Genomic DNA, 57,671 nt, shown 5'->3' with positions numbered 1-57,671 from the left:
CGAGCGGGGAGCTGGTGGAGCTGCTGTACCGGGCGATTCCGGCCGCGTCCCGCCGCACCGGCGGCCATCCCGCCAAGCGCACGTTCCAGGCGCTGCGGGTCGAGGTCAACGGGGAACTCGACTCGCTGCGCGCCGCGATCCCGGACGCCCTGGACGCTCTCGCCGTCGGGGGACGGGTGGTGTTCATGTCGTACCAGTCCCTCGAGGACCGCGTGGTCAAGCAGATTCTCACCCCGCTGACGAAGTCGAAGAGCCCGGAGGGGCTCCCGGTGGAACTTCCGGGTACCGGGCCCGAATTGCGGATGCTCACCCGCGGGGCGGAACGGGCGACGGAGCAGGAGATCGAGGCCAATCCGCGTTCGGCGCCCGTGCGCCTGCGTGCCGCGGAACGAATCGCCAGGAGGTAACCGATGACCGTACAGGTGGCAGCACCTGCTCGCCGTCCGGCTCGATCCACGGCTGCGCAGCGGGCGTATCAGCGGCGCAGCCGTCGCACGGCGCACCTGACCCCGGACACGGCGACTCCCGCACCGGCTCGCCGCGGCGGTAGTGTGGCGGCGCGAATTCCGTTCGTGGCCACCATTATCGGTCTCCTCGGCATCGGCATGGCCGTAACCCTGCTGCTGACCACGCGCGCCGCGGAGGACTCCTACCAGCTCAGCGCCGCACGCGACTACAACCAGCGCCTGATCCAGGAGCGCGCCGTGCTGCAGCGCGACGTCGAAACCGGCAACTCGGCGCCGGTGCTGGCGATGCAGGCTGCAAAGCTCGGCATGATCCCCACCGGCGAGGTCGCGCGCCTGGTCGTCGGCGACGACGGCGGTGTGCGCGTGGTGGGAACCCCGGCCCCCGCCGAGGGGGCACCGGCCGCGCCGCTGAACCCCCCGGCGGCCGATGACCGGACCCGGGCCCAGCTTCCGCCGCTCGCGGGTAGCGCGGGGAGCGAGAACCCGCGGCCGCTGACCCCGTCCGCCGGCACCGACCGGGCCGCCGCGCCGTCGGCCGGCGCCGCGGGTGAGGCCCCCACCGCGACGACCCCGGGCGCCGCGCCGTCCGCTGCGGCGGCGGTGCCGCCCGGGGGTACTGCGGCGGCGGTGCCGCCCGGGGGTACTGCGGCGGTACCGGCCGGGGCTACTGCGGCGGTACCGGCCGGGGAGCCTGCCCCGGCACCCCCGGACGCCACGCCGTCGCCCGGCAATGCCGGGGCCGCGCCCGGTCAGCCGGAACAATTGGTGCCCGTGACCCCTGCGACGCACGCCGAGGACGGGCGCCGGTGAGGCGAGGGACCCCACCGTCTTCCCGGCCGGTCCGCGGCCGCCCTGCTCCTTCCCGCCGGCCGGCGCCCGCCCGGCGCACCCGCCCGCGCAAGGCCTCCGGCGGAGCGGACACCACCGGGTTCCGGTTCCGCTACCGGTACGGGCGCGCAGTCATGTTCCTGGCCCTCGGGGTCGCGGCCGTGCAACTGCTGTGGGTTCAGGTCGTCCAGGCGCCGCAGCTGACCGCCGAGTCGGCCAGCCAGCGCACGACGCGGCTCGTCGAGCCTGCCACCCGCGGCACCATCGCCGACCGGAACGGCAGTCCGCTGGCCTACACGATGGAGGCGAAGGCGCTCACCTTCCAGCCCGTCCGCGTCCGGCGAGAGCTGGACGAGGCGCGCGCCGAGGACTCGACGCAGCCGGAGACCGACGCGTATCTGGAGGGTCTCGCGAAGGCGATCCACGAGGCGCTCGGAGCGGCCGCCCCCGAGGACGAGATCCTCGACAAGCTGCGCAGCGACGAGACCTTCGTCTATCTGGCGCGCGGCGTCGATCCGGCCGTGGCGACCTCGCTCGTCGACGAGTACGACAAGGTCGGTCTCGAGCGTCAGGACATCCGGCTGTATCCCGGCGGCTCGCTCGCCGCCAACCTCGTCGGCGCGACGGGCTGGGACGGGCACGGCCTCCTCGGTCTCGAGGATTCCATGGACTCCGTGCTCGCCGGCACCGACGGCTCCTCGACGTACGATCGGGGCTCCGACGGCGCGGTGATCCCCGGCAGCTGGCGTGATCAGCAACCTGCCGTCGACGGTTCCGCGGTGGAACTGACCATCGACTCCGACGTCCAGTACTACGTGCAACAGCAGGTGCAGCGCGCCAAGGACCTGTCCGGGGCGAAGAACGCGTCCGCCGTCGTGCTCGACGCCCGGACCGGCGAGGTCGTCGCCATGGCCAACGACGGCACGTTCGACCCGTCGATCGGGGTCGGCAACAACCCGAAGGACGCCGAACTCGGGAATCCCGCCGTCAGCACCCCCTTCGAGCCGGGGTCGGTGAACAAGATCGTCACCGCGGCCGCCGCGATCGAGGACGGCCTCACCACCCCCGACGAGGTGCTGCAGGTGCCCGGCACGATCCGCATGGCCGGCGTCACCGTCAAGGACGCGTGGGACCACGGCGTCGTGCCCTACACCGCCACCGGTGTGTTCGGGAAGTCCTCCAACGTGGGGACCCTGATGCTCGCGGAACGGGTCGGCGAGGACCGGTTCGCGCAGATGCTCGGCCTGTTCGGCCTCGGGCAGCGCACCGACGTGGGCCTGCCGGGCGAGTCCGCCGGCAGCGTGCCGAGCCGCGAGCAGTGGTCCGGCGGCACCTTCGCCAACCTGCCGATCGGGCAGGGCCTTTCGATGACGCTGCTCCAGATGGCAGGGATCTACCAGGCCATCGCCAACGACGGCGAGCGGATTCCGCCGCGCGTCGTCCGGGCGGTCGTCGCACCCGACGGCACCCGCACCGAGACACCCCGGCCGGACCCGGTGCGGGTGGTCAGCCCGCAGACCGCCGCCACCGTGCGCGACATGTTCCGCGCCGTGGTGCAGGACGACACCGGGAACCAGCGCGGCACCGGCACCCCGGCGGCGATCGAGGGCTACCAGGTCTCCGGCAAGACCGGCACCGCCCAGCAGGTCGACCCCGCATGCAAGTGCTACTCGAACTCGAACTACTGGATCACCTTCGCGGGGATCGCGCCCGCCGACCGCCCCCGCTATGTGATCGGCATCATGCTCGACGCGCCCACCCGCAGCGCCGACGGCAGCGGCGGGCAGTCCGCCGCACCGCTGTTCCACACGATCGCCTCGTGGTTGCTGCAGCGCGAGGGCGTGCCGCTGTCGGCGGACCCGGGCAGCAAGCTGATCCTGCAGGTGGACTGAGCCGCGCGGGTGCGGTCGATCGCCGAGCACGTGTCGGTGGCACCGCCGCCCGTCGGTAACCTGACACGTCGGTACCGTGACACCGCGGTCGAGCCCCGGTGCTCGGGAACAGCGCGGCCGCGGGAGTAGAGGAACGGCAGGAGACACTGCCGCGGAGCGAGAGGAGCCTGGTGCCTGTGCCGTCGAGTCCGGACCCGTCCCCGCCGGGAGGCGGCCTGAGACCCGAGCATCCACCGGTGACGCAGCTCCGCGACCTCGCTGCCGCCGTGGGCGCCACCGTCGGCACCGTCGCACCGGGCGCCACGACCTCCGCCGCGGGCATCCCGGTGTTCGTGACCGGCGTCGACCTGCGGGCCCAGGGGGTGCAGCCCGGCGACCTGTTCGCCGCACTCCCGGGCGCCCGCGCGCACGGCGCCGAATACGCCGCGGAGGCCCTGGAACGGGGTGCTGTCGCCGTCCTCACCGACGCCGCCGGATGCGAGCACCTCGCCGCCGTCGTCACCCGCCCCGTGCCGGTGCTGGTCCACCCGGATCCGCGGTCGGTCCTCGGCGTCGTCTCCGCCGCCATCTACGGCGACCCGTCGCAGCACATGCAGGTCGTCGGCATCACCGGCACCTCCGGCAAGACCACCAGCGCCTATCTGGTCGAGGCAGGGCTCGCCGCCGCCGGGCGGGTCACGGGCCTGGTCGGCACCATCGAGACCCGCCTCGCCGGCCGGCGGGTCCCCAGCGCGCTCACCACCCCCGAGGCCCCGCAGCTGCACGCCCTGTTCGCGGCCATGCGCGAGCAGGGCATCGACACCGTGGTGATGGAGGTCTCGAGCCACGCCCTGTCCCTGGGGCGGGTCGCCGGGGTCCGCTTCGCGGTCGGTGCCTTCACGAACCTGTCCCAGGACCACCTCGACTTCCATCGCGACCTCGACGACTACTTCGGGGCGAAGGCCCGGCTGTTCGCGGCGGACTCGCCCGTGCGGGCCCGCCGTGCCGTCGTGTGCATCGACGACGAGTGGGGCGTGCGGATGGCCGGGATCGCCCGAGCCGCCCACCCTGCGGAGCCCGAGGCGGTGCGCACCGTCGCCACCACCGGAACCGCCGACTGGACGGCGACGGCGGTCCGCACCGAGCCGTCCGGCTCCCAGGTGTTCACCCTCGCCGGGCCCGACGGCACCGCACGGCGCGTCGCGGTGCGCCTGCCCGGCCACTACAACGTCGCCAACGCCGCCCTCGCCGTCGCGGTGTGCGCGGCGGTCGGGGTCGACGTCGACGCCGCGGCCGCCGGCATCGCCGACGTCGACGTACCCGGACGGGTGGAGCGGGTCGACCGCGGGCAGGGTTTCCTCGCCGTCGTCGACTATGCGCACAAGCCGGCCGCACTCGAGGCCGTCATCGCGACGTTGCGCGGACGGGCGGCCGGCGGCCGGCTCGCCGTCGTCGTCGGTGCGGGCGGCGACCGCGACCACGGCAAGCGTCCGCTCATGGGCGACGTCGGAGCCCGTGGGGCGGACCTGCTCGTCGTCACCGACGACAACCCCCGCACCGAGGATCCGGCGGTCATCCGCGCCGCGCTGCTCGCCGGTGCCCGCGCCGTCCCCGAACAGCAGCGGGGGGAGATCCGCGAGATCGGTGACCGGGCCGCCGCCGTCGAGGCGGCCGTGCGCTGGGCACACCCGGGCGACATCGTCCTCGTGGCAGGCAAGGGCCACGAGACCGGCCAGGAGATCCACGGGGTCAAGCACCCCTTCGACGACCGCGAAGTGCTCGCCGCGGCCATCGACCGGTTCGCCGGCGCAGGTAGCGAGCAGTACGGAGGCACCGAATGATCCCGATGACACTTGCCCGCATCGCGGAGGTGGTCGGTGGGACACTGCACGACGTCGACGACCCGGCCGTCGAGGTGACGGGCACCGTCGAGTTCGACTCCCGCAAGGTCACCCCGCGCGGGCTGTTCCTGGCGCTGCCGGGGGCCCGCTCCGACGGGCACGACCACGCCGCCGACGCCATCGCCGCCGGCGCCGCCGCGGTGCTCGCCGCCCGACCGGTGGGTGTGCCCGCCGTCGTGGTGCCGCCGGTGCCGCCGGTCGAGACCAACTCGCTGGCCTTCGAACACGACCCCGACGGCTCGGGTGCCGCCGTCCTCGCCGCGCTGGGTGCCCTCGCCCGCGCCGTGGTCGACGAGCTCACCGCCGCCGGGCTGACCGTCGTCGGCGTCACCGGATCCGCGGGCAAGACCTCCACGAAGGACCTGCTTGCCGCGGTGCTCGCGCCGCTCGGCCCGGTCGTCGCCCCTCCCGGCTCCTTCAACAACGAGCTCGGGCATCCGTGGACGGCGCTGCGCGCCACCACCGACACCCGATTCCTGGTGCTGGAGATGTCGGCCCGCGGACCCGGGCACATCGCCGCCCTCGCCACCGTCGCGCCGCCCCGCATCGGGGTGGTGCTCAACGTCGGCACCGCCCACCTGGGGGAATTCGGTTCCCAGGAGGTCATCGCCCGGACGAAGGGGGAGCTCGTCGAGGCCCTGCCGGCCGCCGAGGAGGGCGGCGTGGCGATCCTCAACGCGGACGACCCCCTGGTCGCCGCGATGGCACCGCGCACCCGCGCCCGCGTGGTGCTCGTCGGCAGCGACCCGGCCGCGCAGGTCCGGGCCACCGACGTCCACCTCGACGAGCACGCCCGTCCCACGTTCACCCTCGTCGTGCGCGACGACGGCACCGAGCGCCGCACCACGGTCACCCTCGCGGTGCACGGCGAGCACCACATCGGCAACGCCCTCGCGGCCGCGGCCGTCGCGCTCGAGTGCGGCGCCACGCCCGAGCAGGTCGCGACCGCGCTCGGCGGTGCCGGCGCGGTGTCGGCGCACCGTATGGACGTGCGCACCCGTGCCGACGGCGTCACCGTCGTCGACGACGCGTACAACGCCAACCCGGACTCGATGCGGGCGGCGCTCAAGGCGCTGGTGACCATGGCCCGCGCCGGCGACAGCCCGCGCCGGACCTGGGCGGTGCTGGGGGAGATGGGTGAACTCGGTGACGAGTCCGTCGTCGAGCACGACGCCATCGGCCGGCTCGCGGTGCGCCTGGACGTCACCCGCATCGTCGCGGTCGGCGCGACCCGCCCGGTCCGCGGTCTCTACCAGGGTGCGGTGATGGAAGGATCCTGGGGCGACGAGGCGAGCCACGTCCCCGACACCGCCGCCGCGATCGAGCTCCTCGAGCGCGAGCTGCGGCCCGGCGACCTGGTACTGGTCAAGGCCTCGCAGTCCGTCCGGTTGTGGACGGTGGCGGAGGCGATCCTCGCAGGAACGGCGGGTACGGCAGGAACGGAAACGGAGGCCGCACGGTGAGACAGATCCTCTTCGCCGCGGGAATCGCACTGGCGGTGTCGATCCTGCTGACGCCGGTGCTGATCAAGGCATTCTCGCGGCAGGGATTCGGTCAGGAGATCCGCGTCGAAGGACCGCAGAGCCACCAGTCCAAGCGCGGCACACCGACCATGGGCGGCGTCGCGATCCTCGCCGGCCTGTGGGCCGGATACTTCGGTGCGCACGCGATCGGCCTGGCCTACGAGGGGGCGGAGGGACCGTCGGCCTCGGGTCTGCTCGTGCTGGGCCTGACCACCGCCCTCGGCGGCGTCGGCTTCCTCGACGACTTCATCAAGATCCGCAAGCAGCGCAATCTGGGCCTGAACAAGACCGCCAAACTGGTCGGCCAGCTCGTCGCCGCGGTCGCGTTCGGCATCCTCGCCCTGCAGTTCCGCAACGGCGACGGACTCACCCCGGGCAGCACCCACCTGTCCTACGTGCGCGACATCGCCACCGTCTCGATGGGCGCGGTGGTGTTCATCCTCTTCGTGTACCTGCTCGTCAGCGCGTGGTCCAACGCGGTCAACCTCACCGACGGCCTCGACGGGCTCGCCGCCGGGTCGATGAGCCTCGTGCTCGGCGCCTACGTGATCATCACGTTCTGGCAGTACCGCAACTCGTGCGTCGCCGACCCCGGCAAGGGCTGCTACGACGTGCGGGACCCGCTCGACCTGGCGCTGTTGTGCGCCGCCGGCGCCGCCGCGTGCATCGGCTTCCTGTGGTGGAACGCCGCCCCCGCGAAGATCTTCATGGGCGACACCGGCTCGCTCGCCCTCGGCGGCATGCTCGCGGGCCTGTCCGTCACCACGCGCACCGAGCTGCTCATGGTGGTCATCGGCGCCCTGTTCGTCGCCGAGGCGGCGTCCGTCGTCATCCAGGTGGCGGTGTTCCGGTCCAGCCGGCGTCGCGTGTTCCGGATGGCGCCGTTCCATCACCACTTCGAGCTCGGCGGCTGGGCGGAGACGACGGTGATCATCCGGTTCTGGTTGCTCGCCGCCATCGCGTCGGCCATCGGCATGGCCCTGTTCTACAGCGAATACCTAGCGGCGATCGGGGACTGACACCGTGACAGACGAACTGCGCCGCCAAGACCTGGACCGGCTCCGCGGCGCCCGCGTGCTCGTCGCCGGCGGCGGGATGTCCGGTCGTGCCACCCTCGCCCCCCTCAGCGACCTCGGCGCGACGGTGACCGTCACCGACCGCGACCCGCAGGCCCTCGCGCGCTGCCGTGAGCTCGGCGCCGACACCGTCGATCTCGACGACCTCGTCGCGGACGCGTCGTCGCTGCACGAGTATGCGCTGGTCGTGACGAGCCCCGGCTTCGCGCCCGACGCGCCGCTGCTCTCGCACGCCGCCGGCGCCGCCGTGCCGATCTGGGGCGACATCGAGCTGTCCTGGCGCATCGACCGCGCCGAGATCTACGGCCCGCCGCGGCGCTGGCTCGTCGTCACCGGCACCAACGGCAAGACCACGACGACGACGATGCTGCAGTCGATCCTCGAGGCCGCCGGGCTCGCGTCCGTGGCGTGCGGCAACATCGGCCTGCCGGTCCTCGACGCGCTGCGCCGCGCGGACCCCCGCGCCGACGTCCTCGCCGTGGAACTGTCGTCGTTCCAGCTGCACTGGGCGCCGTCCGTGCGGCCCGAGGCCGGCGTGATCCTCAACATCGCCGAGGACCACCTGGACTGGCACGGCGGGATGGCGGGCTACATCGACGCCAAGGCACGGGCGCTGTCCGGCACCGTGGGGGTGCTCGGCCTCGACGATCCGATCGCCGGGGGCCTGCGCGACCGGTCCCGTGCCGTCGTCACCGTCGGCTTCACGCTCGGCTACCCGCAGCCCGGTGAGCTCGGCATCAGTGGCGACGTTCTGGTCGACCGGGCCTTCGCCGACTCGGCGGTGCTCGCCTCGGTCGTCGACGTGACCCCTGCCGGGCCGGCCGGCCTGTCGGATGCGCTCGCCGCCGCCGCGCTGGCCCGCGCGATCGACGTCCCCGCCTCCGCGGTGCACGACGGTCTGCGCCGGCACCGGGTCGGTCCGCACCGCGCCGCCCCGGTCGGCACCGTCGGCGGCGTGGCGTACGTCGACGATTCGAAGGCCACCAATCCGCACGCGGCCCGCACGTCGCTGCTCGCCCACGACCGGGTGGTGTGGGTGGCCGGGGGCCTGCTCAAGGGCGCCCACGTCGACGACCTGGTGGCGGAGGTCGCACCCCGCCTCGCCGGGGTGGTGCTGCTCGGCCGCGACGCCGACCGCATCGCCGACGCGCTGGCGCGACACGCCCCCGAGGTCCCCGTGGTCCTCCTCGACACGCGCGACGATGGGCAGATGAGCACGAGCGAACCGAGGACGGCCCCGGCTGCGGCGCGCCGGGTGGCGCTGCCGGGGGCGGACGGACCCACGGCCATGCGGGTCGCGGTGCGTGAGGCGGCGTCGCTGGCGACGGCGGGCGACACCGTGCTGCTGGCGCCGGCCGCCGCGTCGCTGGACATGTTCGCCGACTACGCGCAGCGTGGTCGCGCGTTCGCCGCCGCGGTCGAGGAGCTGCGCGGGGGCGGGACGGGGCAGTGAACGCCCCGCAGCCCGCCGACGGGACGGCGCGGAACCGGGTCGGGCTGTGGCTGGCCCGGCCGCTGGCCTCGTTCCACCTGATCGTCACGATCGCGGTGCTGCTCACCGTGCTGGGCCTGGTGATGGTCCTGTCGTCGTCGAGCGTCGAGGCCGTCGCCACCAACGGCTCGGCCTACGGCCTGTTCACCTCGCAGGCGATCTTCGCCGCTCTCGGCCTGGTCATCTTCTATTTCGCCCTGATCGTTCCGGTGCGGGTGCTGCGCCGGTTCTCGTTCCCGGCGTTCGCGGTCACCGTCGTGCTGCTGGTGCTGGTGCTCATCCCCGGCATCGGCACGCTGTCCCAGGGCACCCGGGGGTGGTTCGTCATCGCCGGCGTGTCGCTGCAGCCGTCGGAGCTGGCCAAGATCGCCATCGCCGTGTGGGGCGCGCACCTGCTGGCGTCGCGCCGCGGCGACCGCTCCAGCGCCCGCGAGATGATGGTTCCGCTGGTCCCGGCGACCCTGGTGGTGACCCTGCTGATCATCCTCCAGCCCGACCTGGGCACCACCGTCTCGCTCGCCATCATCGTCCTCGCGCTGCTCTGGTTCGCGGGTCTGCGGCTGCGGGTGTTCCTGACGATCGTCGGTACCGCCGCCGGCCTGGCGGTGCTCCTCGCGCTGACCGCCGGGTACCGGTCCGCGCGGGTGCGGGCCTTCTTCAACCCCGGCGCGGACCCGCAAGGCATCGGCTATCAGGCCCGTCAGGCGAAGTTCTCCCTGGCCGACGGCGGGTTCTGGGGCCGGGGGCTCGGGCAGAGCCGCGCCAAGTGGAGCTACCTGCCCAACGCACACAACGACTTCATCTTCGCCATCATCGGCGAGGAGCTCGGCTTCCTCGGCGGCCTGGCGGTGATCGGCCTGTTCGGTCTGTTCGCCTACGCCGGCCTGCGGATCTCGCTGCGATCGGTGGATCCGTTCCTGCGGCTGCTCACCGCCACCGCCACCACCTGGATCATCGGGCAGGCCTTCATCAACATCGGCTATGTCGTCGGGTTGCTGCCCGTCACCGGCCTGCAGCTTCCGCTCGTCTCGGCCGGCGGCACCTCCACCGCGACGACGCTGCTGATGTTCGGCCTGATCGCCAACGCGGCGCGGCACGAACCCGAGGCCGTCGCCGCCCTGCACGCCGGGCAGGACGGCCGCTTCGGGCGGCTGCTGCGGCTGCCCAAGCCGGAGCAGTACACGCCGTCGCGCGGTGAACCCGTGCGGCTCGACGCCTCCCGGCGTGCCGACCCCGGCCGGATCGAGGCACGCCGGGCCGGCACCGCCGACCGGGGCGGCGGCACGGCGACCCGGGAGCGGCAGACCCCACGGGGCCGCACGCCGCAGGAACGCGCCCGCGGTCAGGGCCGCGCGGCGCAGCCCGCCGCCCCGCGGGACCAACCCCCACGGCAGCCGCGGCGCCGCGCGGGCACGACGACGAACAGCAGAGACGGACGAACCGGAGAGCGAGGAAACCGTAGGTGAGCGGCGAGCAGTCTGCCCTGTCCGTGGTGGTGGCCGGGGGTGGCACCGCCGGGCACATCGAGCCGGCCCTCGCGGTCGCCGACGCGATCCGCCGGCTGGTGCCGACGGCGACGATCACCGCGCTGGGCACCGAGCGGGGGCTCGAGACCACTCTCGTGCCGCAGCGCGGGTATCCACTCGAGCTGATCCCGCCGGTGCCGCTGCCCCGCAAGCTCACCGCCGACCTGGCCAAGCTGCCGGCGCGGGTCCTCGCCTCGGTCCGCCGGACCCGCGAGGTGCTCGACCACACCCACGCCGACGTCGTCGTCGGATTCGGGGGCTACGTGGCGCTGCCCGCCTACCTGGCCGCCGGTGCCGGACCGCTGCGCCGCCGGCGCCGCATCCCCGTCGTCGTGCACGAGGCCAATGCCCGCGCCGGCATCGCCAACAAGATCGGGGCCCTGCGCGCCGAGCGTGTCCTGGCCGCCGTCCCGGGTTCGGGGATCGTGCGCCGCGGCGACGCCGAAATCATCGGCATCCCGGTCCGGTCGTCGATCACCGGGCTGGACCGGGCGGCGCTGCGGGCGCAGGCGCGGGCGCACTTCGGGCTCCCCCCGGAGGGGCCGGTGCTGCTGGTGTTCGGTGGCTCGCAGGGCGCCCGTTCGCTCAACGAGGCCGTCTCGGGAGCCGCCGGTCCGCTCGCCGCGGCGGGCATCGCCGTGCTGCACGCCCACGGCCCGAAGAACACCCTCGACGTGCCCGCACATCCCGAGCACGACCGGTATCCCTACGTCGCCGTGCCCTACCTGACCCGGATGGACCTGGCGTACTCCGCCGCCGACGCGGTGATCTGCCGCTCCGGGGCGATGACCGTCGCCGAGGTGTCCGCGGTCGGCCTGCCGGCGGTGTACGTGCCGCTGCCGCACGGCAACGGGGAGCAGGAACTCAATGCCCGGCCGGTGGTGGCGGCGGGAGGTGGAATGATCGTGGCGGACGAGGAACTGACGCCGGCGTTCGTGGCCGATGCGGTGATCCCCCTGCTGCGCGACGCAGCCCGCCTGACCGAGATGGGACGGCGTGCGGCAGGGGCGGGCCACCGCAGCGCCGCCGCCGAGGTGGCGCGGATCGTGCTGGACGTCGCAGGCGTGGAAGCGAACAGGAGTGATCGATGAGCGAGCAGCTGCCCCCGCAGCTCGAGCGGGTGCACATGGTGGGTATCGGCGGGGCCGGGATGTCCGGCATCGCCCGGATCCTGCTCGCTCGCGGCGGGAAGGTCTCCGGATCGGACGCCAAGGAGAGCCGCGGCGTGCTGGCGTTGCGCGCGCGGGGGGCCTCGGTGCGCATCGGACACGACGCGAGCGCGCTGGATCTGCTCGAGGGCGGCCCCACCGCCGTGGTGACGACCCACGCCGCGATCCCCCAGGACAACCCCGAGCTGGTCGCCGCCCGGGAACGCGGCGTTCCCGTCCTGCTGCGCCCGGCGGTGCTGGCGGCCCTGATGCGCGGGCACCGCACCTTCCTGGTCGCCGGCACGCACGGCAAGACGTCGACGACGTCGATGCTGGTGGTGACGCTGCAGCACTGCGGCTTCGACCCGTCCTTCGCGGTGGGCGGCGAGCTCAACGAGTCCGGCACCAACGCGCACCACGGCAGCGGCGACGTGTTCGTCGCCGAGGCCGACGAGAGCGACGGCTCGCTGCTGCAGTACGACCCCGACGTGGTGATCGTGACCAACATCGAGGCGGACCACCTCGACTTCTTCGGCACGGAAGAGGCATACGTGCGGGTGTTCGACGAGTTCGTCGACCGCATCGCCCCCGGCGGGCTGCTCGTGGCGTGCCTCGACGACCCCGGCTCGGCCGCCCTGGCGCGGCGGGCGACGGTCCGTCGCGCCGACGACCTGCGGATCACCGGATACGGCACGGCGGCAGCGGTGGGCGACCGCGCCGAGGTGGACGGCGTGCCGGTCGGCGTGCGGCTGCTCAACTGGGAGGCCAAGGACGTCGGGGGAGTCGCCGAGTTCCACCTCGCCGACGAGGCGGCGCCGCGCACGGTGCGGTTGTCCGTCCCCGGCCGGCACATGGCCCTCAACGCGCTCGCCGCACTGCTCGCCTCCCTCGAGGCGGGCGCCCAGGTCGAGGAGGCCGTCGAGGGCCTGGCCGGCTTCGGGGGCGTGCACCGGCGATTCCAGTACAGCGGCCGCGAGCACGGCGTGCGGGTGTTCGACGACTACGCCCACCATCCCACCGAGGTCCGCGCCGTCCTCGCCGCGGCCGCGGAACTGGTCGCCGGCGAACCGGTCCGCTACACCGAGACCGGCACCGAACGACCCCGCGTGATCGTCGTCTTCCAGCCGCACCTGTACTCGCGCACCGAGACCTTCGCCACCGAGTTCGGTGCGGCCCTCGACCTCGCCGACGAGGTCGTGGTGCTGGACGTCTACGGTGCGCGGGAGGAGCCCCGGCCGGGCGTGAGCGGAGCCCTCGTCGCGCGATCGGTGTCCAAGCCCGTGCACTACCAGCCGGATCTGTCCCTCGTGCCGCGGCAGGTCGCGCGGCTGAGCCGTCCCGGCGACGTCGTGATCACCATGGGCGCCGGCGACGTGACCATGCTCGGGCGCCAGATCCTCGACGCATTGCGCAGCAAGCCGGGCCGGCTGCGGCCGGGGGCTCCTGCCGGACCGGGGCCGGTCGGGTCGTGACGCCCGCCTCCGCCACCCGCACCCGGCCCCGCCGGGCGGCGCGGCCCGCGCGACGGCCGTCGGGCCGGTCCGTGCGGGTGCGGACCGTGCTGATCGGCGCGGCGGTGGTGGCGGCCGTGCTCGGACTGATCGCGGCCGCCTGGCTGTCGCCGCTGCTGTCGGTGCGCAACGTGGAGGTCGTCGGCGTGACGGCGATCCCGCAGGACGAGGTGCTGGCCCGCCTCGAGCTGGCGGAGGGCACGCCGCTGCTGCAGGTCGACACCGCGGCGGCGGCGCAGCGGGTCGCCACGTTGCCGCGGGCCGCGTCGGTGCGGGTACAGCGCGTGTACCCGTCCACCGTGCGGGTCACGGTGACCGAGCGGGAGGCGGTGTTCTTCGTCGACGCGCCGGACGGCACCCACTCGCTCGACGCGGACGGGGTGGACTTCGCGGTCGAGCCGCCGCCCATGCTGACCCCGCGCCTCGTCACCCCCGGCCCCGGTCCCGGCGATCCGGCGACGGCCGCGGCGATCGAGGTGCTCGAGGCGCTGCCGCCCGAGCTGCGCGTCCAGGTGGGCGAGGTGGCCGCTCCGTCGGCGTCGGAGGTCTCGCTCACGCTGCACGACGGCCGGATCGTGGTGTGGGGAGGGGTGGAGCGCTCGGAGCGCAAGGCTCAGGTGGTGCTGCCGCTGCTCACCCAGCCCGGCCGGACCTACGACGTGGCGGGCCCCGACCTGCCGACGGTGCGATGACGGCGCGGACGGCGATCGAGGCACGGCGACGAAAATCGTGACCGCCGTCGGCGCGCCTGCTGGCGGATCGCCGCCACCGTGCCATAGCGTTTCGCAGCAGTCGAGATACTTGACATAACCATCGACCTGTGGTTGAGGGTTTGTCCGTACCTCACCCGATGATGATCGAAGCGTGACCGATTTCTCAGGAAGGCGAGAGCCCATGACGCCCCCGCACAACTACCTCGCCGTAATCAAGGTCGTCGGTATCGGCGGTGGCGGCGTGAACGCGGTCAACCGCATGATCGAACAGGGACTCAAGGGAGTCGAGTTCATCGCGGTGAACACCGACGCCCAGGCCCTGCTCATGTCCGACGCCGACGTGAAGCTCGACGTGGGCCGTGAACTCACCCGGGGGCTCGGCGCCGGCGCGGATCCCGAGGTCGGCCGCAAGGCCGCCGAGGACCACAAGGACGAGATCGAAGAGGTGCTCAAGGGCGCCGACATGGTCTTCGTCACCGCCGGCGAGGGCGGCGGGACCGGCACCGGCGGCGCGCCCGTGGTCGCGAGCATCGCCCGCAAGCTCGGTGCGCTGACCGTCGGCGTCGTCACGCGGCCGTTCTCGTTCGAGGGCAAGCGCCGCGGCGGCCAGGCCGACACGGGCATCCAGACCCTGCGCGAGTCCTGCGACACCCTCATCGTCATCCCCAACGACCGGCTGCTGCAGCTCGGCGACGCCGCCGTCAGCCTCATGGACGCGTTCCGCTCCGCCGACGAGGTGCTGCTCAACGGTGTCCAGGGCATCACCGACCTCATCACCACCCCCGGCCTGATCAACGTCGACTTCGCCGACGTCAAGGGCGTGATGTCCGGCGCCGGCAGCGCGCTGATGGGCATCGGTTCCTCCCGCGGGGAGGGCCGGGCCATCAAGGCCGCCGAGGCGGCGATCAACTCGCCGCTGCTCGAGGCGTCGATGGAAGGGGCGCGCGGCGTGCTGCTGTCCATCGCCGGCGGCTCCGACCTCGGCCTGTTCGAGATCAACGAGGCGGCTTCGCTGGTGCAGGAGGCCGCCCACATCGACGCGAACATCATCTTCGGCACCGTCATCGACGACTCCCTGGGCGACGAGGTGCGCGTCACCGTCATCGCGGCCGGGTTCGACGGCGGCACCCCGGCGCGGCGTCCCGTGGAATCGGCCCCGCCGACCACCGCAACGCGCGGCGGCACCATCGGCGCGGGACGTGCCGGCGACGTCGGCCGCCCGGAGCGGGAGCGGGCCGAGGAGATGCCGGCGCGCGAGCAGCAGCCCGTCGCGGGCAGTTCGCTGCCGCCGATCGGGTCTGCGCAGCCGGCACGGCCGGTGGAGGTCGACGAGGACGGCGACGACGACGTCGACGTGCCGATCTTCATGCGCCGGTGACGGTGGCACAGTCGGCTCTCCGGGCGCGGCGGGTCGTCACCACCCGCGCCGGCGGCGTCTCCGCCCCGCCCTACGACTCGTTCAATCTCGGTGACCACGTGGGTGACGACCCGGCGGCGGTCGAGGCGAACCGTCGCCGCCTCGCCGCGGCGATCGGGCAGCCCTACGAACGGCTGGTGTGGATGGAGCAGATCCACAGCCGCAACGTCACCGTCGTGGACGGCCCGGTCGACGGCCCGGTGCCCGCGACCGACGCCCTGGTCACGCGCGAGCCCGGCCTCGCGCTCGTCACCCTGAGCGCGGACTGTGTGCCGGTGCTGCTCTCGGACGAGGAGGCGGGCGTGATCGCCGCGGTGCACGCGGGCCGGATCGGCGCCCGCGTGGGTATCGTTCCCCGCGTCCTGGACACGATGGTCGAGCTCGGTGCGCACCGCGAGCGCATCGGCGCGTTCCTCGGGCCCGCCGCGAGCGGACGCCGGTACGAGGTGCCCGCCTCGATGCAGGCCGACGTGGAGGCGCACCTGCCCGGCAGCGCCACCCGCACCGTGCGGGGCACGCCCGGGCTGGACCTGCGCGCAGGGCTGCGCCGGCAACTGCGCGCGCACGGCGTCGTGGCGGTCGCGGAGGATCCCCGGTGCACCATCGAGGATCCGACGTTGTTCAGTCATCGCCGTCAGGCGCCGACCGGGCGGTTGGCGGCGGTGATCTGGCTCGAGGCCGTATCGGCCACCGGTGCCGGGGGTGGCCGGTGAGCGCAGCGGATCCCGGCGCGCGGCGCGCCGAGATCGCGGACGGGCTGCGGCGGGCACGCGAGCGGCTCGACGCCGCGGCCCGGGCAGCCGGCCGCGACCCGGCGGAGATCGCCCTGCTGCCGGTGACGAAGTTCTTCCCGGTCTCCGACGTGGAGATCCTCTACGGACTCGGGTGCCGGGCCTTCGGCGAATCCCGCGAACAGGAGGCCGCCGCGAAGGTTGCCGAATTCCGTTCGCGTACAACCGATCCCGCTGTCGCATGGCACATGATCGGCCGGCTGCAGCGCAACAAGGCGCGTGCCGTCGCCCGCTGGGCCCACACCGTGCACTCGGTCGACAGCGTCCGGTTGGCGCACGCACTGGACGCCGGTGCGCAGGCCGCGCAGGAGTCCGGCGACCGCGAGACGCCCGTACGGGTGCTGCTGCAGGTCAGCCTCGACGACGATCCGCAGCGGGGCGGGGTGAGCGCCGCGGACCTGCCCGCACTCGCGGACGAGGTCGCCGCCGCCGGCGGACTCGAGTTGCGGGGCCTGATGGCGGTGCCGCCACTGGGATGGGACCCGGACGCCGCATTCGAACGGCTCGCCGGGCTCCACAGCGGGCTGCGCTCCGATCATCCCGAGGCCACCGAACTGTCGGCCGGCATGTCCGGCGACCTCGAGGCGGCGGTGCGATGGGGTTCGACATGCGTGCGTGTCGGAACCGCGGTGTTGGGCTCGCGGCCGTTAGCCTGAGTGTCGACCGCCGCGCGAGGAAGGTTGATCCATGAGCTCACTCCACAAGTTCAAGGCGTACTTCGGGATGGTGCCGCTCGAGGAATACGAGGACGACTACCTCGACGACCCCGCGAGCGCCCGCCGTGAGCGCGACCGGGAGTACGACGAGCCGCCGTACGCCGGCGGTGGTTACGGCCCGTCGCACCGCGACGAGTACAAGGCGGCGCGCCGGGAGGACGCCGGCCGCGACTTCGAGCCGGACGGCTTCGATCGCTACGAGCCCCCCGTGCGGGCGGCCCGCGTGGAGCCGATCACGGCCCGCGCACCGCGCCCGACCCCGCCGCCTGCCCGCGCCGCCGCGCGGTCGTCGCTCGGCTCCGAGGGCCGGCTCGAACGGTCCGAGGCCCGTCGCGGCGCACTGTTCGACGAGGGAGGCCCGTTGTCGAAGATCACCACGCTGCGTCCCCGGGACTACGGCGAGGCCCGCACCATCGGCGAGCGGTTCCGCGACGGCACCCCGGTGATCATGGATTTGGTGGAGATGAGCAACGCCGACGCCAAACGGCTCGTCGACTTCGCCGCCGGGCTGGCCTTCGCGCTGCGCGGCTCGTTCGACAAGGTCGCCACCAAGGTGTTCCTGCTCTCCCCGGCGGACATCGACGTCTCCGCCGAGGAGCGCCGCCGGATCGCGGAGACGGGGTTCTACAACCAGCAGTGACCTGAACCCGCAGCGGCGGTTCCGGCACGGTCGACGCCCGGTGCCCGGTGTACAACACCGGACGCCGGGCGTTTCGGTTTGGCTCGATCCGCCGTCGTCGGGCAGAGTGGGCGGGTGGCCGTATTCGAGGTGCTCTGGTTCCTGCTGTTCATTTTCTGGCTGCTGCTGATCGGCCGGATCATTGTCGAGTTCATCCGGACGTTCGCGCGGGACTGGAAGCCGACGGGATTCGTCGTCGTCGTTCTCGAAGCAATCTTCACGGTCACCGATCCGCCGGTGAAACTGTTGCGCCGGCTCATTCCTCCGCTGAATCTCGGGGGAGTGCGACTGGATCTGTCCATCATGGTGCTGCTGTTCATCGTCTACTTCCTGATGGCGTTCATTCCCCGAGGTGGGACGCTCTGAGGGCCGACACCTGCTCGGACGATCCGCGCGAAAGCCGCCCTGTGCCAGAATGGGGTGCCAGTTACAGTGAGTTTGATACGCGTGACGCACTGTGGATATAACTGAATGCTTGCTTGACCGCTCACACGACGCGTGAAGGGATCCTTCCATGCCGCTGACCCCAGCTGATGTGCACAATGTCGCGTTCAGCAAGCCGCCGATCGGAAAGCGTGGCTACAACGAGGACGAGGTCGACGCGTTCCTGGATCTCGTCGAGCAGGAACTGACCCACCTGATCGAGGAGAACGCCGACCTGCGGCAGCGGGTGGCCGAGCTCGACCAGGAGCTCGCCGAGGCCAAGAAGGGTGCCCGACCCGGCGCGGCGGCACCGGCCCAGCCGGCCAAACCGGAGCCCGCTCGCGTCGTCGAGGCGCCGAAGCCGCCGGAACCCGCTCCGGCGCCGGCGCCCGCACCGGCCCCCGCACCGGTTGCGGCCGCACCGGCCTCCGGAGACGCGAGCATGCAGGCCGCCAAGGTCCTGGGCCTGGCCCAGGAGATGGCGGACCGCCTCACCGGCGACGCCAAGGCCGAGGCCGAGGAGCTGCTGCGCAACGCCCGCACCAATTCCGAGCAGCTCATCTCCGATGCGCGCACCCGCAGCGAGGCGATGATCGCCGACGCGCGGCAGAAGTCCGAGGCGATGCTCGCCGACGCCCGCACCCGCTCCGAGACGCAGCTGCGCCAGGCCAAGGAGAAGGCCGACGCGCTGCAGGCGGACGCCGAGAAGAAGCACACCGAGATCATGGCGACGATCAACCAGCAGCGCTCGGTGCTCGAGGGCCGCATCGAGCAGCTCAAGACCTTCGAGCGCGAGTACCGGGTGCGCCTGAAGTCCTACCTCGAATCTCAGCTCGAGGAGCTCGAACAGCGCGGTTCCGCCGTGCCGGTCGACGGTGGCCAGGAGGCGTTCAACCAGTCGAACTCCTCGTTCGGTTCCACGTCCTTCGCCAAGGGCAACAGCTGATCGAGGCGGCGGTCCGATGGCCGGGTTCCGATGAGGGTGCGCCGTGCTGGTGGTGACTCTCGCCCTTGCAGCCGTCGGCTTCGGCATGCTCGTCGTGGCCCTCATGACGGGGTCCGTGCTGTGGGCCTGGGGTTGCATCGTCGTGTGTGTGGTGGGCGCGGTCCTGTTGCTGATCAGCGCATTGAGTGGCAAGCGGACCGCGCCCCCGACGGCGACGGGATCCGAGCCGAGACGGCGCCGCGAGGGACGCGATCCGAGCGAGTGAGCGCGGCGGCATAGAATAGTCCGAGAACAGTTTGCAGTGCTTTCCCCCGGCAGCCGCCGGGGACGGCGTCGATCCGGCCATCACCGGGGAGCCTTCGGAAGAACGGCCGTGCCGACCGGCACGACTCAGTAGAACCGAACGGGTGGGCCCGTCACAGCCCGAACGAGAGGCCCGTCCGGCCGGCAGAGCCCGGAGGGACGGTGCAAGCGGGGTGGTACCGCGGTTGCCGGCGCACAGGGCGCGGCGATCGTCCCCGTGCCGGACACGTCTAGGCACGAGGAGTCACGCTGTGACGAAGAGCACCCCCGACCGCCCGCAGGCCCCCGACGCACCGACCGGCGGATACCCGCGCGTCGACTACGGGGTCGCCAAGGACTCGGGCATCGACTTCCCCGAGCTCGAGGTGAAGGTCCTCGACGGGTGGGCGAAGGACGACACCTTCCGCGCCTCGGTCGCGAATCGCGACGGCGCCGACGAGTTCGTCTTCTACGACGGCCCGCCCTTCGCGAACGGCCTGCCCCACTACGGGCACCTGCTCACCGGCTACGTCAAGGACCTCATCCCGCGCTTCCAGACGATGCGCGGCAAGAAGGTCGAACGGCGCTTCGGCTGGGACTGTCACGGCCTGCCCGCCGAGCTTGAGGCGGAGAAGCAGCTCGGGATCAAGGACAAGTCCGAGATCGACACGATGGGGCTGGCCGAGTTCAACGCCTACTGCAAGACGTCGGTGCTGCGGTACACCGGGGAGTGGCGCGACTACGTCACCCGGCAGGCCCGCTGGGTGGACTTCGACAACGACTACAAGACCCTGGACCTCGACTTCATGGAGTCGGTCATGTGGGCCTTCAAGCAGCTCTACGACAAGGGCCTGATCTACCAGGGCTTCCGGGTCCTGCCGTACTCGTGGTACGAGCAGACCCCGCTGTCGAACCAGGAGACCCGCCTCGACGACGCCTACAAGATGCGTCAGGACCCGGCCGTCACCGTCGACATGGTGGTGCGCGCACCGGGCAGCGAACTCGACGGCGCCAACGCCCTGATCTGGACCACCACGCCGTGGACGCTGCCGTCCAACCTCGCGATCGCGGTGCACCCCGACATCACCTACGTCGCCGTCCGCGTGGGCGAGGGTGACGACGCGAGGACGTATGTGCTCGCGGAGGACCGACTCGGTCACTACGCCCGCGAGTTCGGCGACGAACCCGAGGTGCTGGGCCGGTACACCGGCGCGGACCTCGTCGGCCTGGCCTACGAGCCGCCGTTCGACTTCTTCGTGGGCCGGGAGAACGCCCACCGGATCATCGCGGCCGACTACGTCACCACCGACTCCGGCACCGGAATCGTCCACCTGGCACCGGCCTTCGGTGAAGAGGACATGGAGTACTGCCAGCGCAACGGCATCGAGCTGGTGCAGCCGCTCGATCCGGGCGGAAAGTTCACCGCCCTCGTTCCGCCCTACGAGGGTCTGCAGGTCTTCGACGCCAACCCGGTGATCATCAAGGACCTCAAGGCCGCCGGAAAACTGTTGCGGCACGAGACGATCGAGCACTCCTACCCGCACTCGTGGCGGTCCGGCCGGCCGCTGATCTACATGGCGGTCCCGTCGTGGTTCGTCGCCGTGACCCGGTTCCGGGACCGCATGGTGGAGCTGAACCAGCAGATCACCTGGGTACCCGAGCACATCCGCGACGGCCAGTTCGGCAAGTGGCTCGAGGGTGCCCGCGACTGGAACATCAGCCGGAACCGCTACTGGGGTAGCCCCATTCCCGTGTGGGTCTCGGACGATCCGGCCTACCCGCGCGTCGACGTGTACGGCTCCCTCGACGAGCTCGAACGCGACTTCGGGGTGCGGCCGAGCGACCTGCACCGGCCGATGATCGACGAGCTGACCCGCCCCAACCCGGACGACCCGACCGGGAAGTCGACGATGCGCCGCGTCCCCGAGGTGCTCGACTGCTGGTTCGAGTCGGGGTCGATGCCGTTCGCCCAGGTGCACTATCCGTTCGAGAACACCGAATGGTTCGACTCGCACTATCCCGGCGACTTCATCGTCGAGTACAACGGTCAGACCCGCGGCTGGTTCTACACCCTGCACGTGCTCGCCACCGCGCTGTTCGACCGCCCCGCGTTCAAGACCGTCGCGGCCCACGGCATCGTGCTGGGCGACGACGGGCTGAAGATGAGCAAGTCCAAGGGCAACTACCCCGACGTCAACGAGGTGTTCGCCCGCGACGGCTCCGACGCCATGCGCTGGTTCCTGATGTCCTCGCCCATCCTGCGCGGCGGCAACCTCGTCGTCACCGAGCAGGGCATCCGCGAGGGCGTCCGGCAGGCGCTGCTGCCGCTGTGGAACGCGTGGAGCTTCCTGCAGCTGTACGCGTCCAAGCCCGGCACGTGGCGCACCGACTCGCCGCACGTGCTCGACCGGTACATCCTGGCCAAGCTCGCCGCCACCCGCAACGCCATCACCGACGCGCTCGAGGTGGTCGACATCGCCGGAGCATGCGACGAGCTGCGTACCTTCAGCGACGCCCTCACCAACTGGTACGTGCGCCGCTCCCGCAGCCGGTTCTGGGACGAGGACGCCGACGCGATCGACACCCTGCACACGGTGCTCGAGGTCGTCAGCCGCCTCGCCGCCCCCATGCTGCCGCTGGTCACCGAGGTGATCTGGCGCGGCCTGACCGGCGGCCGCTCCGTGCATCTGGCGGACTGGCCGGCCGCCGGGGACCTGCCGGCCGACCCGGCCCTGGTCGAGTCGATGGACGAGGTCCGCTCGGTGTGCTCGACGGTGCTGTCGCTGCGCAAGGCCCAGAAGCTGCGCGTGCGGCTGCCGCTCCCGCAGGTCACCGTCGCCGCCCCCGAGGCGCACCGGCTGCAGCCGTTCGCCGAGCTCGTCCAGGACGAGGTCAACGTCAAGTCGGTCGAGCTGACCGAGGACGTCGATGCGCACGGCCGCTTCGAGCTGGTCGTCAACGCCCGGGCCGCGGGACCGCGCCTCGGCAAGGACGTGCAGACGGTGATCAGGGCCGTCAAGGCCGGGGACTGGTCCGAGGCGGCCGACGGCACCGTCACGGCCGCCGGTATCGCGCTGCTGCCGGAGGAGTACACCACCCGCCTGGTTGCGGCGGAGCCGGAGTCGACGGCCGCGCTGCCCGGCGGCGCCGGCCTGGTGGTGCTGGACTCCACGGTCACCGAGGAGTTCGAGGCCGAGGGCTGGGCGAAGGACCGGATCCGCGAGCTGCAGGACGCGCGCCGCAACCTGGGCCTGGACGTCTCGGACCGCATCTCCGTCGTGTTCGAGGTGCCGGCCGACCGCGCCGACTGGGCACTGCGGCACCGCGAGCTCATCGCCTCGGAGGTGCTCGCCACCAGCTTCGAACTCGCGCCCGCCGGGGACGGGGCGCTCGACCTCGGTGAAGGGGTGCGCGCGGCCATCGTCAAGGCATGAGCGTCCCGGTGACCGGGGTGCGCGGCGCGGCCACGACGGCGGTGACGCGGATGCGGGCGTGATGTCGGTGCGAGGGGCGAGGATGCCCGGGTGCCCCCCGTGGTGAATCCGAGTGGTCGGCGCTGGGTGCTGCACCTGGACCTGGACGCCTTCTTCGCCTCCGCCGAACAACTGACCCGGCCGACCCTACGGGGTCGGCCGGTGCTCGTCGGCGGCCTCGGCGCGCGTGGCGTCGTCGCCGGGGCCAGCTACGAAGCCCGCGTCTTCGGGGCGCGGTCGGCGATGCCGATGAGCCGGGCCCGCCGGCTGGTGGGGCCCGCCGCGGTGGTGCTGCCGCCGCGCGGGGTGCTGTACCAGGCGCTCAGCCAGACCGTGTTCGACGTGTTGCGCGAGCGCATCCCCGTGCTCGAGACGCTGTCGCTCGACGAGGCGTTCGCCGAACCCGCCGAGCTCGCCGGCGCCGCCCACCACGACGTGGAACGGTTCTGTGCGCGGCTGCGCGACGAGGTGCGGGCCCGCACCGGCCTCGTCGCGTCCGTCGGCGCCGGCTCCGGCAAACAGATCGCCAAGATCGCCTCCGGCCTCGCCAAGCCCGACGGAGCGCTCGTCGTGCGTCCCGAGGAGGAGCTGGCGCTGCTGCACGGCCTGCCGGTACGCAAGCTGTGGGGGATCGGACCGGTGTCGGAGGAGCGCCTGCGGCGTCTGGGCATCGACACGATCGGTGACCTCGCCGCGCTGCCGGTCCCGGAGGCGGCCTCGATCCTGGGCGCCACGGTGGGCCCGGCGCTGCACCGGCTCGCCAACGGGCACGACGATCGACCGGTCGTCGAACGCGCCGACGCCAAGCAGGTCAGCGCCGAGACGACGTTCCCGACGGACATCGTCACCCTCGCCGAGCTGCGACGTGCCGTCACCGGCAGCGCCGCCGCAGCGCATCGCCGGTTGCGGCGCGACGGCCGGGCCGCCCGGACCGTCGTGCTCAAGCTGCGCAAGGCCGACATGAGCATCCTCACCCGCTCGTCGACGCTGCCGTACGCCACCGAGGATGTGGCAACGCTCACGGCGGCGGCGCAGCGGCTGGCGCTCGACCCGCTCGAGATCGGCCCGATCCGCCTCGTCGGCGTCGGCCTCGCCGGCCTGTCCAGCATCCGGCAGGAGTCGCTGTTTCCCGAGCTCGAGCAGCCCCCGGAGGACCCGGTGGAGTCGTCGCCGGACGCCGGGCCGGAGCACGTCACGACGGTGACGGGACGGCGGTGGCGTCCCGGCACGGACGTGCGGCATCCGGAGTTCGGACACGGCTGGGTGCAGGGCGCCGGGCACGGCGTGGTGACGATCCGCTTCGAGACGCGCTCGACCGGGCCGGGGCCGGCCCGCACCCTCGACGAGAACGATCCCGCCCTCTCCGAGGCCGATCCGCTCGCCGGCCTCGGGTGAGCGCGCGGGCCCCGCCGCTCTCACGGTCTTCTTACTACCGCCGGGTACGCTTACGGGCGATCCGCTGTCCCGGTGGAGCATCCGCTGCTGGATGAACCGAGCACGGTACACCCGTGCACGATCGAGAACGAGAAGGACGAGAAGTTGAAGCTTCGCAAGATCACTGTCGCCACGGTGGCTCTGGCCGCCGCCCTCACGATGTCCGCCTGCAGCTCGGACGACGGAGGTAGCTCGACCTCGACCTCGGCGAAGACCACCACCAGCACCACGACCGCCGCCGCGCAGTACCCGCCGGTGCCGACCGTCGAGGACCTCAACGCCATGCTGGCCAAGGCGTTCGACGAGACCGTCCCGGCCGAGGAGAAGGTGAACCTCGTGCAGGGTGCCGAGCAGGATCCCGCCCTGATCGACCAGGTCGCCGCCGCGGCCAAGCAGGCCGGCGCGCAGATCACCGTCCTGGACGTCAACGACAACCAGAACGGCACGGTCACCGCCGGCATCGAGACTCTGCTGGCCGGTGCGCAGCAGCCCGCCGTCGGCACCGTCGACTTCGTCGCGGAGAACGGCGTGTGGAAGCTGTCGAAGAACAACGCCTGCGCCATCGTCGCGACGGCTCAGCTGCAGTCGCCGGCCTGCGCCTGACGTAGACCGACACGGCGGCCGGGGCGGAGATCCGCCCCGGCCGCCGCCGCGTCCGCCCGTCCGCTCAGGACTGCCAGCGCACCCGGTCCACCAGGGTCTGCGCCAGACGGGTGGTGCCCGCGGGATCGCTGTACGCCTGCTCCCCGCCGACCGTGAGATCCCCGGCGATCGGGAGCGGCCGGCCGAGGTCGATGGTCATCGTGCCTTCGCCGGTCATCTCGTACCGGTCGATGTTCAGCCGACCGGACCCGTTCGGCAGCGCCCAGGTAGCCTCGCGCGGGGTCTGGGTGATGCGCAGGTGCACGGTCAGCAGGTCGCCGTCCCGCTCGAGCAGGCTCGCGGTGGCGACCTGATCGAGCGCCATCCCGCTCATCACCTGTTGGTGGATCTCCCACACCCCACCCACGCCGATCTCCTCCTCGGGGAACGACACCATCCGGTACACGGCCTGGTAGAAGGCCTGCTCGATGGCCGATCGGGCGATGTCCGCGGAGTCCGGCGTGGGATCGAGCCGCAGCGCGCTCACCGCGCCGGACGGGGACATCGTCAGTCCCGCCTCGGATCCCCGAGCGGGCCCGAGCGCCGCGGCGAGGGCCGCATCCGGCGACGTGGCGTCGTCGATCCGCAGGTCCACGAGGCTGCTCGGCGAGGCGTCCGACACGGCGTCGCTCACCCGCGCGGTGAGCGGCAACGTCAGTTCGGGGGTGGAGAAGTCCTGTGCCGGCTGATCGCCGATCGACTGGAAGACCTGCGAGGCGGTCGTCAGCGCCACCTGCTGGCTCGTGTCGACGGGTGGGGTGAGCCGGATCCGGCTGCGCGGCTCGGCCCCCGGCTCCAGGACCACCGCGGTGACCGCGGCGACGGGCACCGTGACCTCCGTCGAGGTCGCCGTCGACGTGGGGGCGGCACCGTCGGCGGAGTTGCCGCACCCGGCGAGGAGGGTGGTCAGGGACAGGGCCACACCGAGGGAGCGGGCCCTCGGGCGGGCGAATTTGGGCAGCACAGGCACGCACCCCAGGGTAGCCACGGCGGGCGGGGTGGCCGTCGCGCTCCTCGGATGGGGGATGATGGCAGGGTGACCGACGACCCCACCGAGCACGATGCCCACCCCGACGCCGTCGCGGAACCCCCGGTTGCGTCGTCCTCGGCCGGAACCCCGGCGAAGGACGCGCCCGCGCCGGCCCGGCGGCTGCGCGAGCTGCTCGCCCTCGCCGCGGTGATCTTCGGGTTCGACCTGCTCACCAAGGTGCTGGCCGTCCACTACATCGATCCGGCCGATCCCGTCTCGATCGTCGGGGACACCGTGACGCTCACATTGGTGCGCAACCCGGGCGCCGCCTTCTCGATGGCCACCGGCATGACGTGGCTGCTGACCCTGGTCGCCGTCGCCGTCGTGGTGGGCGTGGTCAGGATCGGCCGCACGCTGCGATCGGGCTGGTGGGCGCTGGGACTCGGGCTCGTCCTCGGGGGCGCGCTGGGTAATCTCGTCGACCGGATCTTCCGTTCCCCGGGCCCGCTGCAGGGCCACGTCGTCGACTTCGTGTCGGTCGGCTGGTGGCCGGTGTTCAACGTCGCCGATTCCGCCATCGTCTGCGGCGCGATCCTGCTCGTGGCGCTGACCGTCTTCGGCGTCGAACCGGACGGCTCGCGGAAGACCGGCTCCTCCGACAGCAGAAAGGAAGCACACAAGTGAGAGAAACCCGGGCGATGCCCGTCCCCGACGGGCTCGACGGGATGCGGGTCGACGCGGGCCTGGCACGGCTGCTCGGCCTGTCGCGCACGGCGATCGCCGCCCTGACCGAGGAGGGAGCCGTCCTGGTCGACGGTGCCGCCGCGGGCAAGTCCGATCGACTGTCCGCCGGTTCCTGGCTCGAGGTGGAACTGCCCGAGCCGCCCCGGCCCCTCACCATCGAGGCGACGCCCGTGGAGGGCATGGGGATCCTCTATGCGGACGACGACATCGTCGCCGTCGACAAGCCCGTCGGCGTCGCCGCGCACGCGAGCGTCGGCTGGACCGGGCCGACCGTGATCGGCGGACTGGCGGCCGCCGGATTTCGCATCTCCACCTCCGGCGCCCACGAGCGGCAGGGCATCGTCCACCGCCTCGACGTCGGCACGTCCGGGGTCATGGTCGTCGCGACGTCCGAGCGCGCCTACACGGTGCTCAAGCGGGCCTTCAAGCAGCGCACCATCGACAAGCGCTACCACGCCCTCGTGCAGGGGCACCCCGATCCGAGCAGCGGCACGATCGACGCGCCGATCGGCCGGCATCGCAGCAGCGACTGGAAGTTCGCCGTCACCGCCGACGGCAAGCCCAGCATCACCCACTACGACACGATCGAGGCGTTCCAGGCCGCGAGCCTGCTCGACATCCACCTCGAGACCGGCCGCACCCATCAGATCCGCGTGCACTTCTCCGCGCTGCGGCACCCCTGCTGCGGTGACCTGACCTACGGCGCCGACCCGCGCCTGGCCGAGCGGCTCGGCCTCGAGCGGCAGTGGCTGCACGCCCGGTCGCTCGGGTTCGCGCATCCCGCCGACGGGCGCTGGATCGAGATCACCAGCAAGTACCCGGCCGACCTCGAGCACGCGCTCGCCGTGCTGCGCAGCGCCTGACCGTGCGCGTGTCCCTGCCGTGGGCGGCGACGGCGGCACTGCTGCTGGCGGTGCTCGCGGCCGGGCTGCTCACGCCGGCCCGGACGGCGACGGTGCGCACCGACACCCTCGGCCCCGACCACGGCGAGGCGGTCGCCGGCTACCTCGCGCGCGCCCAGGCGAGCGTCGAGTCCGGCACCGGCGAACCGCGGTGGGGCCTGGTGTCCTTCGCGACGCCGGTGACGGTCGAGCAGGCGGCGGCGCTGCCGGGAGACCCTCGCATCGCGCAGGTGCTGTTCCGCGTCCCGATCGAGCGGGTGCAGACCCCACTGGTCCCGGTCGCCGTGCCCGCCCATCGGGAGGCGCTGCTGCGTGCGCCCGCCGTCGCGGCGGGCCGGCTGCGGCAGGCGGGCGGCGCCGACCGGGCCGCGCGCGTCGCCGCGGTCTCGGCCGATCGTCTCGCGGACGGGTGCGCCTGCGTCGTCGGCGTCGTGGTGCGCGTCGCGCCGGCGACGGCGTCGGAGCTCGCCGCGGCCCTCGGCGTCCGCGCCGTCGAACTGCTGCCCGCGGACGCGGTCGCCGGCGCGTTCTCGGTGAACCCGCTGCTGCCCGAGCACGTCGACGTCGTCGCTCCGGGACCGGACGACGGCGAGCCCTGAGGTCCGGTCGCGCAGGATCGGCGGGACAGACGCCTCGCCGGTGGGTACGGTGGCGCGGTGGCACGGGTTCTGGGGTATCTCCTGGTTGCGCTGCTCGCTGCGACCGGTCTGCTGTGGCCGCTGCTCGCCGGACTCGACACCGGCGACGCATCCGCCGCGTCGGATCCGGCGCGGATCACGAACTACACCGCCGACTACACCGTCGAGGCCGAGGGCGGGCTCACCGCCACCGAAACCGTCACGGTCGCCTTCCCGGCCGGCCGGCACGGCATCTTCCGGTACTGGGACGTCACCACGGGCGCCGATCCACACGTGCGCCACATCCCCGAGATCGTCTCCGTCGAACGCGACGGCGCGCCCGAGCCGTTCGAGACGAGCCGGCAACAAGGACACCGATTCGTCGTCGCGAAGATCGGGGACCCCGACGTGTACCTGGAGCCGGGCACCCACACCTATCGCATCGAGTACACCACCGAGGGGGTCCTCGACCCGCCGGGCGGCGCCGCCGCGACGTTCGACACGGCCGCGGGGACGGCCGCCCCGGTCGGCTCGGTGTTCCACTGGAGCGTGGTTCCCGGCGGGTGGGAGATGGCCATCGACCGGGCCGACATCACGGTGCGGCTGCCCGCGGCGTCCGGCCTGGTCGAATGTGCGGTGTCGGGGGCGGCCTGCATCCTCGGCGGGGCCGGCACCGACACCGTCTCCGTCGGGGTGACCGGGCTCGAACCCCGGACGGCGGTGAACGTGCGCATCGGGCTCGGGCTCGACGCCCCGGCCCGGGCCACGGTGCCCTGGCCGGTCGCGTGGGATCCCATCCTCGGGCGGTCGGCGCCGGTCGTGGCGGTGGTCGCGATGCTGAGCCTGCTCGGATTCGCCGGCGCGGCCCGGTGGGCGTGGACAGCCCGCGAACCCGAGCCGGGCCTGCCGGTGCTGTACTCGCCGCCCGACGGCTTCGGACCGGTGCAGACCGTCTACCTCGCCTCCGAGCGGCCCGGGCCCGCGCCGCTCGCGGCGACGCTGCTGTACGCCGCAGAGGAGGAACTGGTCGAGCTGCGCCCCGCCGGCGGCGGGAAGAAGTCCGACGTGTGGGAGGTCCGCGGCGTCGCATCCGCGGACAGGTGGGCGGCGACGGACCCGGTGACCCGGGCGGTCGGCGACGCACTGCAGATCTCGTACCCCGGTGCGGTGCTGCGGGCCGACGGCTCGAAGTCGGCGGGGGAACGGTTGTCGAAGGCGACGACGGAGCTGGCGTCGCAGTGCCGGATCTGGGCCCGCAACGAGGGACTGGTGGCCCCGTCGGCCCGCGAGCGTCTCGGCAAGGCGGCGGTGGTGCTGGCGCTGGTCCTCGCGGTGGTCGGGTTCGCGGTGCCGGTGTGGCCGAGCATGTGGGGCCTGCCGGCGGCGGCGTTCGTGTTCGGCGGATGGGAGCTGTTGCGGCCGGAGGCGGGGACGCGGCGCACCGCGAAGGGCCGCGAGATGTGGTCGCGTGCCGGTGGGTTCCGGCGCATGCTCGTGACCCCGTCGAGCGAGGACCGCTACCGGTTCTCGGCGGAACGCGACCTCTACACCCGCTACATTCCGCACGCGGTCGCGTTCGGCGTGGCCGACCGGTGGGCGGAGAAGTACCGCACGGTCACCGGGTCCGAGCCGCCGGCGCCGGCGTGGTACCCGTATCCGGTCGGAGTGCACGGATTCGCCTCGGGGACCGGGGGATTCGACAGCTTCGAGTCGGCCCTGTCGTCGTCGATCGGCGCGTACACCGCGTCGCAGTCCTCGTCGTCGGGTGGTGGCGGTGGTGGCGGTGGTGGCGGCGGCGGTGGCGGCTCGTGGTGACCGATCGCCGCGGTGAACGAGGCACCGGCGCGTCCGCACCGGTGCCGGGCTACGGAAGGAGGGCGGCTCCATGGTGACCGCAATCGTGATCGTCGTCGTGCTGGTGGTGGTGCTCGGTGCCGTGTTCGTGGTCGGCTTCAACCGGCTGCGCCGCGCCGACGTGCTGGCCCAGGAGGCCCTCGGCGGCATCGACGTGCAACTGAGCCGGCGCGCGGACCTGGTGCCGAACCTCGTGGCGACGGTGCGCGGCTACGCGGCGCACGAGAAGAGCGTGCTCGAGGAGGTCACCGCCGCGCGCACCGCCGCGTCGCGGGCGGCTTCCGGCGGCACGGTCGCAGAGAAGGCCCAGGCCGACGCCCGGCTCGAGAAGGCGGTGTTCGACGTGCTCGCCGTCGCCGAGAACTACCCGGACCTGAAGGCATCGGCCAACTTCCTGGATCTGCAGCGCCAGCTCGGCGAGACCGAGGACCAGCTCGCCTTCGCCCGCCAGTACTACAACGACGCCGCGGGCAGGCTCAACACGTCGCTGAAGACGATCCCGTGGATGTTCTTCGCGGGACCGGCGGGTGTGCGCGAGCGTGAGTTCTATACCGCTCCGGCGGGCACGGAACTGCCGCCGACCGTGTCGTTCTGATCCACCCGGCGCGCGCGGTCGCGCCACCGGGCCCTACCGTTGAGCGGTGAGCAGCACCGCATCGCGCTTCGACGCCGGCATCGTGTGCGGGCTCGGCGCCTATCTGACGTGGGGACTCTTCCCGGCGTTCTTCGGGCTGCTCGAGCCCGCCGGACCCGTCGAGATCCTCGCCCACCGGGTGCTGTGGACGCTGCTGGCGATGCTGCTGCTGCTCGCCGTGCTCGGCCGGCTCGGCTCGCTGCGGGGACTGGGCGTGCGGGTGTGGGCCCTGGTCGCGGCGGCGTCGGTGGCCATCGCCGTCAACTGGGGTACGTACATCTACGGCGTCGTGTCGGGCCGGGTGGTCGAGACCGCGCTGGGCTACTTCATCAACCCGCTGGTCAGCGTGCTGTTCGGGGTGTTGTTCTTCCGGGAGCGCCTGCGCCGCGCCCAGGTCGCGGCCCTGTTCGTGGCGACCGCCGCGGTGGCGGTGATCACCGTGGACTACGGCCGGCCGCCGCTGATCGCGCTGACCCTGGCGTTCTCGTTCGCGCTGTACGGGGTGGTCAAGAAGATCGTGCCGCTCGATCCGCGGACGTCGCTGACGGGGGAGGGCATCGTCGCCGTGCCGTTCGCGGCGGGCTACCTGGTCTTCCTCGCTGTCACCGGCACCGGCACCTTCACCGGCCACGGGGCCGGGCACTCGCTGCTGCTCGTGTCGGCCGGGCTCGTCACGGCGCTGCCGCTGCTGCTGTTCGGGGCGGCCGCCCAGCGGGTGCCGCTGGTGACCCTCGGCATGCTGCAGTACCTGACCCCCGGCCTGCAGATGGCGTGGGGCGTGCTGGTGCTGCACGAGGACATGCCGGCCTCGCGGTGGATCGGATTCGGGCTGATCTGGACCGCGCTGGCGGTGTTCACCGTCGACGCCGTCCTGCGGGCCCGCACGGCGCGCGGACGCCTCGAACCGGTCACCTCGAGTACACCGGAGTAACACCGGTCACGACTCGCCGCCGGCGCCGGTGTGGCGGTCCGATCCCGTCGCCGGGGAGGCCTACACTCGGGATGCTCACAGACCTTCCGGGAGAGGCACGCGTGGCTGACTCGTTCGTTCATCTGCACAACCACACCGAGTACTCGATGCTCGACGGCGCCGCGAAGGTCGGTCCCCTGTTCAAGGAGGCCGAGCGGCTGGGGATGACGGCGGTCGGGATGACCGACCACGGGAACATGTACGGCGCCAGCGAGTTCTACAACGCCGCGACGAAGTTCGGGATCAAGCCGATCATCGGCATCGAGGCCTACATCGCCCCGGAGTCGCGGTTCAGCACCAAGCGCGTGCAGTGGGGGGATCCGAGCCAGAAGTCCGACGACGTCTCCGGTTCCGGCTCGTACACGCACATGACGATGGTGGCCGAGAACGCCACCGGACTGCGGAACCTGTTCAAGCTGTCCTCGCTCGCCTCCATCGAGGGCCAGCTCGGCAAGTGGGCCCGGATGGACGAGGACCTCATCGCCCACCACGCCGAGGGCATCATCGCGACCACCGGCTGCCCGTCGGGGGAGATCCAGACCCGGCTGCGTCTCGGCCACGACCGCGAGGCGCTCGAGGCGGCCGCGAAGTGGCAGGAGATCTGGGGCAAGGACAACTTTTTCCTCGAGCTGATGGATCACGGCCTGTCCATCGAGCGCCGCGTCCGGGAGGGCCTGCTCGAGATCGGCCGCACGCTCGGCATCCCGCCGCTGGCCACCAACGACTGTCACTACGTCACCAAGGATGCCGCCGAGAACCACGAGGCGCTGCTGTGCATCCAGACCGGCAAGACGCTGTCGGATCCGACCCGCTTCAAGTTCGACGGCGACGGCTACTACCTGAAGTCCGCCGCGGAGATGCGGGCGCTGTGGGACGGCGAGGTGCCCGGCGCGTGCGACAACACGCTGCTCATCGCCGAGCGGGTGCAGTCCTACGAGGAGGTGTGGACCCACCGCGACCGCATGCCGATCTTCCCCGTGCCCGAGGGGGAGACGCAGGCGAGCTGGCTGCGCAAGGAGGTCATGCGCGGCCTCGACCGCCGCTTCCCGAACGGCGCGCCCGACGAATACCTGCGCCGCGCCGACTACGAGATCGACGTGATCTGCGAGATGGGTTTCCCGGCGTACTTCCTCGTCGTCGGCGACCTGATCAACCACGCCCGCGAGGTGGGTATCCGGGTCGGTCCGGGTCGGGGCTCGGCCGCCGGTTCGCTCGTCGCCTACGCCATGGGCATCACGAACATCGATCCGATCCCGCACGGCCTGCTGTTCGAGCGGTTCCTCAACCCCGAGCGCGTGTCCATGCCCGATATCGACATCGACTTCGACGATCGCCGCCGCGGCGAGATGGTGCGGTACGCGACCGAGAAGTGGGGCAACGACAAGGTCGCCCAGGTGATCACGTTCGGCACCATCAAGACGAAGGCCGCGATCAAGGACTCGGCGCGCGTGCAGTTCGGCCAGCCGGGCTTCGCGATCGCCGACCAGATCACCAAGGCGCTGCCGCCGCCGATCATGGCCAAGGACATTCCGGTGTCGGGCATCACCGACCCGAACCACGAGCGGTACAAGGAGGCCGCCGAGGTCCGGGCGCTGATCGAATCCAACCCGGACGTGAAGAAGATCTACGACACCGCGCTCGGCCTCGAGGGCCTGATCCGCAACGCCGGCGTGCATGCCTGCGCGGTGATCATGTCCTCCGAGCCGCTGATGGACGCCATCCCGCTGTGGAAGCGGGCGCAGGACGGCGCGATCATCACCGGCTGGGACTACCCGTCGTGCGAGGCCATCGGCCTGCTGAAGATGGACTTCCTCGGTCTGCGGAACCTCACCGTCATCGGTGACGCGATCGAGAACATCAAGAACAACCGCGGCATCGACCTCGACCTGGACACGCTGCCGCTCGAGGATCCGCCCACCTACGAGTTGCTGGCCCGCGGCGACACCCTGGGCGTGTTCCAGCTCGACGGCAGCGCCATGCGCGATCTGCTGCGCCGGATGCAGCCGACCGGCTTCGAGGACATCGTCGCCGTGCTCGCGCTGTACCGGCCCGGCCCGATGGGCATGAACGCCCACAACGACTACGCCGACCGCAAGAACGGCCGGCAAGAGGTCAAGCCGATCCACCCCGAGCTCGAGGAGCCGCTGAAGGACATCCTGGCCGACACCTACGGCCTGATCGTCTACCAGGAGCAGATCATGCAGATCGCTCAGAAGGTGGCCGGTTACTCGCTCGGACAGGCAGACCTGCTACGGCGAGCCATGGGCAAGAAGAAGAAGGAGATCCTCGAGGAGGCGTACGGCGGCTTCCAGAAGGGCATGCTCGACAACGGCTTCTCCCAGCCCGCGATCACCGCATTGTGGGACACGGTGCTTCCGTTCGCCGGATACGCGTTCAACAAGTCGCACGCCGCCGGGTACGGCCTCGTCTCGTTCTGGACGGCGTACCTCAAGGCGAACTACCCCGCCGAGTACATGGCGGGCCTGCTCACGTCCGTCGGCGACGACAAGGACAAGGCTGCGGTCTACCTGTCGGACTGCCGCAAGATGGGCATCACCGTGCTGCCGCCCGACGTCAACGAGTCGCGGGTCGACTTCGCGTCGGTGGGGGAGGACATCCGGTTCGGCCTCGGCGCGGTGCGCAACGTCGGTACCAACGTCGTGGCGTCCATCATCCGGGCGCGGGAGGAGAAGGGCCGGTTCACCGACTTCTCCGACTACCTCAACAAGATCGATGCGCTCGCGTGTTCGAAGAAGGTCACCGAGTCGCTGATCAAGGCCGGCGGGTTCGATTCGCTCGGCCATCCCCGCAAGGGCCTGATGCTGGTCCACGCCGACGCGATCGACGCGGTCATGGGCACCAAGAAGGCCGAGGCGATCGGGCAGTTCGACCTGTTCGGCGGCGCGGACGCCGACGAGTCGGTCACCTCGGTGTTCAACGTGAAGATCCCCGAGGAGGAGTGGGACACCAAGCACAAGCTCGCCCTCGAACGGGAGATGCTGGGCCTGTACGTGTCCGGGCATCCGCTCAACGGCGTCGAGCACGTGCTCGCCCAGCAGTCGGACACCGCGATCCCGACCATCCTCGAGGGCGCGATCAAGGACGGCACCCAGGTCACCGTGGGCGGCATCCTCGCGTCGGTGAACCGCCGCATCAACAAGAACGGTCTGACCTGGGCGTCGGCGCAGCTCGAGGATCTCGCCGGCGGCATCGAGGTGCTCTTCTTCCCGCAGTCCTACTCGGTGTACGGCATGGACGTGGTCGAGGACTCGGTGGTGCTGGTCAAGGCGCGGGTGTCGATCCGCGACGACCGGATCTCGTTGATCGCCAACGATCTCGCCGTGCCCGACCTGTCGCAGGTCGGGGTGGCCAAGCCGCTGTCGGTGTCGATGCCGACCCGGCTGTGCACCCCCGACAAGGTCGGGGCGCTCAAGAGCGTGCTCACCCGCCACCCCGGTACCTCGGACGTGCACGTCCGGCTGATCTCCGGCAGCAAGGTCACCGTGCTGAAGGTGGACGACAGCCTGCGGGTGGAGCCGTCGTCGGCGCTGATGGGGGATCTCAAGGCTCTGCTCGGGCCGGCCTGCCTGGCGACCTGACCCGCCGACGGTGTGCTGCAGTCGGACGCCGCTGCGGTCGGGTGTCGCTGCGGTCAGGTGTCGCGGCGGTCAGTGTCGCTCCGGTAGTGCAGCAGGCGGGCCCACCATACGACGGTGGCGGTCGCGGCGGCGGTGAGCACGGCGGTCTGCGCGTCCGCGGTGATCGCGAACAGCGCCAGGAGGACCAGGACGGCCGCGACGAGTGACTCGAGCTTGTACAGCGGCCATGCGGTTCCGGCCACGTCGACGGACGCGGGCCGACGGCGGGTGGGGGTGGGCGAATCCATCGTCGTCATCTCGACCTCCGTGCGCCTCGGGGAACCCGTCCACCAGGCTACTCGCAGACTTGTTTTCGGGCCACCGAACTTTGCCGATCGGTGCGGTGACGCCGGGCCCGGCAGTGTTGACTGGGGGCCATGCCTCTCACCGGAGAATACGAACCGAGTCCGTCCCAGTGGGCCGCCGACCAGGTGGCGCTGTACGAGAGTTCCGGCGGTACCGAGGGCACGACCCTGAACGGCCGGCCCGTCGTCGTGCTGACCAGCCGCGGAGCGAGGACCGGCAAGCTGCGCAAGACCCCGCTGATGCGGGTCGAGCACGACGGCGTCTACGCGGTGGTCGCCTCCCTCGGCGGTGCCCCGAAGCATCCGGTCTGGTACTACAACGTCCTGGCGGACCCGCACGTCGAACTGCGCGACGGGCCGACGGTCCGGGACATGACCGCCCGCGAGGTCCACGGCGAGGAGAAGGATCTGTGGTGGCGGCGCGCGGTCGAGGCCTTCCCCGATTACGCGGAGTACCAGAAGAAGACGGACCGGGAGATCCCGCTCCTGATCCTGGAACCGCGCTGACGCGCGAGCGCGGGAGCCGGGTGTGGCCGGCGGGGTGACGAAACCCGCGTTGGGGGTTCCGGGCGGGCAGTGGCAGCATAGGTAGGTGACCACTACCTCGCGAGCCGCCGATCCGATGCACCTGCCCGCCCTGAGCGTGGCCGACATCGAGGCCGCGGCGGAGCGAATTTCGGCGGTGGTCGCGCCCACCCCGCTCGAGCACAGCGAGCGGCTCTCCGTCCTCACCGGCGCGAACGTCTATCTCAAGCGCGAGGACCTCACCCGCGTCCGCTCCTACAAGCTGCGCGGCGCATACAACGTCATGGCGCAGCTCTCTCCCGCCGAACGCGAGGCGGGTGTGGTGACGGCCAGCGCCGGCAATCACGCGCAGGGTGTGGCCTACGCCTGCCGGGCGATGGGGGTGATGGGCCGGATCTACGTGCCCACCCGGACCCCGAAGCAGAAGCGGGACCGCATCCGTGCGCACGGCGGTGCCTTCGTCGAACTCATCCCCACGGGCGACACGTTCGACGCGGCGGCGGCCGCCGCCGCCGAGGACGTCGCGCGTACCGGCGCGACGATGGTCGCGCCGTTCGACGACGCGCGCACCGCGGCGGGGCAGGGGACCATCGCCCGCGAGGTGCTCGACCAGCTCCCCGCGGCGCCGGACCTGGTGCTGGTTCCGGTCGGCGGTGGCGGTTGTCTGGCCGGCATCGCGGCGTACCTGCACGAGAAGTCGCCGTCCACCTCCATCGTCGGGGTGGAACCGGCCGGCGCGGCGTCGATGACCGCGGCCCTCGTCGCGGGCGGACCGGTGACCCTGCCCGAGGTGGATCCGTTCGTCGACGGTGCCGCCGTCAAGCGGGTCGGCGACGTGCCCTACGCGGTGGTCTCCCGGCTCGGCGCCGAGATCGTCTCCCACGCGAACCTGCCGCTGGTCGCGGCGCTCCGCAACGACGGTCTGGGCACCGGGCCGTTCGGGATGACCCAGGTCGACGAGGGTGCAGTGTGCACCGCGATGCTGGATCTGTACCAGAACGAGGGCATCATCGCCGAGCCCGCGGGCGCGCTGTCCGTCGCTGCTCTCGAGGGGTTGACCATCGCGCCGGGCTCGACGGTGGTGTGCCTGATCTCGGGGGGCAACAACGACGTCTCCCGCTACGGGGAAATCATCGAGCGCTCCCTCGTGCACCGCGGCCTCAAGCACTACTTCCTGGTGGACTTCCCCCAGGAGCCGGGTGCGTTGCGGCGGTTCCTCGACGAGGTGCTCGGACCCGACGACGACATCACGCTGTTCGAGTACGTCAAGCGCAACAACCGGGAATTCGGGGCGGCGCTGGTCGGCATCGAACTCGGGGCGGCGGACGGCCTGTCGCCGCTGCTGGCGCGCATGTCGGCCTCGCCGATCGAGGCGCAGCGGCTCGAGCCGGGCTCGCCGGCCTACCGTTATCTCACCTGAGCCGCACGGGATTCCCGGCGGGGGAGGTGTGTTGTCCCCGCCGGGCCCGCCCGTCCGGTGTGTGCCGGCGCCCGTGAACCGCGTGCGCCGCCCGGGTGATTCCGATCGGTGCGGGTGTGGCGGCGGTTCCAGCGATCAGGGGTGTGCGGAGCCGAGCAGGCGGGCGACCACCTGTCTGTGCAGTTCCGGATCGGGCTTCGGGAGGCCGAGCATCGCACCGAGGTAGATGCCGTCGCCCACGAGGCGCACGATCTCGGCGGTGACGGGATCGTCGATCTCGGCGCGCAGGCCCTCGTCCCACGAGCGCATCACCTCGACCACCGCGCGCTGCACGTCGTCGTGCTGGCCGTCGGCACTGCGCAGCGCCGCCACCGTGGACCGGAACAGGGCCATCTCCGCGGCGTCGCCGGTCTCGTCCGGATCGGCGAGATACCACTCCGCGACCGGGGTGCCGCCGGCGACGGCATCGGCGAGCCGGGCGTCGCCCCGTTCGCCGAGGCGCCGCACCATCGCGGCGAGCATCGACTCCTTGGTCGGAAAGTGGTACAGCAGGCCGCCTTTCGAGACGCCCGCGGCGGCCGCGACGCCCTCGAGCGTCACCTGGGCGACCCCCACGTCGACGAGGGTGCGTTCGAGGGCGTCGAGGATGCGGTCGCGGGTGTCGGAGGCCATGGGCCGATTCTACCGATTGCCTTTGTACCGTCCGGACGGTCGGTGCTACCGTATTTCTGTACCGGCTGGACGGTTCAGTGTGGAGGGAAGACGGATGACGAACACCGGGCAGATGCCGGGGCTCCGCCCGGCGGACGCGGGGACCGGGCCTGCGCCCGCGGGTGTGCGCACCTGGGCGGGGCTGGTGGTACTCGCCTGTGCCGTGTTGCTGATCGCGGTCGACGCGACCGTTCTCGACCTCGCCCTGCCCTTCCTCAGTGCCGATCTGGCCCCGAGCGGGGTGCAGCTGCTGTGGATCATCGACGTGTACTCGTTCGCCGTCGCCGGCCTGCTCGTGACGATGGGCGTGCTCGGCGACCGCGTCGGCCGTCGCCGGCTCCTGCTGGTCGGCGCCGTCGGCTTCGCCGCGGCCTCGGCCGTCGCGGCGTGGGCGGTGAGCCCCGAGATGCTGATCCTGGCGCGTGCACTGCAGGGAATCTCCGGCGCCACCCTCATGCCCGCGACCCTGGGGCTCATCCGGCACATGTTCACCGACCCGCGGGAGCGGACCGTCGCCATCGGCGTGTGGGGCGCGATGGCCGGCGGCGGCGCCGCGCTCGGCCCGCTCGTGGGCGGCTGGCTGCTCGAACACTTCTGGTGGGGGTCGGTCTTCCTGATCAACCTGCCGATCATGGCGGTGCTCGTCCTCGCCGGGCCGTTCCTCGTCCCGGAATCGCGGGATCCGCACCCGGGCCGCTTCGACCTGCCGGGGGCCGCGCTGTCGCTGCTGGCCGTGGTTCCGATCGTCTACGCGGTCAAGGAAACGGCGCTGCACGGACCGCATGCCGCCGCGCTGGTTGCGCTGGGCGGCGGTCTGACGGCCGCCGCGGCGTTCGTGCACCGTCAGCGGGTCGCGAAGAACCCGCTGCTCGATCTCACTCTGTTCCGGCGGCGCGAGTTCTCCGCGGCCGTACTGACGAATCTGCTGGCGATCTTCGCCCTCGCCGGGGTGCTGTTCTTCGGGTCGCAGTATCTGCAGCTGGTGCTCGGGATCGGACCTCTACAGGCGGGTCTGCTGATGCTCCCCGGGACCGCGACCAGCGCTCTGTCCTCGCTCGGAGCGGCATGGCTCGTGCGGCGCCTGCCCGTCGGGACCGTCCTGTCGGGTGCTCTGGCCATCGCGGCCGTGGGTGCGGCGATGTTGCTGGCTCTCGGCACCACCCACGGGGCGGGGCTGTTCGTCGTCGGCTTCACCCTCATCGGCGTGGGGGTCGGCGTCGCGCTGACCCTCACCACCGACCTGGTGGTCGGGGCCGCCCCGGCGGACCGGGCCGGCGCCGCGTCGGCGGTGTCGGAGACGGCGTACGAACTCGGTGTCGCGCTGGGGGTGGCGGTGCTCGGCAGCGTCGTCACGGCCGTCTACCGTTCCCGGCTCGGGATTCCGGGCTCCGGCCACGAGTTCGACACCCTCGGCGGCGCGGTGGCCGCGGCCGGACGACTCCCGGCGGCGGAGGCCGAGGCCCTGCTCGAGTCGGCGCGGGCCGCGTTCGTCGCCGGCACGCACGGGGCCGCGGCCGCCACGGCGGTGATCCTGGCGGCCACCGCCGCGCTGACCCTGCGCATGCTCCGCCGGCGGTGATCCTGTGCGCCTCCGGCTGCGGTGACCCTGGGCGGCCTACGGCCTGCGGTGGCCCTGCGCGGCCTCAGGCCCGCGGTGTGACGGCAGAGTCGAGCACGACGAACGAGTGCCCCGGCACGAGCGTCGCGGACCCGGTCCGGTTGACCACAACCGGCTCCCACCACACCAGGGGAGCACCACCGAAGGGCACGGTCACCGGGTCGGGCCCGAGGTTGCACGCCACATGAAGGCCGCCGCGGTGCATCACGATCCAGCGCTCGTCCTCGTCGTAGTCGACGTGCAGGTGCTCGAGCCACGGATCGGTCAGCTCGGCGCGTTCGCGGCGCAGCGCCAGCAGCTGCCGGTAGCAGTCGAGCACCCGCGCGTGGCCCGGCTCGGCGCGCTCGGCCCAGTTCAGCGTCGACCGCCGGAACGTCTCCGGATCCTGTGGGTCGGGCACGTCCTCGGCGTCCCATCCGTGCTCGGAGAACTCGCGCCGGCGTCCCTCGGCGGTGGCCCGGGCCAGCTCTGGTTCCGGGTGGGAGGTGAAGTACTGGAACGGTGAACTCGCGTCCCACTCCTCGCCCATGAACAACATCGGCGTGAAGGGGGAGGTGAGCACCAGCGCGGCCTTGACGGCGAGCTGACCGTGGTCGAGGTAGTGACCGGGCCGGTCGCCGATCGCCCGGTTGCCCACCTGGTCGTGGGTGCACGTGTAGGCGAGCAGGGAGCTCGCCGGGATGCGCCCGACGTCGAGCGGGCGCCCGTGCGTGCGCCCGCGGAAGCTCGAATAGGTCCCGGCGTGGAAGAACCCGTGCCGCAGGGTGCGGGCGAGACAGTCGAGCGAACCGAAATCGCCGTAGTAGCCCTGTCGTTCGCCGGAGACGGCGGCGTGCACGGCGTGGTGGATGTCGTCGTCCCACTGCGCCTGCAGGCCGTAGCCGCCGGCGGCGCGGGGCGAGATCGTCTTCGGATCGTTCAGGTCGCTCTCGGCGATCAGGCTCAGCGGCCGGCCGAGGTGCGCGGACATCCGGTACGTCGCGACGGCCAGTTCCTCGAGCAGGTGCACGGCGGTGTGGTCGACCAGTGCGTGCACCGCGTCCAGGCGCAGCCCGTCGATATGGAAGTCCCGCATCCACCGCAGGGCATTGTCGAGGATGTAGCGGCGCACCTCGCCGGAGTCCGGCCCGTCGAGGTTGACCGATGCGCCCCACGTGCCCTGCCCGCCGGACAGGTACGGGCCGTAGCGGTCCAGGTAGTTGCCGGACGGTCCGAGATGGTTGTAGACCACGTCCAGGATCACCCCGAGGCCGCGGGCGTGGGCGGCGTCCACGAAGCGCTGCAGGCCGTCCGGGCCGCCGTACGGCTCGTGCACCGCATACCAGAGCACCCCGTCGTAGCCCCAGCCGCGGGTGCCGTTGTAGGCGTTGACCGGCATCAGCTCGACGAGGTCCACCCCGAGCTCGACGAGGTCGTCGAGGCGGTCGACGGCCGCGTCGAACGTGCCGCCATCGGTGAAGGTGCCCACGTGCAGCTCGTAGACCACTCCGCCGGCGAGTTGCCGACCGGTCCAGGACGCGTCGGTCCAGGCGCTCTCGTCGAGCGAGTGCAGCTGGGACAGGCCGTGCACGCCGTCGGGTTGCCGCGGCGAGCGCGGGTCGGGCAGCACGGTCTCGTCGTCGTCGAGGACGTACCCGTAGCGGGCACCGGGGGAGGCGTCGACCTCGGCGCGCCACCAGCCGCCGTCGTCCCGGCGCATGGGGTGGTCCGTGCCGTCGACGCGGAGCCGGACGGATTGCGGGGTCGGAGCCCAGACCTCGAAGGTATGCACCCGACCAGCATGCCCGGTCGTCGTCGCGCCTGCAGGCCTCCGAAATCTGTTGCAGTTTCGATGCAACCGATGCTGATACGCTGAGATCGATGTCCCAGCATGCCAAGAGGACCTACAGTTCGCCGCTGCGCGAGGAGGCCGCGCGCCGTACCCGGGCGACCGTCGTCGACGCTGCCGCCCGGCTCTTCGTCGATCGCGGGTACGTCAGCACCACGGTGAAGCAGATCGCGGAGACGGCCGGGGTCGCCGTGCGAACCGTCTTCACGGCGTTCCCCGGCGGCAAGTCCGAACTGTTCCGGGAGGCGCTCGACGCCGCGGTCGCGGGCGGGTCCGCGGACTCGGCCGGCGACGATCCGGCTCCGGCCGAGCGTTCGCGCCCGGGGCGGGTCGCCTCCGGCCCGGCGGGATCGGACGCCGAACGCATCGTCGAGCAGGTGGTCCGTTACGGCGCGGACCTGCTCGAGCGGGCCGGCGGGCTGCTGATGACCTCGGTCGAGTCGTCGGGCGCGGACCCGGACATGCGCCGGTTCGCCGACGAGGACGCCCGCGCCACCGCGGACAACGCGCGCACGATCGCGGTCGGGCTGCACCGGCACGGGCTGCTGCGCGACGACGTGAGCGTCAATCACGCGGCACACGTGCTCTACACGCTGGGTTCTCCGCAGGTGCATGCGCTGCTGCGCCGCGACTGCGGCTGGGACGTGGACGAGTACCGGGCGTGGCTCACGGCGACCCTGCGGGCGACGCTGCTGCGCTGAGCCGGTGCCGCCTCCTCACGGCCAGGCCGCCGGGGCCTGGACGCGCACCGCCCGCGGGGTGGTCCCGAAGCGGGCACGGAACGCCGTCCCGAACGCGCTGAGCGATCCGAAGCCGGAGGCGAACGCGATGTCGCCCACGGCGACCGCGCTCCAGCGTGGGTCCTCGAGGCGGCTGCGGGCGCGGTCCAGCCGCCGGTTGCGGAGCAGTTCGGCGGGCGTGGTGCCGGCCGTCCGCAACGCGAGCTGGAGCTGCCGCAGCGACCAGCCCAGGTCGCGCGCGATCGACGCCGGTGTCAGGTCAGGATCGTCCGAACGTTCGTCGACGTAGGCCCGGGCGGCCGCGGCCACCGCCTCCAGGCCGCCCGGGCGGATGCCGTCGCGCAGGTCGGCCAGGGCGACGGCCACGAGTTCGATCACCCGCGCGCTGATCGTGACGAATGCGGGACCGGACAACGACTTCCGTTCCCGGGCCAGCGCCCGCGTCATCGTCTCCGCCACCGACGCGACGCCGCGGCGCAGGTCGAGCACGCTCGGCCCGTCGGCGACGGCACGGTCGGGCAGGCACCCTTCGGGCACGGTGAGCACCCACGCCCGGGTCTGCGCGCGATGGAGGAGCTCGAAGGGGCGGGCCATCGACACGAGGGCCGCGCGGCCGACCGGCACCGGCAGCGTGACCCCGTCGTGCGCGACGGTGAGGGTGCCGGATTTCGGCACGAACAGTCGCATGCTCCGGTCGTCGTCCGCCCGGACGTGCCGCGCGGTCCGCGCGTAGGTGATCCGATCGGACCAGAACTCGACGAGCTGGTGATTCCCGCAGCGCTGCACGTGCGTGGCGCCGGCGAAGTCGGCCGGCGACCGCTCGCCCGGAGCGGGGAAGAAGTAGTCCAGGGTGCCGTGGTTGAACCGCACGTGGTCGGTCCAGAACTCGGCGCGGTCGCGCCGCGGCACGCGGCGGGTCGTCGTGAACTGCACCTGGTAGTCCGCTGTCACCGTGACCTCCTCACCGGCCGTGCGCGGGACGGGCAGGGTCCTGCGCGGATCGACGAGTGCTGCGACCGGACCGCTCCCTACGCTCGTCGGCAGTGTAGTGACGAGCGCCACAGCGCGGTGCGGTGGCCCGGATCCAGGAGGTTTCTCATGCTTCGAGCATCGGTCAACGGGACGGAACTCGCCTTCGTCGACGTCGGTCCGCGCGACGGGGTGCCGATCGTGTTCAGCCACTCGCTCTTCTTCGATCACACGATGTTCGACGCGCTCGTGCAGAAATTCGCCGACGACGGGTACCGGGTGGTCGCCTACGACCATCGTGGGCAGGGTGAGAGCGCCCCGGCGGCGCGGGACGAACTGGCGGTCGACGTTCTCGCCGAGGACGCCGCGGCCCTGATCGAGCATCTCGATCTCGCACCCTGTCACGTCGTCGGGAACTCCCTCGGCGGATTCGTCGCGCTGCGGCTCGCCGCGCGACGGCCCGAACTGCTCCGCACGGCCGCCGCACTCGGCTCGTCGGCGGAGGAGGAGTACAAGCTCGACGAGTTCGCTCCGCTGGTCGGCCACCTCACCGAGCACGGCACGGCCGACGTCGTCGACACGATCATGTACATCATGTTCGGCGATTCGAGCCTCGCTCAGGAGAGCGCGATGACGAGCACCTGGCGCGCGGCGATCGCCCGGCTCGGGCCGCGCATCGGAGACGCGGCCCACGGCGTCATCCACCGCGGACGGATCGTCGAGGAGCTGGCCGGCTGCCGCGTGCCGGTCCTCGCCGTCGCCGGCCACGAGGACCACGCCTACCCGCCGCCGATCTCGTCGGTGAACATCGCCGACGCCGCGGGAGGCCGGCACGTCACGGTCGATGCCGCGGGGCACTCCGTGGCGCTCGAGCAACCGGACGAGGTCGCGAGGCATCTCTCGGAGCACTTCGCCCCGGCCGGGCGGGACCGATCCGGCGGGTGACGGCGCGCCGCGGCAGCCGGGGTGGCGCCCCAGCGTGCGCCGCGGAGACCGGCGCACCGGATATGTGGAATCCACGGCCTACGGAAAAATGGAATTTACCGAACCAGGTCCGCGCGGTTCCTCGCGTCCGAGAATTGCACCGAAGACGGGGCGCCCTCCCGGCGCGGGCGCACCGCGGCGGGCACGGGCTCGGGAACGACCGCCCGGAACGGGCCGCATCCGGAAGAGGTCGCCGCGGGCGTGTACCGGCTCGGGGCCGGCCGCGGCCTGACCGAGGCCAACGTCTACCTCGTGCGGTCGGGGCACACACCGGGGCACCTCGCGTTGTTCCGCAGGTCCGGCCGGGTGGCGATCACCGGCGGCGCCGTGCTGACGGTCGACGTGAGCTCGCTGCCCCGGCCTGCTGCGCCGCAGGCGCGGGATGTCCGGTCCGCCCCGCCTCACCACGTGGAACCGGGCCTACGCGCGCGAATCGATGTCCCGGATCGAGGGGCTCGCGCCCCGGGTTGTCGCGAGTGGCCACGACCGGCCGCTGCACGTCCCCGAAACCGCCGGGCCGGCGGAATCGTGAGGGGTCCCGGCGGTGGGGCGCTCGAATGTGTTTCGGATCACATTCCGCCGGATATCCGAGACAGTGGGTCGGGACGTCGAGGCAGGGAAGGAGGAAATCGGTCATGTGGAACTTCCGACCTGAGTTCAACTGGTTCATGCATCTGTTCCGTGACCTGTTCGGCTGGTTGAGCTGAGACAGGGCATCACCGTCCGCGCCCCGCCCGGGGGCGGACGGTGACATACGTCGCCTCGACGGCGACGGGGACCGCGAACCCACGACGTTGCCCGAGAGGACCCCATGAGTCACGCCAGTTTCGCGTCCCGGGTCGGTGCCACTCGCGACAAGCTGTTCGACCTGGCCCGCGAGATCGCCGCGATCGTGGAGGCCGCCGAGGCACTCGACCGGGAGTCCCTGCCGCTCGCCGACGAGATCGCCGTGACCGGGCTCGTCGACGCTCTCACCGACGTGAGCGGGCACCTCGACGCGGCGACGGAGCCGCTCGGCGAGGCCGTCTGGTTCTCGCGTCATCTGCCCGGACCGTTCGGCTGACGCTCGCGCCCGAGGATTACGCGGCCGGAAACCGGGTATGTCGTCGGGGCCGAGGCGCTGCTCTCGGCACCGTTCCCGCACCGCCGACACCAGGAGCGCACGTGAGTACCCAGAACCCCGGACCTCAGCCGGAAGACACCCCCGGCCTCGACGCCGGCGGGGGAGTACAGCCCGGGGACACGCCGCCCGATGCCGGACAGACCTCCGGTCTGTCGCATCCCCAACCCAACCCGAGCCGGGTGATGCCCGTCTTCGCGATCCTGCTCATCGCGTTGATCGTGCTCGGAGTGGCGGCGTTCTTCGTAGCGCGCGCGTTCGCCCTCTTCGACTGAGTACGCCGAACGACCGAACCGCGCCCGCCAAGGTCAGCCGAGAGCGTCGACGTAGAGCCAGCGGCCGTCCTCGCGGACGAACCGGCTGTGTTCGTGCAGCACGTCCGCGTGACCGCCGAACCTGTAGTGGGCGCGGAACTCGACCGTTCCCTCCGTGTGCAGGAACCCGCCGCCGCTCGTGCGCAGCACCTCGAGCCCGGTCCACCGCTGCGCCGGATCGAGGTCCAGCCGCACCGGGCGAGTCCCGGGGTGCCACGTGCGGCGCAGATACGCCTCGTCGCCCACTGTGAAGGCGGTGTACCGCGAACGCATCAGCTGTTCGGCGGTGGGCGCGTGCCCGCCGGCGAGGAACGGCCCGCAGCATTCGCCGTACGGCAGGCCCCGGCCGCACGGGCAGGGTGTGGTGGGGCCGGGCCGGGGGGCGCGCTCGCGTGGACTCACCGGCACATTATCGCCACCGCCGGGATCGGGCGGTGGTGCCGGTCGTGGCACGATCGAACCTCGGGACGAGCGGCCGGAGGAACGGTGGGGCATGGTCGAATCTGCCGACACACAGGCATGGGAGCAGGGCAGTCCCGGCACCGCGCTGCGGCACAGCTTCGCGGCCGTCCCGGTTGCCGGGCCGGACGACACGGTTGCCGGGGTGCTCGACCGGATGCGGGAGCACAGTTTCGACAGCGCCGCCGTCGTCGCCGTGCTCGCAGGTGAGGTGCTCGTCGGTCTCGTCACGATCGAACGGCTGCTGGCAGCCCCCGGCACCACCCGGATGAGCGACGTGATGGATCCGGATCCGCCGGTGGTGCGTCCGGACACCGCGCAGGAACGGGCCGCGTGGAAGGCTGTTCAGCACGGTGAACCCGGCCTCGCCGTCGTGGACGGCCGCGGCCGGTTCCGCGGTCTCATCGCGCCCCAGCAGCTGCTCGCCGTGCTGCTGCACGAGCACGACCAGGACATGGCCCGGCTCGGCGGCTTCGTGCACTCGGTGGACGCGGCACGGGCCTCGAGCGTCGAGGGAATCCGTCGACGCCTGTGGCACCGGCTGCCGTGGCTCGTCGTCGGTCTGGTCGGGGCCATGGTCTCGGCCCGCCTGATGCAGGTCTTCGAGGCCGAGCTCGACGCCGACCTCGCCGTCGCCTACTTCGTGCCGGGCATCGTGTACCTGGCGGACGCGGTCGGTACGCAGACCGAGGCGCTGGTCATCCGCGGGTTCTCGGTGGGTGTGGGGATCCGCCGGATCGTGCGCCGCGAGGTGCTGACCGGCCTGTCGGTGGGGGCGCTGCTGGGTGCGACGATGCTGCCGGCGGTGCTGCTCATGACGGGAAACCGGGATCTCGCGGTCGCCGTGGCATCGGCCGTGCTGGCCGCCAGCACCATCGCGACCACCGTCGCGATGGTCCTGCCGTGGGCACTGCAGCGGCTGGGCAAGGACCCGGCGTTCGGGTCCGGCCCGCTCGCCACGGTGATCCAGGACCTGCTCTCCATCGTCATCTACTTCGTGGCGGTGACGCTTCTGCTCGGCTGAGGGGTGGGGTGTTCCCCACCCCAGGGGTCCTTGGGGGACAAGGCGTTCCCGAGCCACGATGGGGCGACCGACCGCCAATCCCGTGGAGGCCCCGTGACCGTAACGTCGGAAACGTTCACCCCGAACCCCACCGCCCTCGCCGGCACGGCCGAACTGGATCACGTGTTCGACGAGATCGACCGGGTCGACGCCGAGATCGTCGCCGCGATCCGGCGCCGGACCGGTCTCGCGCACCACGCCGGCCGGCTGCGCCGCGCCGGTCACGGAACGGTGCCGGCGCACACGCGTCGCGAGATGGCGGTGCTCGCGCGGTTCACCGCGGCACTGGGGCGGGACGGTTCGGCGCTGGCGGCGACGCTGCTGCGGTTGGGACGCGACCCCCTTGCCGACGCTGCAACCTACGGGCAGGATTGAGTCCGCGCCCTGGAGGTTGTGATGAGCGTCGTCACCGAATCGCGTCTGTCGTATGTCGACAAGCAGGGGCGGCAGCATCGGTTCGAGCTGTCGCCGGAGTCGCCGCGCGTCACCATCGGCCGTGCTCCGAGCTCCGACGTGGCGTTCACCGGCGACAACGAGGTCTCCCGCCTGCACGCCGTCGTGGAGTGGATCGGCACCCACTGGACCATCCTCGACGACGGGCTCTCCCGCAACGGCACGTTCCTCAACGGGGAACGCATCACCGGACGCCGCCGCCTGCGGGAGGGCGACAGCATCCGGATCGGCTCGATCCGACTGACCTTCCAGGAGATCGGTGCCGGACCGGACGAGGCGACCCGCGTCGCGTCGGAGCTGCCGACGGTGCGTTCGCTCACGGAGACGCAACGCGGAATCCTGCTCGCGCTGTGCCGGCCCTACAAGCACGGCGCCGCGTTCGCCACCCCCGCCTCCAACCAGGACATCGCCACCGAGCTGTTCCTCAGCGTCGACGCCGTCAAGACGCATCTGCGGGCGCTGTTCGCGAAGTTCGGTGTCGAGGATCTGCCGCAGAACCAGAAGCGGGTCCGGCTCGCCGAGCTCGCATTGCACAGCGGCGTCATCACCGAACGCGACCTCTGACCTGCGGCTCACCCCACCCGCTGCAGCAACCTGCCGAGGGCCCGCGCGACCTCCGCGGGGCGGTCGGCGATCACCGAGTGCCCGGCGCCGTCGACCCGCACCAGCTCGGCGCGCGGCAGCCGCGCTGCGAGACCGGCGGACAGCTCGAACGGGGTCCACTCGTCCGCCGACCCGCACAGCACGAGCGCGGGGACCGCGGCGAGCACCGCCAACGCGGCGGATTCGTCGAGCACGGCGAACGATCGCAGGAACGCCGCCATCGTCACCACCGGCGTGTCGTTCGCGAGCACCGCCAGCAGGGCCGCCCACCGGGAACCGGGGGCGCGTCGCTGCGCCGCCCGTCTCAGCGGCCGCACCGCCCGTCCGCCCAGGTGCAGCGCGTGCTGCACGGCGCCGGGTGCGTGCTGCACCGCGCGGTGGAACAACTCGACCGCGGGGCTCTCGAGGTACCGCCCGAGCCCCGACCGGCCGAGATCACCGGCGGCGGTGCCGATCAGGCAGATCCCGGCGACCCGGGTGCCGATCTCGTGCGGATGTTGACGGGCGTAGGACAGGATCGTCATGCCGCCCATCGAGTGGCCGACCAGCACCACCGGACCGGCGGAGACCGCGCGCAGCACCGCCGCGAGATCGCGCCCGAGCTGCTCGACGGTGTACGTCTCCGGCCCGGCGGTGCCGGACGCGCCGTGACCGCGGTGGTCGAAGAACACCATCCGCAGCGTCGCTCCGCGGCGTCGGAGCAGCGAATCCCGAAGAGGCGCCCAGGTTTCCGTGCGGCCGCAGTGCCCGTGGACGAACACGGCGGTGAGCGGTGCGCCGGCCGCGCCGATCTCGTGGACCGCGAGCGGCACGCCGTCGTCGGCGATCACCGTATGGCGGCGTACGAGACGCTCGGTGCGGAGGGTGGACATGCGGACAAGGATCCGCCGGATGCCGGTGCCGGGCGAGCAACCCCGGTGGTGGTGGATTTCACCTCAGGGGGCCACTTCTGCACCCTGGGTGGTGGACAATCGCGTCATGGATGCGCAGCGGTATGTCGGCGTGGTCGGGCCCGCGGAGGCCACGGCCGAACAACGCCGGATCGCCCGTCAGGTCGGCGGGCTGCTCGCGGCGCGACGCGCCGTCGTCGTGACCGGGGGACTGGGCGGGGTGATGGCCGCGGCATCGCGCGGAGCCGCGGAGGCCGGCGGCACCACCCTCGGCCTGCTGCCCGGCGACGACCGCGCGGAGGCCAACCCGTACCTGACCGTGTCGATCCCGACCGGTCTCGGCGAGATGCGCAACGCCCTGCTGGTACGCACCTGCGAGGCGCTCATCGCGGTCGGCGGCAGCTGGGGCACGCTCAGCGAGATCGCGCTCGCCGTCCGCACCGGCGTCCCGGTGATCTCGATCGGGGGGTGGCCGCTGCCCGCCGCCGGGGTGCTCGCCGTGACCTCCGCCGGGGACGCCGTCGACGCCATCCACGACCTGTTGTGGCGGCGCGATCCCACCGCGGGCTGGACCGGCTGAGGAGTTCTCGCACCCGAGGGTGATTCTCGACCACCCCTGCGGGTGCCGCGCCCACCGCTGGGGTCGGTATCGGCACCGGGGTCTGCGGACGACCGTGGAAGCAGCACAGTCCACCGGTCGTCAGGAGTACCCCCGTGTTGCACGAAAGCCCGGTCGCCCAAGAACATTTCGCTGCCCCGCAGCCCGCCGGCGCGTTCCCGCTCTCGGCGGCCCAGCGCGGGATCTGGTTCGCACAGCACCTGGCCGGCGCCACGCCCGTCAACATCGCCCAGTACGTCGACATCGCCGGGGACCTCGACCTCGACGCCCTCGAAGGTGCCGCCCGTGCCGTCGGACGCGAGTTCGGCACCGGCTTCCTGCGCATCGTCGAGGAGGACGGCCACCCGTTCCAGACGGTCGTGCACACCGGCGAGCGGCTGACGGTGGTCGATCTGCGGGGCGAGGCCGATCCCGTGGCCGCGGCCCGCGAATGGATGGAGCGCGACTACACCGCCCCGGTCGACATGTGCACCGACCGGCTCGCCGTCACCGCCGTGCTCCGCATCGCCGAGGACCGCTGGTTCTGGTACGCCCGGATCCACCACATCGCCCTCGACGGCGTCGGCGCGATGACCCTCGTCGCGCGCACCGCCGAGCTCTACACCGCCACCGTCACCGGAACCGCGGTGCACACGCCGCGCACCGCGGCGCTGCCCGACATCGTCGCCGCGGACGAGACCTACCGCCGCTCCCCGCGGTTCGAGGCCGACCGTGCGTACTGGACCGAGCACCTGGCCGGGCTGAGCGATCCCGTGTCGCTGGCCGGCCGGGCCGCCCCCGCCGACGCGCACCCGCTGCTGGTCGGCGCGGAGCTGCCCGCCGACACCGAGCAGGCCCTGCGCGACGCCGCGGCCCGGCGCGGGTCGAGCCTCGCACCGCTGGTGGTCGCCGCGTTCGGCACCTACCTCGCCCGGATGACCGGCCACGACGAGGTGATGCTCAGCCTGCCCGTCTCGGCCCGCACCACCGCCACGCTGCGCCGCTCCGGGGGCATGCTCGCCAACGTGGTGCCGCTGCGGTTGCGCACCGACGCCGCCACCGTCGCCGCCGTGATCGCCGCGGCGGAACTCGAGCTGACCGGGGCACTGCGCCGCCAGCGGTACCGGCAGGAGGACATCGCCCGCGACCTCGGTCTCACCGGCGATCACGCCGCCGGGTTCGGCCCCTCGGTCAACCTCATGCTGTTCGACCACCGGGTCCGGCTCGGCGCGCTCACCGGGCGGGTCCACGTGCTCACCTCCGGGCTCATCGAGGACCTGTTCGTCAACCTCTATCCGGGGGGCCACAGCACGCACCTCGACTTCCAGGCCAACCCCAACCTGTACGACCGGGACGAGCTCGCCGCGCACCACCGGCGGTTCCTCGCGTTCCTGCACCGTTTCGCCACCGCCGCACCCGACCGGCGTCTCGCCGACCTGGACCTGCTCGGCGACGACGAGCGCGCCGCCCTCGTCCCGGCCCGCGGCGCCGATCCGGTGCCGCCCCGCACCCTGGCCGACCTGCTCACCGCCGGGGCGGCCCTCGACCCCGGCGCCGTCGCGGTGATCGACGGTGCGCGCACCGTGACCTACTCCGACCTGGACGCCGCCACCGACCGGCTCGCCCGGCTGCTGCTCGCCCGCGGCGCCGGCCCGGAGACCACGGTGGCGCTGGCGCTGTCGCGGTCCGTCGAATCGGTGCAGGCCGTGTGGGCCGTCGCCAAGACGGGAGCCGCGTTCGTGCCCGTCGACCCCGGTCACCCCCGGGCCCGGCTCGAGCACGTCCTGCGCGACAGCGGCGCCCGCATCGGCCTGACCGTCGCCGCGCACCGGGACGGACTGCCCGACGACACCGACTGGATCGCCCTGGACGACCCCGCGACCGTCGCCGCGGTCACGGCGGCGGACGCCGGCCCGGTCACCGACGCGGAGCGGGGAATCCCGCTGCGGCCCGAGCACGCCGCCTACGTCGTCTACACCTCCGGTTCCACCGGCACCCCCAAGGGGGTCGTCGTCACCCATGCCGGCCTGGCGAACCTCGCCGACGACGCCCGCGCGCGTCTGGCCGTCGCCGCCGGCTCGCGCGCCACCCACCTGTACTCGCCGGCTTTCGACTCCTCGATCGAGGAGCTGCTGGTGACCTTCACCGCCGGCGCCACCCTGGTGGTGGTGCCGCCGCAGGCCTATGGCGGCACCGAGCTCGCCGAGGTTCTCCGCGCCGGACGAGTCACCCACCTCGACGCGACCCCGGCCGTGCTCGCCACCCTCGACCCCGACGACCACCCCGAGATCGGCACGGTCGTCGTCGGTGGCGACGCCTGCCCGCCCGACCTGGCCGATCGGTGGTCGGTGGGCCGGGCATTCCTCAACGCGTACGGCCCCACCGAGGCCACCGTCACCGCCACCTTCGCGGCTCCGCACCACCGCGGCGACCGGGTCGGCGTCGGCACCCCGATCCGCGGCATGCGCGCCCTCGTCTTGGACCGCCGGCTGCAGCCCGTGCCCGCAGGGGTCACCGGCGAGCTGTACCTGGCCGGCGCCGGGATCGCCCGCGGCTATCTCGGCCGCCCCGACCTGACCGCCGCCCGCTTCGTGGCCGACCCGTACGCGCCCGGAGAACGCATGTACCGCACCGGTGACCTGGTGCGCTGGCGCGGTGCGTCCTTTGGGCTGCCAGGGGAGCCCGAAGGACACACCGGCGGCGCAGCCGCCGCGCTCGAGTTCGCCGGCCGCACCGATCACCAGGTCAAGATCCGGGGGTTCCGCGTCGAACTCGGCGAGGTCGACGCCGCGCTGCTCCGGCACCACACCGTTGCCCGGGCCGTCACCGTCGGCGCCACCACGCCCGCCGGCGCGACCGTCCTCGCCGCCTACGTCGTCGGGCACGCCGGCGCCGCCGTCGACGTCGACGCCCTGCGCGGCGAACTCGCCGACACCCTGCCCGCCTACCTCGTGCCCGCGGCGATCACCGTGCTGCCCGAACTGCCGCTCACCCCCGTCGGCAAGATCGACCGCGCCGCGTTGCCCGCCCCGGACTTCGGCACCCCCACCGCCGGCCGCGCCCCCGAGGGCGCCCGCGAGGAAGTGATCGCCGCCCTGTTCACCCAGGTGCTCGGCGTGGAACGAGTCGGCGCCGACGACAGTTTCTTCGCCCTCGGCGGCGACAGCATCGTCGCGATCACCCTCGTCTCCCGCGCCCGCGCCGCCGGACTGCGGTTCACCGCGCGCGACGTCTTCGAGCGCCGCACCGTCGCCGCTCTGGCCGCCGTCGCGGTCGCGGACACCGGAGCCGGCACAGTCCTTGCCGAACTCCCCGGCGGCGGCACCGGTCCGGTCGAGATCACCCCGATCGTCGCCGAACTGCTGGCCGGCGGCGGGCCCGTCGACCGGTACGGGCAGGCCGTGCTGATCCGGCTGCCCGAGCATCCCGACCCGGCGCACCTGGCCGGGGCCGTGCAGGCGCTGCTCGATCGGCACGACGCGCTGCGGATGCGGCTGACCGCTGCCCGCACGCTCGAGGTGCTCCCCGTCGGCGCGGTCGCCGCCGACGCGGTGCTGCGCCGCGCCGCCGTCGACGAGCCACGCGGCGCCGCCGCGGCCGCGCTGGAGGCCGCGGCGGACCGACTCGATCCGGCCGCCGGGATCGTCGCGCAGTTCGAGTGGCTGGCCTCGCCCGACGGCCGCGACGACCTGCTCGTGGCCGTCGTCCACCACCTCGCCGTGGACGCGGTGTCCTGGCGCATCCTGCTGCCCGACCTGGCCGCCGCCTACACCGACCTCGCCGGCGGTGCCGCGCCCGCCCTCGCCCCGGTCGGCACGTCGCTGCGCCGGTGGGCGCACGGCCTGACCGAGGCCGACCGCAGCGACGAACTGCCGTTGTGGGAGCGGATTCTCGCGACGCCCGACCCGGCACTGGGGGAGCGGCCGTTCGATCCGGCGCGCGACACCGTCGCCACCTCCGCCCGGCTGCGCGTGCACGTGCCCGCCGAGGTCACCGACGCCGTGCTGACCGCCGTGCCCCAGCGCTTCCACTGCGGCACCGCCGAGGCGTTGCTCGCCGCGCTCGGCCTGGCGGCCGAGCGGTGGCGCCGCAACCGCGGCCGCACCGCCCCCGCGACGCTCGTCGGCGTCGAGGGCCACGGCCGCGAGGAGGCGGCGGTCCCCGGAGCCGACCTGTCCCGCACCGTCGGATGGTTCACCACCGTGCACCCCCTCGACGTGGACCTCACCGGCATCGACGTCGACGACGCCTTCGGTGGCGGTGCCGCGGCGGGCGCGGCGATCCGGTCGGTCAAGGAACGGCTCGCCGCCGTTCCCGACCACGGCATCGGCTACGGCCTGCTCCGGTACGTCGCCGGCACCCTGCCCGCGCATCCGGCCCCGCAGATCGCGTTCAACTTCCTCGGCCGCATCGACACCACGGTCGAGGGACCGTGGCTGCCGCTCGGCACCGCCGCCACCCGCGAACCGCAGATGCCGCTGCCCGCGGTGCTCGACATCGACGCCGCCGTCGAGGCCGACGGCCTCGCCGCCACCTTCACCTACGCGACCGGCCTGCTCGACGAGGACGCCGTCGACGAGTTCGCGCAGCTGTGGGTGGCCGCGCTCGCCGCGCTCGCCTGGCACGTCGGCGACCCGGCCGCCGGCGGTCACAGCCCCTCCGACTTCCCGCTGGTCGCCGTCGACCAGGACCGGATCGACGCGTGGGAGCGCGACCGCGGAGGCCTGGCCGACGTGTGGCCGCTGTCCCCGCTGCAGGCCGGGCTGCTGTTCCACACCGGGTACGCCGCCACCGACGCCCCCGACGACTACACCGTGCAGACCGTGCTCGAACTCGCCGGCACCGTGGACCCTGCCCGGCTCCGCGCCGCGGCGCAGTCCGTGGTCGACCGGCACGACAGCCTGCGGGCCGCCTTCCGCGACACGGCCGCCGGCCCGCTCCAGGTCGTGCTCCGCACGGCCGACGTGACCTGGCGGGAAACCGATCTGCGCGGCCGTGCCGACACCGACGGCGAGCTGGCGCGCATCCTCGACGCGGACCGCGCCGACCGGTTCGACCTGGCCGCCGCGCCGCTGCTGCGCGTCCACCTGGTCCGCACCGCCGCCGACCGGTACCGGCTGCTGCTGACCAACCACCACCTCGTCCTCGACGGCTGGTCCACCCCGCTGCTCGTCGCCGAACTGCTCACCGCCTACGCGGCGGGCGCGGCGGTGCCCGGACCGGCGCCGTCGTTCCGGGACCACCTGGCCTGGCTCGCCGGCCGGGACCTCGTCGCCGCGCGGACCGCGTGGGCCCGCGCCCTGGACGGCATCGACGCCCCCACCCTCGTCGCCCCGCACGACGACCCCGCCGACACCGGCGGCGCCGCCCACACCGTCGCGCTGAGCGCCGAAACCGCCGCCGCCCTCGACGCTGCCACCCGCGCCCACGACGTCACCCTCGCCACCGTCGTGCAGGCGGCGTGGGCGCTCACCCTGGCCGAGGTCACCGGCCGCACCGACGTGGTGTTCGGCTCCACCGTCTCCGGCCGCCCGCCCGAGCTGCCCGGCGTGGACGCCGTGCTCGGCCTGTTCGTCAACACCGTGCCGGTGCGGGTGCGCCTGCAGCCCACCGACACCGGCGCCGACCTGCTGCGCCGCCTCCAGGCCGAACAGGCGGCGCTGCTCGAGCACCAGCACCTCGGGCTCGCCGAGATCCACCGGGCGGCCGGCGTCACCGAACTGTTCGACACCCTCGCCGTCGTCGAGTCCTACCCGCTCGACCGCGACGCCCTGTCCGCGACCGCCGACGGCGCCGGAATGCGGGTCCTCGGCGTCACCGGCGCGGAAGCCACCCCGTACCCCGTGAGCCTGATCGTCGAGCCGGGCGCCCGGCCGGAGCTGAGCGTGCGCTACCGCCCCGCCTCGGTCGGTGACGGCGTCGCGCGCCGCATCCTCGAGCGGTGCGCGGAGCTGCTCGCTGCGCTCGCCCGGACCCCGGACCGCCGCATCGCCGCGCTCGGTGCCCCCGGCGTCGACGCCCCGTTCGTGCCGGCCCGCGACCGGGCCGTCACCCTCGCCGACATCCTCGCCGGCACCGCCACCCGTCACCCGGATGCGGTCGCCGTCGTCGCCGGCGCCGCAGAGCTCACCTACCGCGAACTCGACGACCGGGCCGCCGCCCTGGCGGGGCTGCTCGCCACGCACGGCGCCGGACCCGGCACGCTGGTCGCGCTCGCGCTGACCCGCTCGCTCGAATCGGTCCTCGCCGTGTGGGCGGTCGCGAAGACCGGCGCCGCGTTCGTCCCCGTCGACCCGCGCCACCCCCTGGACCGGATCGAGCACATGCTCACCGATTCCGGCGCCCGCCTCGGCGTCACCGTCACCGCCCACCGGGACCGGCTGCCCGGCTCCGCGACGACGTGGCTGGTGCTCGACGATCCCGCGACCGCCCGCCGCACCCCGGCCGGCCCCGCGGTGCCGTCGCCGGCCCGGCTCGACGACCCGGCCTACCTGATCTACACCTCCGGCTCGACCGGGACGCCGAAGGCCGTCACGGTCACCCACCGGGGCCTCGGCAACCTGGTCGACGCACTGCTCGCCGTGCTGGAGCCGACCCCGTCGGCACGGGTCGCGCACGTGGCGTCGCCGAGCTTCGACGCGTCCGTGTTCGAACAGCTCGCCGCGTTCGCCGCCGGCGGCCGGCTCGTCGTCGTACCCCCGACGGTCGTCGGCGGCGACGAACTGACCGACCGGCTCGCCGACGCGGGCGTCACCCACCTCGTCCTCACCCCCGCCGTGCTGGCCACCCTCGACCCGGCCGCCGCGCACACCGTGCGGGTCGTCGGTGTCTGCGGTGAGGCCGTCCCCACCGACCTGGTGCGCCGGTGGGCGCCCGGCCGCACGATGTTCAACCTCTACGGCCCCACCGAGACCACCATCTGGGCCACCGTCGCCCCCCTCACCGCCGATGCGCCCGTCACCCTCGGCGCCGGTGTGCCCGGCACCGAAACCGAAGTCCTCGACGGCTGGCTGCGGCCGGTGCCGCTCGGCACGGCCGGAGAGCTGTACCTGGCCGGTCCCGGGCTGGCGCGCGGCTACCACGGCCGTCCGCAGCTGACCGCGAGCCGGTTCGTCGCGCATCCCGGACGGCCCGGGGAGCGCATGTACCGCACCGGTGACCTCGTGCGCTGGACCCGCGCCGCCGACGGCGGCCCGGTGCTGGAATACCTGGGCCGCACCGACTTCCAGGTCAAGGTGCGCGGCATCCGCGTCGAGCTCGGGGAGGTCGACGCGGCCCTCGCCGCCGTCGCCGACGTGGACTTCGCGGCCACGCTCGGCCGTCCCGGTCCCACCGGCTCGGCCGTCCTCGTCTCCTACGTGCGGCCCGTGCCGGGCCGCGGGCTGGACCCGGACCGGCTGCGGGACCGGCTCGGCGAACAGCTGCCCGCCCATCTCGTGCCCGCCGCGGTCGTCGTCCTCGACGAGGTTCCGCTCACCCCGGTCGGCAAGCTGGACCGGACGGCGCTGCCGGAGCCGGACTTCGGCCGCAGCCGGCGCCCGGCCCGCGCACCGCGTGGACCGGTCGAGACCGCCGCCGCCGCCGCCTTCGCCGACGTCCTCGGCCTGGACGGGCTCGGCGCCGACGACTCGTTCTTCGACCTGGGCGGAAACTCCCTCGACGCGACCCGGGTGATCGCCCGCATCAACGCCACCGCGGGCTCCGCCCTGGCGGTGCGCGATCTGTTCGAGGCGCCCACCCCCGCGGCGCTGGCCACCCGCGCCGCGGGCCGCACCGGTGCCGCCGTCGCACTCGGGCGACGGGAGCGGCCGGCCCGCCTGCCCCTCGGCCCGGCGCAGCACCGGATGTGGGTGCTCAACCAGCTCGACCCCGCGTCCGGCGTC

Annotated in this window: 47 protein-coding genes (2 of these 47 cut by a window edge); 40 read left to right on the top strand and 7 right to left on the bottom strand. The window is 72.7% G+C overall.

From position 1 onward, the window contains the following. The 21 genes from rsmH to ISO16_RS05000 all read left to right on the top strand — a co-directional run. Nucleotides 1-407: the 3' end of a 16S rRNA (cytosine(1402)-N(4))-methyltransferase RsmH gene (gene rsmH / locus ISO16_RS05100; protein ID WP_006933391.1), read on the top strand. It extends 604 nt beyond the left edge of the window; only the last 407 of its 1,011 coding nucleotides appear in the window; the start codon falls outside the window, past its left edge; its stop codon occupies nt 405-407. 3 nt (nt 408-410) lie between these two features. Beyond that, complete coding sequence (locus tag ISO16_RS05095) at nt 411-1,277, top strand: hypothetical protein (protein ID WP_230304478.1); 867 nt, start codon at nt 411-413, stop codon at nt 1,275-1,277. Further along, the gene (locus ISO16_RS05090; protein WP_072635431.1) at nt 1,274-3,187 is read left to right on the top strand and encodes a peptidoglycan D,D-transpeptidase FtsI family protein; all 1,914 of its coding nucleotides are present in this window, start codon (nt 1,274-1,276) and stop codon (nt 3,185-3,187) included. The genes ISO16_RS05095 and ISO16_RS05090 overlap by 4 nt, the downstream gene beginning before the upstream one ends. Before the next feature lie 176 nt (nt 3,188-3,363). Then, a complete protein-coding gene (locus ISO16_RS05085; protein WP_195886207.1) occupies nt 3,364-5,007 on the top strand; it encodes a UDP-N-acetylmuramoyl-L-alanyl-D-glutamate--2,6-diaminopimelate ligase in 1,644 nt (547 codons plus the stop codon). Continuing rightward, a complete protein-coding gene (locus tag ISO16_RS05080; protein WP_072635429.1) occupies nt 5,004-6,530 on the top strand; it encodes a UDP-N-acetylmuramoyl-tripeptide--D-alanyl-D-alanine ligase in 1,527 nt (508 codons plus the stop codon). Before ISO16_RS05085 ends, ISO16_RS05080 begins: the two co-directional genes overlap by 4 nt. Next, complete coding sequence (gene mraY / locus ISO16_RS05075) at nt 6,527-7,609, top strand: phospho-N-acetylmuramoyl-pentapeptide-transferase (protein ID WP_003934158.1); 1,083 nt, start codon at nt 6,527-6,529, stop codon at nt 7,607-7,609. The genes ISO16_RS05080 and mraY overlap by 4 nt, the downstream gene beginning before the upstream one ends. 4 nt (nt 7,610-7,613) lie before the next feature. Beyond that, nucleotides 7,614-9,119, top strand: coding sequence for a UDP-N-acetylmuramoyl-L-alanine--D-glutamate ligase (gene murD, locus ISO16_RS05070; protein WP_072635428.1), 1,506 nt, complete (start codon nt 7,614-7,616; stop codon nt 9,117-9,119). Continuing rightward, complete coding sequence (gene ftsW / locus ISO16_RS05065; RefSeq protein WP_006933403.1) at nt 9,116-10,624, top strand: putative lipid II flippase FtsW; 1,509 nt, start codon at nt 9,116-9,118, stop codon at nt 10,622-10,624. The genes murD and ftsW overlap by 4 nt, the downstream gene beginning before the upstream one ends. Next, a complete protein-coding gene (gene murG, locus ISO16_RS05060; protein ID WP_072635427.1) occupies nt 10,621-11,775 on the top strand; it encodes an undecaprenyldiphospho-muramoylpentapeptide beta-N-acetylglucosaminyltransferase in 1,155 nt (384 codons plus the stop codon). Before ftsW ends, murG begins: the two co-directional genes overlap by 4 nt. After that, nucleotides 11,772-13,304, top strand: coding sequence for a UDP-N-acetylmuramate--L-alanine ligase (gene murC, locus ISO16_RS05055; RefSeq protein ID WP_075288604.1), 1,533 nt, complete (start codon nt 11,772-11,774; stop codon nt 13,302-13,304). Before murG ends, murC begins: the two co-directional genes overlap by 4 nt. Beyond that, on the top strand, nt 13,301-14,035 hold the full coding sequence (locus ISO16_RS05050; protein WP_083662533.1) for a cell division protein FtsQ/DivIB: 735 nt from the start codon (nt 13,301-13,303) through the stop codon (nt 14,033-14,035). Before murC ends, ISO16_RS05050 begins: the two co-directional genes overlap by 4 nt. Before the next feature lie 202 nt (nt 14,036-14,237). After that, complete coding sequence (gene ftsZ, locus ISO16_RS05045) at nt 14,238-15,434, top strand: cell division protein FtsZ (protein WP_006933411.1); 1,197 nt, start codon at nt 14,238-14,240, stop codon at nt 15,432-15,434. After that, nucleotides 15,431-16,186 (top strand): peptidoglycan editing factor PgeF, encoded by a 756-nt coding sequence (gene pgeF / locus ISO16_RS05040; RefSeq protein WP_006933412.1) that lies wholly within the window; start codon nt 15,431-15,433, stop codon nt 16,184-16,186. The genes ftsZ and pgeF overlap by 4 nt, the downstream gene beginning before the upstream one ends. Further along, nucleotides 16,183-16,920: a YggS family pyridoxal phosphate-dependent enzyme gene (locus tag ISO16_RS05035; protein ID WP_043801958.1), complete on the top strand. Its 738-nt coding sequence runs from the start codon at nt 16,183-16,185 to the stop codon at nt 16,918-16,920. The genes pgeF and ISO16_RS05035 overlap by 4 nt, the downstream gene beginning before the upstream one ends. Before the next feature lie 31 nt (nt 16,921-16,951). Then, entirely contained in the window at nt 16,952-17,620 is a 669-nt protein-coding gene (locus ISO16_RS05030) for a cell division protein SepF (protein WP_006933414.1), read from the top strand. A 114-nt stretch (nt 17,621-17,734) separates the two neighbouring features. Continuing rightward, nucleotides 17,735-18,025, top strand: a complete 291-nt coding sequence (locus ISO16_RS05025; RefSeq protein ID WP_003938221.1) for a YggT family protein — start codon at nt 17,735-17,737, stop codon at nt 18,023-18,025. Between the two features lie 148 nt (nt 18,026-18,173). After that, nucleotides 18,174-19,028, top strand: coding sequence for a DivIVA-like cell division protein Wag31 (gene wag31, locus ISO16_RS05020; protein ID WP_043801962.1), 855 nt, complete (start codon nt 18,174-18,176; stop codon nt 19,026-19,028). 43 nt (nt 19,029-19,071) lie between these two features. Further along, nucleotides 19,072-19,293: a hypothetical protein gene (locus ISO16_RS05015; protein ID WP_072635425.1), complete on the top strand. Its 222-nt coding sequence runs from the start codon at nt 19,072-19,074 to the stop codon at nt 19,291-19,293. A 289-nt stretch (nt 19,294-19,582) separates the two neighbouring features. After that, the gene (ileS, locus tag ISO16_RS05010) at nt 19,583-22,744 is read left to right on the top strand and encodes an isoleucine--tRNA ligase (RefSeq protein WP_072635424.1); all 3,162 of its coding nucleotides are present in this window, start codon (nt 19,583-19,585) and stop codon (nt 22,742-22,744) included. A gap of 90 nt (nt 22,745-22,834) precedes the next feature. Beyond that, nucleotides 22,835-24,178 carry a DNA polymerase IV gene (locus ISO16_RS05005; protein ID WP_006933423.1) on the top strand — a complete coding sequence of 448 codons (1,344 nt, stop codon included), beginning with the start codon at nt 22,835-22,837 and terminating at the stop codon, nt 24,176-24,178. A 144-nt stretch (nt 24,179-24,322) separates the two neighbouring features. After that, nucleotides 24,323-24,820 (top strand): hypothetical protein, encoded by a 498-nt coding sequence (locus tag ISO16_RS05000; protein ID WP_029544171.1) that lies wholly within the window; start codon nt 24,323-24,325, stop codon nt 24,818-24,820. A gap of 64 nt (nt 24,821-24,884) precedes the next feature. Here the strand turns inward: ISO16_RS05000 and ISO16_RS04995 are convergent, their stop codons facing one another. Continuing rightward, nucleotides 24,885-25,829, bottom strand: a complete 945-nt coding sequence (locus ISO16_RS04995; protein ID WP_442800810.1) for a hypothetical protein — start codon at nt 25,827-25,829, stop codon at nt 24,885-24,887. A gap of 48 nt (nt 25,830-25,877) precedes the next feature. On the opposite strand from ISO16_RS04995, the gene lspA reads away from it, so the two are divergent. The 7 genes from lspA (at nt 25,878) to dnaE (ending at nt 35,149) form a co-directional block, all read left to right on the top strand. Further along, nucleotides 25,878-26,513: a signal peptidase II gene (lspA, locus tag ISO16_RS04990; protein ID WP_037200951.1), complete on the top strand. Its 636-nt coding sequence runs from the start codon at nt 25,878-25,880 to the stop codon at nt 26,511-26,513. Between the two features lie 14 nt (nt 26,514-26,527). After that, a complete protein-coding gene (locus ISO16_RS04985) occupies nt 26,528-27,436 on the top strand; it encodes an RluA family pseudouridine synthase (RefSeq protein WP_170914109.1) in 909 nt (302 codons plus the stop codon). A gap of 8 nt (nt 27,437-27,444) precedes the next feature. Next, nucleotides 27,445-28,074: a hypothetical protein gene (locus tag ISO16_RS04980; RefSeq protein ID WP_072635448.1), complete on the top strand. Its 630-nt coding sequence runs from the start codon at nt 27,445-27,447 to the stop codon at nt 28,072-28,074. A 57-nt stretch (nt 28,075-28,131) separates the two neighbouring features. After that, nucleotides 28,132-29,907, top strand: coding sequence for a DUF2207 domain-containing protein (locus ISO16_RS04975; protein ID WP_072635422.1), 1,776 nt, complete (start codon nt 28,132-28,134; stop codon nt 29,905-29,907). A 70-nt stretch (nt 29,908-29,977) separates the two neighbouring features. Further along, nucleotides 29,978-30,541, top strand: a complete 564-nt coding sequence (locus ISO16_RS04970; protein ID WP_043801901.1) for a LemA family protein — start codon at nt 29,978-29,980, stop codon at nt 30,539-30,541. A 46-nt stretch (nt 30,542-30,587) separates the two neighbouring features. Beyond that, nucleotides 30,588-31,511 (top strand): EamA family transporter RarD, encoded by a 924-nt coding sequence (gene rarD, locus ISO16_RS04965; protein ID WP_006933438.1) that lies wholly within the window; start codon nt 30,588-30,590, stop codon nt 31,509-31,511. A 101-nt stretch (nt 31,512-31,612) separates the two neighbouring features. After that, entirely contained in the window at nt 31,613-35,149 is a 3,537-nt protein-coding gene (gene dnaE / locus ISO16_RS04960) for a DNA polymerase III subunit alpha (RefSeq protein ID WP_006933439.1), read from the top strand. Nucleotides 35,150-35,202: 53 nt separating this feature from the next. Here the strand turns inward: dnaE and ISO16_RS04955 are convergent, their stop codons facing one another. After that, nucleotides 35,203-35,445 (bottom strand): hypothetical protein, encoded by a 243-nt coding sequence (locus ISO16_RS04955; protein WP_072635421.1) that lies wholly within the window; start codon nt 35,443-35,445, stop codon nt 35,203-35,205. A 120-nt stretch (nt 35,446-35,565) separates the two neighbouring features. On the opposite strand from ISO16_RS04955, the gene ISO16_RS04950 reads away from it, so the two are divergent. Together ISO16_RS04950 and ilvA are read left to right on the top strand one after the other, a co-directional pair. Then, nucleotides 35,566-36,000: a nitroreductase family deazaflavin-dependent oxidoreductase gene (locus ISO16_RS04950; RefSeq protein ID WP_006943762.1), complete on the top strand. Its 435-nt coding sequence runs from the start codon at nt 35,566-35,568 to the stop codon at nt 35,998-36,000. Between the two features lie 115 nt (nt 36,001-36,115). Further along, nucleotides 36,116-37,438, top strand: coding sequence for a threonine ammonia-lyase IlvA (gene ilvA / locus ISO16_RS04945; protein WP_037200948.1), 1,323 nt, complete (start codon nt 36,116-36,118; stop codon nt 37,436-37,438). A 135-nt stretch (nt 37,439-37,573) separates the two neighbouring features. Here ilvA and ISO16_RS04940 read toward each other — a convergent pair whose 3' ends face one another. Next, nucleotides 37,574-38,110 (bottom strand): TetR/AcrR family transcriptional regulator, encoded by a 537-nt coding sequence (locus ISO16_RS04940; protein ID WP_006943765.1) that lies wholly within the window; start codon nt 38,108-38,110, stop codon nt 37,574-37,576. A gap of 94 nt (nt 38,111-38,204) precedes the next feature. Here ISO16_RS04940 and ISO16_RS04935 point away from each other — a divergent pair, with 94 nt between their 5' ends. Next, nucleotides 38,205-39,728, top strand: a complete 1,524-nt coding sequence (locus tag ISO16_RS04935) for an MFS transporter (protein WP_075288603.1) — start codon at nt 38,205-38,207, stop codon at nt 39,726-39,728. 64 nt (nt 39,729-39,792) lie between these two features. Here the strand turns inward: ISO16_RS04935 and treZ are convergent, their stop codons facing one another. After that, complete coding sequence (gene treZ, locus ISO16_RS04930) at nt 39,793-41,604, bottom strand: malto-oligosyltrehalose trehalohydrolase (RefSeq protein ID WP_072635420.1); 1,812 nt, start codon at nt 41,602-41,604, stop codon at nt 39,793-39,795. Between the two features lie 23 nt (nt 41,605-41,627). On the opposite strand from treZ, the gene ISO16_RS04925 reads away from it, so the two are divergent. Then, entirely contained in the window at nt 41,628-42,296 is a 669-nt protein-coding gene (locus ISO16_RS04925; protein ID WP_072635419.1) for a TetR/AcrR family transcriptional regulator, read from the top strand. Between the two features lie 15 nt (nt 42,297-42,311). Here ISO16_RS04925 and ISO16_RS04920 read toward each other — a convergent pair whose 3' ends face one another. Then, on the bottom strand, nt 42,312-43,286 hold the full coding sequence (locus tag ISO16_RS04920; RefSeq protein WP_072635446.1) for an AraC family transcriptional regulator: 975 nt from the start codon (nt 43,284-43,286) through the stop codon (nt 42,312-42,314). On the opposite strand from ISO16_RS04920, the gene ISO16_RS04915 reads away from it, so the two are divergent. The 3 genes from ISO16_RS04915 (at nt 43,191) to ISO16_RS04905 (ending at nt 45,683) form a co-directional block, all read left to right on the top strand. Next, complete coding sequence (locus tag ISO16_RS04915) at nt 43,191-44,249, top strand: alpha/beta fold hydrolase (protein WP_230304476.1); 1,059 nt, start codon at nt 43,191-43,193, stop codon at nt 44,247-44,249. The two genes, ISO16_RS04920 and ISO16_RS04915, sit on opposite strands and share 96 nt — an antisense overlap. Before the next feature lie 850 nt (nt 44,250-45,099). Further along, a complete protein-coding gene (locus tag ISO16_RS04910) occupies nt 45,100-45,351 on the top strand; it encodes a hypothetical protein (protein WP_006943779.1) in 252 nt (83 codons plus the stop codon). A gap of 101 nt (nt 45,352-45,452) precedes the next feature. Continuing rightward, on the top strand, nt 45,453-45,683 hold the full coding sequence (locus ISO16_RS04905) for a DUF6480 family protein (RefSeq protein ID WP_006943781.1): 231 nt from the start codon (nt 45,453-45,455) through the stop codon (nt 45,681-45,683). Nucleotides 45,684-45,716: 33 nt separating this feature from the next. Here the strand turns inward: ISO16_RS04905 and ISO16_RS04900 are convergent, their stop codons facing one another. Beyond that, complete coding sequence (locus ISO16_RS04900; protein WP_083662532.1) at nt 45,717-46,124, bottom strand: YchJ family protein; 408 nt, start codon at nt 46,122-46,124, stop codon at nt 45,717-45,719. A gap of 91 nt (nt 46,125-46,215) precedes the next feature. On the opposite strand from ISO16_RS04900, the gene ISO16_RS04895 reads away from it, so the two are divergent. The 3 genes from ISO16_RS04895 (at nt 46,216) to ISO16_RS04885 (ending at nt 48,261) form a co-directional block, all read left to right on the top strand. Further along, on the top strand, nt 46,216-47,205 hold the full coding sequence (locus ISO16_RS04895) for a magnesium transporter (protein WP_029544134.1): 990 nt from the start codon (nt 46,216-46,218) through the stop codon (nt 47,203-47,205). Nucleotides 47,206-47,298: 93 nt separating this feature from the next. Continuing rightward, the gene (locus tag ISO16_RS04890; protein WP_006943785.1) at nt 47,299-47,619 is read left to right on the top strand and encodes a chorismate mutase; all 321 of its coding nucleotides are present in this window, start codon (nt 47,299-47,301) and stop codon (nt 47,617-47,619) included. 21 nt (nt 47,620-47,640) lie between these two features. After that, nucleotides 47,641-48,261 carry an FHA domain-containing protein gene (locus ISO16_RS04885; RefSeq protein WP_006943787.1) on the top strand — a complete coding sequence of 207 codons (621 nt, stop codon included), beginning with the start codon at nt 47,641-47,643 and terminating at the stop codon, nt 48,259-48,261. Between the two features lie 8 nt (nt 48,262-48,269). Here the strand turns inward: ISO16_RS04885 and ISO16_RS04880 are convergent, their stop codons facing one another. After that, nucleotides 48,270-49,172: an alpha/beta fold hydrolase gene (locus ISO16_RS04880; protein ID WP_006943789.1), complete on the bottom strand. Its 903-nt coding sequence runs from the start codon at nt 49,170-49,172 to the stop codon at nt 48,270-48,272. Nucleotides 49,173-49,278: 106 nt separating this feature from the next. On the opposite strand from ISO16_RS04880, the gene ISO16_RS04875 reads away from it, so the two are divergent. After that, nucleotides 49,279-49,770 carry a TIGR00725 family protein gene (locus tag ISO16_RS04875; RefSeq protein WP_029544130.1) on the top strand — a complete coding sequence of 164 codons (492 nt, stop codon included), beginning with the start codon at nt 49,279-49,281 and terminating at the stop codon, nt 49,768-49,770. Nucleotides 49,771-49,904: 134 nt separating this feature from the next. Next, nucleotides 49,905-57,671, top strand: partial view of a non-ribosomal peptide synthetase gene (locus tag ISO16_RS04870; protein ID WP_195886187.1) — the 5' portion only. It continues 2,589 nt past the right edge of the window; only the first 7,767 of its 10,356 coding nucleotides appear in the window; its start codon is at nt 49,905-49,907; the stop codon falls past the right edge of the window.

The sequence above is a fragment of the Rhodococcus sp. M8 genome, assembly GCF_015654185.1.
Lineage (GTDB): Bacteria > Actinomycetota > Actinomycetes > Mycobacteriales > Mycobacteriaceae > Rhodococcus > Rhodococcus aetherivorans.
Note: the sequence above shows the minus strand (reverse complement) of the source record. Positions and strands in the feature narration are given on the sequence as shown.

Bases quoted from the DNA above. Each gene is read 5' to 3' on its own strand.
- ftsZ (WP_006933411.1), top strand. From the start codon at position 14,238: ATGACGCCCCCGCACAACTACCTCGCCGTAATCAAGGTCGTCGGTATC.
- ISO16_RS04875 (WP_029544130.1), top strand. From the start codon at position 49,279: ATGGATGCGCAGCGGTATGTCGGCGTGGTCGGGCCCGCGGAGGCCACG.
- ISO16_RS04895 (WP_029544134.1), top strand. From the start codon at position 46,216: ATGGTCGAATCTGCCGACACACAGGCATGGGAGCAGGGCAGTCCCGGC.
- ISO16_RS05080 (WP_072635429.1), top strand. From the start codon at position 5,004: ATGATCCCGATGACACTTGCCCGCATCGCGGAGGTGGTCGGTGGGACA.
- ISO16_RS05030 (WP_006933414.1), top strand. From the start codon at position 16,952: ATGAGCTCACTCCACAAGTTCAAGGCGTACTTCGGGATGGTGCCGCTC.
- ISO16_RS04985 (WP_170914109.1), top strand. From the start codon at position 26,528: ATGCCCGTCCCCGACGGGCTCGACGGGATGCGGGTCGACGCGGGCCTG.
- murC (WP_075288604.1), top strand. From the start codon at position 11,772: ATGAGCGAGCAGCTGCCCCCGCAGCTCGAGCGGGTGCACATGGTGGGT.
- ISO16_RS04940 (WP_006943765.1), bottom strand. From the start codon at position 38,110: ATGGCCTCCGACACCCGCGACCGCATCCTCGACGCCCTCGAACGCACC.
- ilvA (WP_037200948.1), top strand. From the start codon at position 36,116: ATGCACCTGCCCGCCCTGAGCGTGGCCGACATCGAGGCCGCGGCGGAG.
- lspA (WP_037200951.1), top strand. From the start codon at position 25,878: ATGGGGGATGATGGCAGGGTGACCGACGACCCCACCGAGCACGATGCC.
- wag31 (WP_043801962.1), top strand. From the start codon at position 18,174: ATGCCGCTGACCCCAGCTGATGTGCACAATGTCGCGTTCAGCAAGCCG.
- ISO16_RS05095 (WP_230304478.1), top strand. From the start codon at position 411: ATGACCGTACAGGTGGCAGCACCTGCTCGCCGTCCGGCTCGATCCACG.
- ISO16_RS04925 (WP_072635419.1), top strand. From the start codon at position 41,628: ATGTCCCAGCATGCCAAGAGGACCTACAGTTCGCCGCTGCGCGAGGAG.
- ISO16_RS04950 (WP_006943762.1), top strand. From the start codon at position 35,566: ATGCCTCTCACCGGAGAATACGAACCGAGTCCGTCCCAGTGGGCCGCC.
- ISO16_RS04880 (WP_006943789.1), bottom strand. From the start codon at position 49,172: ATGTCCACCCTCCGCACCGAGCGTCTCGTACGCCGCCATACGGTGATC.
- ISO16_RS04910 (WP_006943779.1), top strand. From the start codon at position 45,100: ATGAGTCACGCCAGTTTCGCGTCCCGGGTCGGTGCCACTCGCGACAAG.
- ISO16_RS04935 (WP_075288603.1), top strand. From the start codon at position 38,205: ATGACGAACACCGGGCAGATGCCGGGGCTCCGCCCGGCGGACGCGGGG.
- ISO16_RS04970 (WP_043801901.1), top strand. From the start codon at position 29,978: ATGGTGACCGCAATCGTGATCGTCGTCGTGCTGGTGGTGGTGCTCGGT.
- ISO16_RS04955 (WP_072635421.1), bottom strand. From the start codon at position 35,445: ATGACGACGATGGATTCGCCCACCCCCACCCGCCGTCGGCCCGCGTCC.
- ISO16_RS04885 (WP_006943787.1), top strand. From the start codon at position 47,641: ATGAGCGTCGTCACCGAATCGCGTCTGTCGTATGTCGACAAGCAGGGG.